The organism is Pseudomonas sp. 43NM1, assembly GCF_002836905.1.
GTDB lineage: Bacteria > Pseudomonadota > Gammaproteobacteria > Pseudomonadales > Pseudomonadaceae > Aquipseudomonas > Aquipseudomonas prosekii.
Map to the genome: position 1 here is coordinate 1 of NZ_MKGS01000047.1, position 57,671 is coordinate 57,671.

Below are 57,671 nucleotides of genomic sequence, written 5' to 3' on the forward strand. Positions count from 1 at the left end.
CTCAGGTTTGACGACTGCTGCGCAGCCGAACGCAGGCTTCGCCAGCTGCTACAGGGGGGCGAGTTGCTGCAAAAGTGGTGTCGTTACAGGAGTAACCCAACCCGCGTGCGCTTGGGCAATTTGCTCACTACCAATTGGTGCGAGCGTTGCAGCAAGGCTTGCAGTTCTTCGGCGCCCAGCGGGTAGGGCGGTTGCATGATGATCCATTGCGCCCGGGCCAGGTACGGCGCCGGGTGGATGCCCGGGCGGTCGCAATGGCCGAGGAACAAGTCCTTGTCGACCTTGAATGCCAGGGAGTCGCCGCGCAGGTTTTGCAACGCGAACATCTTGTTGCCAGCAATCGAGAACACGCGCACGCCGCCCCACTTGTAATCCTCGCGAGCGCCGGGCAGCGCCAGGCAAAACTCGGCGACGTCTGCTTCGCTCATGCGTCCAGCCTTCATATCAATCGGTCCCCGCAAGCATTGAAAGATTCGATCAAATGGTCGAGCCAGGCGCGCACCGCCGGCATCACCCCGCGCCGATGAGGGTAGACCGCTTGCAGCCAACCGCCCGGCGGTGACCACTGCGGCAACAGCCGAATCAGCGAGCCGTTGGCGATTTCTTCCTCGCAATACAACATCGGCAGCACGGTGAAACCCTGGCCGGCGAGGGCGCAGGCCTTGCGCACAATAAAGTCGTCGATCCCCAGCCGCGCTTCCAGCGCCATATCGCAGCTTTTGCCCTGCTGATCGAGCAAGCGGATATGCACCATGCGATCCGGTTCCAGCGCGCCGAGGATCGGCAAACCCTTCAGATCATCCGGATGATTGATCTCGCGTCCCTGCAGAAACGCCGGGCTGGCGACCAACAGCGTTTGCGCCTGACGCAAGCGTCGAGTCACCAGCAACGGATCTTCATCGCCCAGCTCGCGGACGCGCAGAGCGACATCAACGCCTTCGTTGACCAGATCGACGCGGCGGTTGAGCAACAAGACTTCGAGCTGCACCTGCGGGTATTTTTCGAGAAAGTCGCTGATCACCGTCGGCAATATTTCATGCGCCAGCCCCACCGGGCACGACACACGCAATCGCCCGCGCGGCTCGCTGGACATGCTCGCTACCGCTTCGTCGGCCATTTCCGCTTCCAGCAACATGGCCTGGCAGTGACGCAAATAGCGTTCGCCGACCGCCGTGAGCTTGAGTTGGCGCGTGGTGCGCTGCAGCAAACGCGCGCCGAGGCGTTCTTCCAGTTCGGCAATCCGCCGCGACAGCCGCGACTTGGGAATCCCCAACAAACGCCCGGCCGCCGCGAATCCACCGGCCTCGACGACTTTGGCGAAATAGTAGAGGTCATTCAAATCTTGCATGGTTTGCGCTCGACTGTTCTATCAGTGGGACGAACTATCGCATTGTTGCGGGCTAATCAGCTATTGGATTGATCTGTAGCATCACCGCCATCAGATCGCCCGGTGGCGGTCCTCACTTGGAGATCACTTATGAAACTGTTGCATATCGATTCGAGCATTTTGGGTGACAACTCGGCTTCCCGTCAGTTGAGCGGCGAAGTGGTCAAAGCCTGGCAAGCGGCCGACGCCTCTGCCGTGGTGACTTACCGTGACCTCGCTGCCGACGCCATCAGCCACTTCTCCGCCACCACCCTGGTCGCCGCTGGCACCACCGCCGAACTGCGCAACGCTGCACAACAACACGAAGCCGAACTGAGCGCATCGACCCTGGCCGAATTCCTCGCCGCCGATGCCGTGGTGATTGCCGCGCCGATGTACAACTTCACCATTCCCACCCAACTCAAAGCCTGGATCGACCGCATCGCCGTCGCCGGCCAGACGTTCCGTTACACCGAAGCCGGTCCGGAAGGCCTGTGCGCTGGCAAGAAACTGGTGATCGTCTCGACGTCGGGCGGCCTGCACGTCGGTCAGGCCAGCGGTGTAGCGCACGAAGATTACTTGAAATTGTTGTTCGGTTTCCTCGGCATCACTGACATCGAATTCGTCCGCGCCCACGGTTTGGCTTACGGCGAAGAAGTGCGCAGCAAAGCCCTGAGCGATGCGCACACGCAGATCAGCGAGCAACTGTTTGCCGCAGCGTAAAAAATAGATAAAGCCCGAAGCAGCACCTGAAAAACTCTGTATTCTGATTGTGGAAATGATCAGTTACAGAGTTTTTTTGTGTTTGATCATTTTTCATGTTGTGGCCCAGGTTATGCAAACGAGGCGTTACGATCCCGTCGCACAATGACCTTGACCGCCGCAAACACTGGCACAAGGCTGCGTCCTCCCTGATCGGGAGCACTACGGGCTTTTCAGGCAAGCAAGAAAAGTGGGGCAGCCGATGGTGCGTCTTTGTGCAACGTTACTGATTTGCCTGCTCGGCAGCCTGAATTCAGTGCACGCCGCGCCGGGTTTGCACGCGCACTGGAGCGTCGGTTATCACGAGATAACCTTTCTCGATCCGCTGGATCTGCAACCGATGCGCGCCATCGCTTTCTACCCGTCCAGCGACACGGAGCACACCAGCAAACTCGAGGGGTACACGATCGAGGCTGGCGAAGATACCCGCGTTGCGATTGGCCGGTTTCCGATGTTGATGTTGTCCCACGGCAACGTCGGCACGCCGCTGGCGCTGCACGACCTCGCGACGTCACTGGCGCGCAAAGGTTTTGTGGTGGTCGCGGTGATTCATCCCGGCGACAACTCCAAAGACCACAGCCGCCTCGGCACCTTAAGCAATCTATATGGCCGCCCGCTGCAAATCTCCGAAGCGATTACCGCGACGCTCGGCGATGCCGCGTTGGCGCCTTTCGTCAATGCAGATCAGGTCGGGGTGATTGGTTACTCGGCGGGTGGCGAGACGGCATTGATCCTCTCGGGCGCGACGCCAGACCTCGATCGGCTGCGGCGGTATTGCCAGGAACGCCCGGATGACCGCGATGCCTGCAACACCCAAGGCGAGTTGATTGTCGACCGCGACGATCTGCAACCGGTCGCCGACCCGCGCGTGCATGCCTTGCTGTTGATGGCGCCGCTGAGCCTGAAGTTCGGTCGCCACACCTTGGCGGATGTGCATGTGCCGGTGCTGCTCTACAGCGGCGATGGCGACAAATTGGTGGCTTTCGACAAGAACGCGGTAGCGCTGGCGCGCAAACTGCCGATTGCGCCGGACTTCAAACTACTCGCGGGGGCAGGGCACTTTGTGTTCATGGCGCCGTGTAATGAAGAGCAGATCGCCGCGATGCCGGCGTTGTGTACGGACGCGGACGGCGTTGATCGCGAAGATATTCATCGCAATTTGATCTCGGAAGCGGGGCGGTTTTTCTCGCATGCGCTGGGCAAACCGAGTCGGGCGGGGATGCAAACAGCGGATCAATAAGCCTGACACAAACCCTTGTAGGAGCATGGCTTGCCCGCGATGGCGTTCCCGAAATACCATCGCGGGCAAGCCATGCTCCTACGAAGCCGACTCTGGATGTCAGGTTATTGCGCGGCGTTTCAGCAGCATCGTCAGCCCCAGCCCGGTCACCGACAACATCGCCGCACAAAAGAAAATCCACGAATACCCCATGTTCAACGCCACCGCACCCATCAGCGGCCCGGCAATCGCCAATGCCAGATCAAAGAACACCGCGTAAGCGCTCAATCCGGCGCCTCTGCTCGAATTGGGCACTTGCTTGATCGCTTCGACGCCCAGCGCCGGGTACACCAGCGACAGGCCAAACCCAGTCAGCCCGGCGCCGATCAAGGTGTAAGCCGTGGACGGTGCCAGCCATAACAGCACCAGGCCAACCGTCTCGATGGTCATGCAGGCAATCGCCGAGGTAAACCCGCCAAACCGGCTGATGCAGGAAATGAACAACAACCGCGACAGAATGAAACACACGCCAAACACCGTCAGGCAATACGCCGCACCGTCCCAGCCGCGGTTCAGGTAATACAAAGTGATAAATGTGGTGAGCGTGCCGTAGCCGATCGACGCCAGACTCAGGCTCGCACCGAACGGCGCAATCCGCCCGAACACCGCCCAAAACGGCAGGCGCTCGCCGCGCACCACCGGCACCGACGGTTTGTTGCGAATCAGCAACAGCGCGCCCAACGCCAGCACCGAAAGGACGATCCCCAGGCTTTCAAAGCCGTACTCGGCGACCATCACCACGCCCAGCGGCGCACCAATGGCGATGGCGCCGTAGGACGCGATGCCGTTCCACGAGATCGACCGCGCGGTGTGCTCGGCGCCCACTTGGCCCATGCACCAACTGATGGTGCCGACGCCAATCAAGCCTTGGGCGATCCCCAACAACAGCCGGCCGGCGATCAGGATCAACAGACTCAGCAGTGGAAAGCTTTGCAGCAAGGTCGAAAGCAAAGTCAGCAGGCCGCTCAACACAATTCCCGACAAGCCATACACAATCGCCCGTTTGGTGCCGATGCTGTCCGACATGCGCCCGGCCATCGGGCGGCTGAGCAGGGTGGCCAGGTACTGCACGCCGATGGTCAACCCGGCAATGATCGCGCTGAAACCCAGCTGTTCGTGGACATACCCCGGCAACACCGCAATCGGCAGACCGATGCAGAGAAACGCAATAAAGGTATAGAAAACGATGGAAACGATCTGCAGGGTGATCGCCATGGAGCTTTGCGGGGGCAGTTGCTGCGCAGACATGTGGGCTCTTTCGCGGGCGGCGGTGGGAGGCCTGCATCATGGCGCGGGCGCTTGGGAAAAGGAAGCAGGCTAACTATATCCTCGGTACTGATCGGCGCAAAAAAAAAGCCCCGTCACATGGACAGGGCTCTTACTTGCACCTTGCAGCTTGAAACTAATCGCTGCCCTTAGAACACAACGCCCTGGCTACGCAGGTAATCGTCGTACGTACCGCTGAAGTCGATCACGCCGCTAGGGCTGAGTTCGATAATGCGCGTGGCCAACGACGATACAAACTCACGGTCGTGGCTGACGAAGATCAGCGTGCCCGGGTAGTTCTCCAGCGCCAGGTTCAGCGCCTCGATGGATTCCATGTCCAAGTGGTTGGTCGGTTCATCCATGATCAGCACGTTCGGCTTTTGCAGGATCAGCTTGCCGAACAGCATGCGCCCTTGCTCACCACCGGAAATCACTTTGACCGACTTGAGGATCTCGTCGTTGGAAAACAGCATGCGGCCGAGGGTGCCGCGAACCATTTGCTCGCCGCCCTGGGTCCACTGGCCCATCCAGTCGAACAGGTTGCAGTCGTCTTCGAAATCGTGCGCGTGGTCCTGAGCGTAGTAGCCCAGTTCCGCCGCATCGGTCCATTTCACGGTGCCGGCATCCGGGGTCAGTTCGTTGACCAAGGTGCGCAGCAGGGTGGTTTTGCCGATACCGTTCGGGCCGATGATCGCAACGCGCTCGCCAGCTTCAACCTGGAAGCTGAAGTCCTTGAACAGCGTCTTGCCGTCGAAGCCTTTGGCCATGCGCTCGACGATGACCGCCTGGCGGTGCAGTTTTTTGTTCTGCTCGAAACGAATGAACGGGCTGACGCGGCTCGAAGGCTTGACCTCGGCCAGCTGGATCTTGTCGATCGCCTTGGCACGGGAGGTCGCTTGCTTGGCTTTCGAGGCGTTGGCCGAGAAACGGCTGACGAACGATTGCAGCTCGGAAATCTGCGCTTTCTTCTTGGCGTTGTCCGACAGCAATTGCTCGCGGGACTGGGTCGCCACGGTCATGTACTCGTCGTAGTTGCCCGGGAACAGACGCAACTCGCCGTAATCCAGGTCAGCCATGTGCGTGCACACGCTGTTCAGGAAGTGACGGTCGTGAGAGATGATGATCATCAGGCTGGAACGCTGGGTCAGGATGTTTTCCAGCCAGCGAATAGTATTGATGTCCAAGTGGTTGGTCGGTTCGTCGAGCAACAGCACTTCAGGATCGGAAAACAGCGCCTGCGCCAGCAATACACGCAGTTTCCAGCCTGGGGAAACTTCGCTCATCGGGCCGAAGTGCTGCTCGATGCCGATACCCAGGCCCAGCAACAATTCGCCGGCGCGGGATTCGGCGGTGTAGCCGTCCATCTCGGCGAACTCGGTTTCCAGCTCGGCCACGGCCATGCCGTCTTCTTCAGTCATTTCCGGCAGCGAGTAGATGCGATCGCGCTCAGCCTTGACCTTCCACAGCTCTTCGTGACCCATGATCACGGTGTCGATCACGGTGAATTCTTCGTAGGCGAACTGGTCCTGGCGCAATTTACCCAGACGCACGTTCGGCTCGAGCATGACTTGGCCGCCGGACGGCTCGAGGTCGTTACCGAGGATTTTCATGAAGGTCGACTTGCCGCAACCGTTGGCGCCGATCAGGCCATAACGGTTGCCCGCGGCGAACTTGACCGAAACGTTCTCGAATAACGGCTTGGCGCCGAACTGCATCGTGATGTTAGCTGTAGAAATCAAAGGTTTTTCCTGCGAAGCATTCAGAGTAGCTAGGGGTGCGGCAGTACCGATTCAGTACCCGGTTCCGGGATTCAGGCCACGGGAAATACATCCCGGTCAGAAGCGGAAGGTCCATCTGGCAATAAGTGGACAGCAGCAATGGAGCGCTTGGCCCGAGTCAAAGTGCGCTGAGGCGGGATCGTTCCCGTCATCAACCAAGGGGGGCGCGTAATGTTTGGCGGCGATTGTACTGGTCTGGCTCTTTAAACGATAGGGCGTTGAGGCCGCACGGGCACTTTGGCAGTACCAGCGGACACTTTTTAACAGTTGTTCGTTAACTCTTGGTTACAAAGTGTGGCTAAAATGCCATCTCTCATCCCAATGCCATGCTGGCATTCGCTCAAGGACGCGCCTTCGGGACTGCTCTTTCGATCCAGACACTGCGCCACTCCGCTTGGCCGGCACCGCGCAGATTGTTCACCCCTGACGTGTGACGATTGCCGTGAAACTGATTATTGCCGCTATTTATGTTGTCTCCATTGCGTATGTTCACCTGCGCGGTCGCGTACGCCATAAGTTGGGCCGCCAGCTCAGCGATCACTCGACGTTTCTCGCGCCGATCAATTGCTTCCTTTATATGTTCTCGAAAATTTCCAGCCGACCGTACCTCGACCCGGCGCAATTTCCCGACCTCAGTCCGCTGCAAGCTCACTGGCAGGAAATTCGCGAAGAAGGGCAGAACCTGCTGCGCGCCGGTGAAATCAAGCGTTCCGATCAGTACAACGACGTCGGTTTTAATTCGTTTTTCAAAAGTGGTTGGAAACGTTTCTATCTGAAGTGGTACGGCGACAGCCATCCTTCAGCCGAGAAGCTCTGCCCGCGCACCACCGAACTGGTGAAAAGCATCGGCTCGATCAAAGCTGCGATGTTCGCCGAACTGCCACCGGGCTCGAAACTGGTGCGCCACCGCGACCCGTATGCCGGCTCGTACCGTTACCATTTGGGCCTGGAAACGCCGAACAGCGCTGGTTGCTACATCAACGTCGATGGCGAGAATTACCATTGGCGCGACGGTGAAGCGGTGATCTTCGATGAAACCTTCATTCACTACGCCGAAAACACCACTGACCAGAACCGCATCATCCTGTTTTGCGACGTTGAGCGGCCGATGAGATATCGCTGGGCGGCGGCGTTTAACCGTTGGTTCAGCCGCAATGTCATGTCGGCGGCGGGTGCGCCGAATGATGCGGGCGACAAGACCGGCGGCATTAATCGTCTGTTCGCGAAGATCTACAAAATTCGCCTGCGCGGCAAGCAATTGAAGAAACGTAACCGTGCGCGGTATTACCTGGAGAAATGGGCGATTTTCGGCGGGTTGCTGGCGATTTTTGTGTTGATCTGATTGATGCAGCGAAGCTGCGGCCGCCATCGCGAGCAAGCCCGCTCCGACAGGGATTTACGCACGCCATAGATCCCCTGTGGGAGCGAGCTTGCTCGCGATGAGGCAATCACTCTCACTACAACCTTTAAGGCTTCTGGGCCCCCAACTGCTTCCACATCTTCGCCGTGATCTTCTGCCGATTCGCGTATCCCTTCCACGGATCAGCCTTCAACCCCTGCAAACGCTCAAGCAAATTGGCCACCGTCCATTCCTGCGAGCCTTGAATTTTTGTTAACTCGTCTCGCGTAATCGGTACCGACACCGGCAATCCCGGCCGTGCCCGGACCGAATACGCCGCCACCGTACTGGCCCCGCGCGTGTTGCGCAGGTAATCGACGAAAATCTTGCCGACCCGGTTCTTCGGGCCCATGGTCGCGGTAATCCGTTCCGGCAATTGCTGCGCCATGAACTGAGCGATGGCTTTGGCGAACGCTTTGACCGTATCCCAATCTTCCTTGCGCGCCAGTGGCACGATCACGTGCATGCCTTTGCCGCCGCTGGTTTTCAGAAAGGCGTCGAGGCCGATTTCATCCAGCACCGACAGCGTCAGTTGCGTGGCCTCGACCATGCTTTTCCACGGCAGCGCCGGGTCGGGATCGAGGTCAAGCACGAACAAATCCGGCGTTTCGATCTTGTTGTGCGTGCCGCCCCAAGTGTGCAGCTCGATGGTGCCCATTTGCGCCGCACCGATCAGCGCCTGCACGCTGTCGATTTCCATCAGTCGCGCGTGCCCGAGGTCAATTTTCGGGTCCAGGTGCTTGATGTTGGGGATCGCCAGGCGTTCGGCGTGCTTCTGGAAAAACTGTTCGCCCTCGACGCCTTCCGGCGCGCGCAATAAGGCGACAGGCCGATCTTCCAAAAACGGCAGAATCCATTGGCTGATGCTTTCGTAGAACTGTGCCAATTGCAGCTTTTGCGTGCCGCTCTCTTTATCAATCACCCGCTCAGGATGGGTGATTTTTACACCAGCGACATTCGCGTCTTTGCTGGCGGTCTTCTTTTCGCTCACGGGTTTGTTCGCCTTCGGTGACTGTGGCAATTCACGAACAATTTCCTTCGCCGGTTTGTCCGTGCGCATGGCGATAAACGCCGCTTGGCGCACCAAACCCTCGCGGGTCCACTCGGCAAACTCGACCTCGCACACCTGCGTCGGCTCGACCCAATGCACGCCTTTGGCTTGTGCCGTGGTCAGTGATTTGCCCAGCGGCGAAGATTTACGTTGAAGCTCCTGCAATTGCCCATGAAACAACTTGAGATCGGCCTGATTAAAGCCAGTGCCGACGCGCCCGGCATACACCAAGCCTTTATCGTCGTAAACGCCCAGCAACAGCGCGCCAAAACCGCTGCGCGAACCTTGTGGCGCGGTGTAGCCAATGATCACGAATTCCTGGCGCAAACGGCATTTGAGCTTGATCCAGTCCGGACTGCGCTTGGACACATACAGGCTGCCGGCACGTTTGCCGATCACGCCTTCGAGCGACAATGCGGAGGCACTCTCGACAATGTCCTGATGCTTGGCGGTGAAAGCTTCGGAGAACCGCATTAACTGCCGAGACTTGCGCCCGAGGGCTTTTTTCAACGCGGCTCGCCGATCCTCGACGGGCAACTCACGCTGGTCGACGCCTTGCAGGAATGGCGCGTCGAACACGTAATAAATGATGTCGACCGAGCGACCAATTTCGAAAGCATTCTGCAACGCCTGAAAATCCGGGAAGCCTTTGTCGTTCAGCACTACCATTTCGCCATCGAGCCAGCTGCCGTCAAGCTTCATATCGGCCAAGGCCTTGGCATGCAGCGGCAATTTGGCGGTCCAGTCGTTGCCGTTACGGGTCAGCAATCGGATTTCGCCGTCGTCGATACGTGCGAGGATGCGATAACCGTCGAACTTGATTTCGTACAGCCATTCACCCGGCGGGGCCTTTTCCATCAGCGTAGCGAGCTGCGGGGTGAATTTCTCCGGGAGAGCGACGGGTTTGGTAGTTTTTGGTTTTTTCGCGGACTTGCTGGTCTTGCTCGTCTTACTGCTTTTGGCCTTGGCTTTTTTGTCGCCAACTGTGGCATCGCTTATGACGCTTTTGGGCAACTCGGCGACCACGTCATATTCATCAATGGGGCGCGCTTGCTGATCCTTTTCCTTGATCAGCAGCCATTGCTGCTTGTCGCTGCTGCCACGCAAGTGTGTACGAACCAACGCCCAATCGCCCGAGAGCTTTTCGCCGATCAGGGTGAATTTCAACTTGCCAGCCTTATACGTTTCCTGCGGATCGCCTATTGGTTGCCAGACTCCGTGATCCCAGACAATCACATCCCCAGCGCCATACTGGCCTTCGGGGATGCTGCCCTCGAACGTGCCGTAACTGATCGGATGATCCTCGACGTGCACTGCCAGACGCTTTTGCGACGGGTCAAGGCTCGGTCCCTTGGGCACCGCCCAACTTTTCAGCGTGCCGTCCAACTCCAGGCGAAAGTCGTAATGCAGGTTGCGTGCATCATGTTTCTGAATCACGAAACGCAACGCCGAGGCGGCTTTTTTGCCGCGTTTCGCCGGCGCCGATTCAGGCGGCTCGGACGTCACCTCAAAGTTGCGTTTACGCGTGTATTCACTCACCGGTTTAGCCATGGCCGACTACCTTGTGCTGCGAGCTCAGCGGCAGTCAGCCGCGAGAACTCTTCGTGGCTTTTTTCGCCGGGGCCGCTTTGGCCGCGGTTTTACGAGGTTTGGCTGCAGGCTTGCTCGGCGCCTTGCCGCCCAGGCTGCGTTTCAGCAATTCGGTCAAATCGATGACATCAGCGGTTTTGCGTTCCTCCTCGCCAGTCGCACTCTCGACATCCTCAATCTTGCCTTCGTTGGCCTTGCGCTCAACCAGCGCCATGATCTTGTCTTCAAAACTGTCGCGGTAATCCTCGGGTTTCCAGTCGGCACTCATGTCCTCGACTAGGCGCTTGGCCATCTCCAACTCGCCTTTGGCCAGCTCGGGTTTGGTCACCTCGCTACCAAGCTCCAGTTCATCCAGACCGCGCACTTCCGCTGGCCAGCGGAGCATCACCAGAACCATCGCCGACTCCAGCGGCATCAACGCCGCCAAGTGCTGGCGGGTATGCAGTACAACGTGGGCGAGGGCGACTTTTTTGGTTTTGCTCAAGGTTTCACGCAGCAGGGCGTAGACCTTGCCACCGCGTTTGTCCGGCGCCAAGTAGTAGGGTGTGTCGATGTTTTGCAGAGGGATCTGCTCACTGTCAACAAAGGCAAAGATATCAATGGTCTGCGTCGAAACCGGGTGCGCTGAACGAATTTCTTCCTCGCTGAGCACCACGTAACGGCCCTTTTCGTAGGCCACGCCTTTGACGATGTTTTCCTTGGTGACTTCTTTGCCGGTAACTTTATTCACGCGCTTGTAGCCCACCGGGTCCATGCTGCGGCTATCGAGCCAGTCGAAATCCACGCCGTGATGGGACGTGGCCGACACCAGTGCCACAGGGATGTGGACCAAGCCGAAACTGATTGCGCCTTTCCATATTGCTCGGGCCATCGTCGTCTACTCGTCAAGTGATGATCAGGTGACCCGCGGCTTCGCGCAAAAGTTTCAGCGGTTTGCGCCCCGGCCCTGCGGGGAGATAAGCGGCACGGTAAACGGGTGTTACATCTGTGACGGAGGTTTCAGTTAACAAATGCGAACCTCGGGCGTAGCGTGGCATCAGAAGATTCTGACCCCGTAGCCCTTAGAGAGGCTCTCCATGAACAGATTAATGCTGGGTTGCGCCCTGTTGGCCTTGAGCGGACTGCTCGGCCCGATGGCGCAAGCCGATACCTCACGCTCCTCGTTGTTACTGGCGCAGAGCCCGACGGGCGTCAATAACAATCCTTACAACAGCCCGACGCGCCGGGCCAATCCAAACAGCATGCAGGGCACACAGCCCAATACTCCTGAAACTCGCCAGCCGACGTTCGCTCCGGCGCCGCGTCCTCCGACCCTGCAAAACGGCGGCATCGGTAATGGCTATCCGCAGCAAAGGTCGGTGCCAAGCACACCGCCCAAATTCATTCCAAACCCGCCACCCCGCGACTCGGGCAGCAGCAACCGTTGAACGGCAGGCCTGAGTCCTGTCAGCCATTCGAACGACAAAAGGAATCGTGAATGTTGCGTAAAACCCTTCTGGCCACCTTCTGCGCCAGCGCACTGATCACCGCCGCAGCGCCTGTTTTCGCGGCGTCCACTCAGGAACTCAAAAGCGAGCAGGGCACGCTTGAAGTCACGGCAATCACCAAAGGCCTGGAACATCCGTGGGCCTTGGCATTTTTGCCCGATCGCCAAGGCATGCTGGTGACCGAGCGGCCCGGCAATCTGCGAGTGGTTACCGCCGATGGCAAACGCTCGGCGCCGATCAGCGGCGTTCCGACCGTGTGGGCCAAAGGGCAGGGTGGTTTGCTTGATGTGGTGTTGTCGCCGGACTTCAAACAGGACCGCATGGTTTATCTGTCCTACGCCGAAGGGGGTGGCGCGGGTGACAAGGCTGGCACGGCAGTTGGCCGCGGGCGCTTGTCGGAAGACATGAAAACGCTCAAGGATTTCAAAGTGATTTTCCGCCAGGAGCCGAAGCTTTCGGTCGGCAATCACTTCGGCTCGCGGCTGGTGTTTGACCGCGACGGGTATCTGTTCATTGCGCTGGGTGAAAACAACGACCGGCCAACCGCGCAGGATCTCGACAAACTCCAGGGCAAAGTCGTGCGGATTTACCCGGACGGCAAAGTGCCGGATGACAATCCGTTTGTCGGTCAGTCCGGCGTGCGCCCGGAGATCTGGTCCTACGGCCATCGCAACCCGCAGGGCGCAGCGCTCAATCCGTGGAGCGGCACGCTCTGGGAGAACGAGCACGGGCCCAAGGGCGGTGATGAAATCAACGTCGTCGAGCGCGGCAAGAATTACGGCTGGCCGACCGCCACTCACGGCATCAACTATTCCGGCCAACCGATCCCGGAAGCCTCGGGCAAGACTGCCGAGGGCACTGTGCAGCCCCACCATGTGTGGGAAGTTTCGCCCGGCATCAGCGGTATGGCGTTCTACGATGCCGACCGCTTCAAACCTTGGCAGCACAACGTGTTCATCGGCGCGCTGGTCAGTCAGGAACTGATCCGGTTGCAGTTTGATGGCGACAAGGTCGTGCATGAGGAGCGGCTAATGGGCGAACTCAAGGAACGCATTCGCGATGTGCGCCAAGGTCCGGACGGCTACATCTATGTACTGACAGACGAAAAAGACGGGACCTTGTACAAAGTCGGCCTGAAATAGCTGCTGGGTGAAAGGGTCTCACGAGGTTGGCGCAGGCACCGTCCTGCGCCGATCTTTCAGACCTCGCACCACCAGATACAGCAGCGGCCCGATCGAGACGAAGACAGCGGTGATCAACAGATAGGGGATCACCGACAGTGCGGACTGCCCTCGCTTGCGGGCATCGTGGTACATCCAGATACCGGCCATCGTGGCTAGCAGGTAAAGGTCAATCACCACTTGTGCGGTATCTGGCCGCGACATCAGGCTAATACCGAAGTCGATCAGTGACTGCTCCGCTCGGAGCATGACTGATACGGTGTAGGCCGCGAACGCGATCAGGGCAATCAGGGGGAGGGCGACAGTCTTCATGGTTTCCTTCCTTGGAGAAGATGAGCAGTAGCGGTCACCCGGCTAGCTCTGTGGTATCTGCGGCAGCATCGGGCGCAGGAACGTCCGTTCGTAGCTGACGATGAATTTTTTCTCGAGTAGCGACGCGACCAGCGCCGTGCTTTGCGCGTCAGTCATGGCGATGTGGCGGTAACTTTCGTAGTCGGCCAGCGAAGGGAAACTGAACAGGCAGTACGCAATGTTGCTGGCGCCTTCGGACGGCAGGAAGTAGCCATGGTGAGTGCCGCCCAGTCGCTCGACGATACCGAGCCAGGCTTCGGCGTATTCTTCGAATTCACTGAGTTGGTAAGGATCGATCACATATCTGACGTGGCAGGTAATCAAATGGCAGCTCCTCGGAATCGCATTGGGCGTACAGGTCCTGGCGCTGGGCTATTCCTGCACAGCCTTTTCGACTTTGCTCGACGCCGACCATATCCGATAACGAACCTCGACATCCTTGGGGACATAAAGAACGATCGGCAACTTACTGTTATAGCGCAGCAGGAAGCCATCGCCGACCACCGGCACAAAGTCTTTTCGGGATTTGCCATCAGGGCAGGCCATCATCGTGCTCATCGGCCCGATAACTTTATCCAGTCGATAAAACGGATAACCCCAACCTTCCAGATTCTTTTCCTCGAGAATTCCGCCCAGACGCTGGCGGTTGCAGTCGACGGTCAGCGTCTTGCCGGCCAGAATTTCGACTTGAAACGCGTCTTCCTGGGTTTGTGGCGCCAAGTGGATGACTTGGCGGGTGTAGCCGCTCTCAGGTTTGGGGAAGGGTGCTGTCTCTTCGAGTTTCGCGGCGTGCGCGGTGGAGGATAGCCCGGCGATTATCAGGCCGATTGTCGTATTAATAGTCGAAGAACCCATGTTGCCTCCTTGCGATTGACTACGGTTAGCGGAAACCTAGGGTCGCATTCTTACCGCCGTTCATCGCTAATGCAACCCGCCTCCATGTTTGCAAATTGCAGTGCTCCTGAGGGTGTTTATTGCAAATTGCATGACATTGAATTGCTGGCCTGCTGGCTAAACCGTTGATTTGCCGACGAGGGGCGAAGCAAAAGTTTGGGCATGTTTTATGCTGTAGATGTTCTTAAGCTGACCGGCGATTTGAAGAGTCAGCGTCGGAAGAAAGAGAGCGGTCAGAAAATGGAATGCGTCAACCCGCACGGATGAGCAACGGGTTATTCCAACACCGACCGATAATTATGTTGATTGGCAGTCTCACATTAAGGAGAGGGTCGCCATGTTTTTATCTGCCCTGGAACTACGCAATATCATTGAGAGCAGCTTCCTGCCGAAGCGCTGTCAGTGCAGCTTATCCCCTGATTTGACCATGACTGTAAAAGTGTATGCCGATAACCAAACCGATCACGTTGACCTTCTGGTAACGGGTATTAACGCCAAGCGTTTGACCGGCTGCCGAGAAATCAATGACTTGATCGCCGAGCTCCGCTCGGATATCCAGCACAGGGCCGAATTTCGACCGCTGCATCTGGATCGCAAAGCGATTTAAGCACTCGTTTCAAGTTCTACCGAGACGCGCCGGGTCTGGACAAACCCCAGACCCAGCGTCAGCTCAACCACAACTGCCAGCAAGATTCCTGGGCCGGCATGGCCATTCAGCCATTCGCCGAAACCTAATATTGCCAAGCCCCAGCATCCGACGATGAAACCGTTGCTCAAGGCATTTCGGGAAACTGACGGCGCTTCGTTGCGAACCAGATAAAAGATCACTCCCAGAGCCGCGAACAATACCGCCCCGCGTCGCGCCACCAATCCCGCCGCTGACGAATATTCGACATCCCAAATCGCCAGCAGCCGGTCCGGCATTAAGCCCCAAATCAGCGCCAGTGCGAAACACAGCACGGCGGTGAACGTCGATAACGTGCGAAACGATAACTGCATGGCGAATCCTTGCGGCAGTGAGGGAGGCGCCCAGAGCATAGCGCCGCTGCCCTCGTCTTGAAACCGCAAAAAACCAAATCAGAAACATCTGTCAGTTTTGATAACTGCACGCGTCAGACAATTTCCGATAACTGATTTGAGCAGGCTTGCCCGAGACGCTATCGATGTATTTCATGTCAGCAGTCACCACTTTGCAGTCCAGCGTCGCCGGCTCATTCAAGGCAATCACCTTGCCGACGTGCAGCGGCAAACCGTACTGGTAGGGCACGGCTTGAGTGGCTGAAGTGTCGTTGGCTTGAGCCAGCCCGGCGAATGCGGTGCAGGCGAGGGCGGTAGTGAGCAGTAAAGTGCGCGCGTTCATGGAAAGTCTCCGGTGCAGGCTGAAAGTCTGCTCGGCGCAGGAGGCGCCGAACCTGCCGCACTGGGCGTCAGACGGGTCTGAGGGCGTGCGGTCCAGTAAAGGTTTGGACCGCAGCGTTAAGCGATGGTTAAACCGAGCGTATGCCACCGGTCGTGAGGGGAATTCTGACAGGGGTTTCATCTGGGCAAAGAAACTGCGCGAGTTGAGGAGTGTTCCTACAAGGCACGACGCCTTGTCCGCTTTCGGTGGCTGGGATGGAAGGATTATTGTTTGGCCTCGCTGCAAAATCAGCGAACAGGTTTGGTCACCTGATGCCATCGCACAGATTTGTGCCATCATTCGCGGCGCGGACTTCTTAGTCTTCGTAGTGCGTTGCAATGGCGGCTGTGTGCTGGACGCCTCCGGGCGAACCGATTTGATGGTGTCGGTTGACCAAGCCTGTACACAGCCGCCTCCCATCGTTTGGTCACGGTGTCAGCGGTTTCCCAAACCAATCATCGAGTGACATCACTATGCGAACGCCTAACCCTTTTCCAGATCGCTATCGCGCAATCAAAAGCAGCGCTACCGACTCAAGCCCCATGGTCATCGACACCCAGGCCGATCCCCATGACCTGATCGAAGCCGCGCTACAGCGCAATCGTGCATCCGCCAATTTGCTGGAAACGCTTCACTGCATGAGCTTCAAAGACGCAGACGTCCAAGACATTCCCCACATAACCCACGCGCTCTATCTGCTCACGCAGGACGGCTGCGACTTGTTGCAAGTGGCGCAGCAGCGGATGTTGGGGTGGAAGGCGCCGGTCTGAAGTCTGAGCAAACAAGCCTGCCCCGTGTTGGGCAGGCTCTGAGTTCTGCGCTTGCAAACTGGCAGAGGTGGGACACTGACCCAGGAACAGCTTCATGCCTTGCTCGTACTGGGCCGCGTCCATGAACTGCCATTCAATCGCATCGATTTCGAAATTCGTTCTGTAATTGATCAACAAATAACGTTACTTCATAGTTTGTCTGGGAAGAAAGAAAGCGGGCGGCGACTTGCTTTACACTCTGTCAAGAGTTTCTCGGTAGTAGGCATATAACCACGAAAACAAGATTTTTTAGCATGCGCGTTCAGCGGCTCAGCTTGAATGGGAAGAAGGAAAGGGGAGGATGTGTGTTTTTCCAGTTCGCTGCCAATTTTTGCGCTTCGTTTAATTGAGATTGGTCCAATTCTTTTTTGATCTTGGATATCACGTATTCGGCATCTTCCTTGGCTCCGCCGCCCCCGTCTAACTCCAGAAACAGCGATAACAACGCATATGATGTTACGTAGTCTGCGGAAAACCCAAACTCGCCATTTTTGCCAGCTAGATAATATCCATAATTAAAGAGGGCCTCCACGTATCCTGTAGCAGCAGCACGTTCTACCCAAACTCTGGCATTTGCAGCATCTTTTCTCTCTACGAGAATCGCGGCCATTCCACTCATTGCCCTTGGGTAGCCGTTTTGCGCAGAAGCCTTCATCCAATGTTCAACTGCTTCCGCTCTGCTGGAGGGTAGTACAAAAAATCCGCCACCTTCCAGGTATTCAGTGGCCAACAAGTATTGCGACAGTGGGTATCCATTCTCCGCAGATTGTACAAGCCATTGGTTTTTACCCGTAATCTCGTACAGTAAATACATAGATTCGGCTTTACCTTGTCCCGCTTGCTTTATTGCGAGGTACTCAGCCTGTTCAAGCCATTCTTTAGCCGTCTTTTTGCTCTTTGAACAGTTACCCATATTCATACACAGATCTTTGTCCATTCGACCAAGTCTGATCATTGAGTAAATATCGCCTTGCTTTGCGGAGTTCTCGTAGGCTGTTTTGGCGTCGTTATCTATATATTTTTTGTTTTTTCTGATCGCTTCGCCGAGATAGTACTGCGCCTCTGCATCCCCGTCTTCGGCAGCTTGTTTCAGATGAGGAAGAGCGGATCCGGCTTTAAATTGGTTGTAAAGCTGTATACCCCGGTCCTTCGCAGAGTGCTGCTCATTGGAAATTTGGGCGCGGGCTTGGAAAGAGATACCTGCCGAAAGTAGAAGGGCGTAACAAACTACTCTCAATGATTGCAGCTTCATAGTTTGTCTGGAAAATATGAAAGTGGCGGGTGTGTGGCTTTCCATTCTTTTGATATCTGCTTCGCTTGTTCGATCTGTTCAGGAGTCAATTTTTCAGATATTTCGGGCAATTTATCACTCGCATAATCATGCATGCCTCCGCCGCCGTCGAGTTCTAGGAGGCTGAAAATTAAAGCGTATGACTTTACCGGGTCGTAGGGGAACGCAAACTCGGAAGGTACTTTAGATAAATAAGAGCCGTATCCAAACACCGCACTAGCATATCCAGACTCGGCAGCTTTCTGGTTCCAGAACCTGAGTAAATCGAATTGTTTGTTACTAGCTAGAACTTCTACATATCCCATCATGCCCAAGGGATATCCACCTTCGGAAGACGCTTTCATTAGGCGCTCAACAGCTTCTGCTCTTTTTGAAGGAGGCAGAAAAAAACCTTTACCACTGCGGTAGGCAGTTGCCAGGCGATACTGCGCCAATGCGTATCCTGCCTCGGCAGATCGTTCAAGCCACTTGTCGTCACCACTTAAACGAAACATAAGATACATCGCCTCTGCATCGCCCTTCGACGCTGCTGCATGGGCTTTCTCCAGGGCGATTTGTTTCCACTCGGCAGGTGTTTTTTGTGCTGCGGGGCAATTTTTCATAGTGACGCAGAGATCGTCGCTACTCGCAGCAAGCCGGATCATTGAATATATATTGCCATCGAGGGCGGAGGCTTCGTATGCCCCTTGTGCCTCAGAAGTTATATGTTTCGATTTTCTAACAATTGCTTCGCCGAGAAATATTGAGCTTCCTGATCGCCGGCGTCGGCAGCAATTTTAAGCTTTGGAATAGCTAACGTTGTTTTGAATTGATTATAAAATACGAGCCCTTGTGCTTTTGCTGCCTGCTGGTCAGGCGTAAGCTCTGTCGCTAATGCTGAGAACGATAATGCTGTGAGAACCGTAATAAACCAATTTGCTCTCATTTCACGGCCTCACAGCTTATCTGGAAAAAAAGAGAGCGGCGGGTGAGTATCTGCCCATTCTTTTGCAAGCTCTGTCGCTTGTTCAATTTGTTCGGCCGTCATTTTTGCAGAGAGTTCAGGTAGCTTGGAATTCACCCGGTCCAACATTCCGCCACCGCCGTCTAACTCTCGGAGCAGGCTCAGTAAGGCGTAGGAGTTGACGGGATCATAAGTGAAACCGAACTCTGAGGTTTCCTGACTCAAGTAGTAACCATAGCCAAATACCGCTATCGCGTATCCGGCTTCTGCCGCTTTTTTACTCCAATACCTAAACCCTTGGTAATCGTTTTTCTCTGCCAGAATTGCGCCGTATTCAAGCATTGCTTTAGGATAGCCGCCTTCCGCAGATGCTTTCATCAAGGCCTCGATAGCCTCAGCTCTGCGAGATGGCAATAAAAAGTGACCATGCCCTTGGCGATACATTATTCCTAAAAAATACTGCGAAAAAACATAACCATTCTCCGCAGATTTTTCTAACCATTTATCATCGCCGGTAACTCGGTACTTTAAGTACATAGCCTCTGCGCTTCCTTCCGCAGATCGGGCGCTAGCGGCATCCAAAGCCATCTTCCCCCATGCGCCGGGCTCTTTCCGAGTCTTTGAACAATTTTTCATCGCTACGCAGAGATCATTTTTCTCTCCTGCGAGCCGGATCATTGAGTAGATATCGCCTTGCAGAGCCGCTGATTCATATGAGCTCACTGCTTCAGCAGTCATATATTTATTGTTTGTACGAATAGCTTCACCCAGATAGTACTGCGCCTCTGCATCTCCACCTTCGGCAGCATGTTTCAGATCTGGCAGCGCGGATACGGCTTTGAACTGATTATAGAGTTCCAAACCCCGGACCTTCGCAGACTGCTGCTCGTCGGACATTTGTGCGCTAGCTTGGAAAGATAGGCCTGCCGAAAGTAAAAGGGCGTAACAAACCGCTCTCAATGATTGCAGTTTCATAGTTTGTCTGGGAAGTATGAAAGCGGTGGGTGTGTTTTTTTCCACTCCACAGACATTTGTGTAGCTTGAGCTATTTGCTCAGATGTGAGCTTAGGTGCTATTTCTGCTAGCAAATCCTTAGCGAATTCCTTTACGCCTCCACCGCCATCTAACTCCAGTAGAGTGGAGATGATTGCGTAGGATTTGACTGGGTCATAGGGAAATCCGATTTCTGACGGGTTTTTTGCGAGATATGATCCATACCCGAATACAGCCTCTGTATATCCAGACTCAGCGGCTTTTTGATACCAGAATCTAACAGCTTCATAATCTTTTTTTGCGGCAATTAATTCTACATAAGCCATCATTCCTGGCGGATATCCACCTTCGGCAGACGCCTTCATCAATTGCTCAACGAGATCTGACCGGCTAGAGGGCAGAAGGAAAAAGCCTTTTCCGTCACGATATCCTGTTCCTAAGTAATACTGCGCAAAGGCATACCCGCTATCGGCCGACTTTTTCAACCACTTGTCGTCCCTGGTGAGTCGAAACATCAAGTACATAGCTTCTGCTTTTCCGTCAGAAGATTCTTGTTCCGCTGCCTCTAATGCAATCTTGCGCCATTCACCAGGATTTTTTTGCCCTGCTGGGCAATTATTCATAGCAACGCAAAGGTCGTTTTTGTTCCAAGAAAGTCTGACCATTGAATATATGTTGCCTTGTAATGCAGACGCTTCGTACGCAGCGCTCGCCTCAGAAGTCATATATTTCGATTTTCTAACAATTGCTTCGCCGAGATAATATTGAGCTTCCTGATCGCCGGCGTCGGCAGCAATTTTAAGCTTTGGAATAGCTAACGTTGTTTTGAATTGATTATAAAATACAAGGCCTTGTGTTTTTGCTGCCTGTTGGTCAGGCGTAAGCTCTGTCGCTAATGCTGAGAACGATAATGCCGTGAGAAACGTAATAAACCAATTTGCTCTCATTTCACGGCTTCACAGCTTATCTGGGAAAAAAGAGAGCGGCGGGTGAGTATCTGCCCATTTTTTTGCGAGCTCTGTCGATTGTTCAATTTGTTCGGCCGTCATTTTTGCAGAGAGTTCAGGCAGCTTAAAATTCACTAAATCTACCATCCCTCCACCACCATCTAACTCTAGTAGCACAGAGAGTAACGCGTACGAGTTGATTGGGTCGTAGGTAAAACCGAATTCTGATTTTTCTTCACCTAAGTAAGAGCCATAGCCAAATACTGCTACCGCATATCCTGCTTCTGCCGCTTTTTTATTCCAATACCTAAACCCTTGGTAATCGTTTTTCTCTGCCAGAATTGCGCCGTATTCAAGCATTGCTTTAGGATAGCCGCCTTCTGCAGACGCTTTCATTAAGCCTTCAATAGCCTCAGCTCTGCGAGATGGCAATAAAAAGTGACCATGCCCTTGGCGATACATTATTCCTAAAAAATACTGCGAAAAAACATAACCATTCTCCGCAGATTGTTCTAACCATTTATCATCGCCGGTAACTCGGTACTTTAAGTACATAGCCTCTGCGCTTCCTTCCGCAGCGCGGGCGCTAGCGGTATCCGACGCCATTTTTCCCCACTCGCCAGGCTCTTTCCGAGTCTTTGAGCAATTTTTCATTACTACGCAGAGATCATTTTTCTCTCCGGCGAGCCGGATCATTGAGTAGATATCGCCTTGCAGAGCCGCTGCTTCGTATGAGCTCACTGCTTCAGCAGTCATATATTTATCGTTTGTACGAATAGCTTCACCTAGATAGTATTGCGCCTCTGGATCACCCGCATCAGCTGCAATTTTAAGTTTAGGTTTCGCGGAAATCGCTTTGTATTGATTATAAAGTTCGATCCCTCGCGTTTTGGCGGCGAGCTGATCTTGCGATAATTCGGCCTGCGCTCGTGCGGAACAAAAAAATACGCACAGTACAAAGAAAAGCGTAGATGAAGATTTTAAGTATCGCAATGCCTTGCTCCTCATGTTCCGATATATTTCATGGAGCTTACTGGGTTGTAACTATTTTGATGCAGGTCGAGCTTGCACAGTCCGTCCATCCGCTGCCCCAGTTTTCTAACATTTGTTTTATACATTGTTCTGAACGTTTCGCCATCCGTTCTCGTCATCCGGAGAACTGCCTCAGACATAAAAGTATCTAATTTGTGTTTGTTTTCACAATAATCCTGGCCTGGATTATTACCTTTGATACCAAACTTATTCATTGATTTGCAGGCGTCTTCAAACTGCTGTTGGGCGAGGGGAAGAGTTTCAGAACTCGAGCTTTCTGTCGCGATCCAGTTGATTATTCTGCTGATTGCTTGCTGTTGCAGCAAAAACGCTTCATCTCTGTTGTATTCTTGTTTTACGTCTTCAGATGAGCTTTCGCTGGCACTAACTGTAGTTACGGAGAATTCCTCCGGCCTCGAAATAAGAGTCAAGAGAATTGGGCCCAATGCTTCAGGGGTGGCTTCCACAAACCACCTTTTCAGCTCCTCTTGATTTTGATATCGCACAATCGTGTCAGCAATCACTCCCCCCTTGCCACCACTCATCATCGCTTCATACAGACTCATAATGGCATCCACTCCCATCATGTAGACCATGGTGACATCTAGACCGATTGCGCCAAGTGCATTTAGGCTGGATGCCTGCTCAGCCGCCTCCGGCGTAATCCAGCTAATCGCCTTGCCTTTCGCTTTGTACAACTCCCGACGATAAATATTAATCAGCTCTACAACCGCTTCATAACCCACTTCAAATTTGAAACTGCCACTTGCTCCCGGGCCGAGGACGACGGTGGCTTTGAGGTTGAGGATGAATTTACCTTTGTCGAGGGATACACCCGCGTTGCCTTGCAGGCCTGCGCCGTAGGCCGCGCCCAAGGAACCGCTGAGGTTGGCCAGCGTTAGCCATTGGCTGGCGCTGGTGGCTTCTTCCTTGTTGTTGATTCCAGTGGAAGGCCCGGCGCGCAGTGCGGCGAGTTCTTTGGGTGGGGCCCAGTTCAGGGCGCCGGTCAGTTCGATGCCTGCTTGTACGCCGGCAAACAGATTGAAGCTGGCTTTCATGCCATCTTCGATCTGGATGTTGGCCGCTCGGCCCGACATAACTTGCCCGCTCGATTTAGTGTCGACGGCGGTCATTGCCTTGGATTGGTATTGCAGGTCCGGGGTGGGGCTGGTGTCGCCAGCGGTCACTTTGGCGGCAACTTTGTCTTCATGGTCTTTGCGTTCGGCCTTCGCTGCGGCGTCTTCACGTTGCGCCGGTTTGACGGCACTGAGTGTCGCGCCGTATTTGGTGTTGCCCGTTATAGGCGCAAGTTCGATGCTGCCGGCAAGCATCAGCGATGCGCCGGCGTAGCCCCAGGCGCGGGCGCCGAAGTGGAAGGACATGCGACCCAGGTTCATGACCTGCACCTGAGGATTACCTTCGAGGTAGTAATCCACGGTCACGTCCTTGGCGTTGGCCCGCGTTGGCATGTCGACCTTCAGCAGTTCAACTTCACCGCGCGCCAGGTCAAAGCTCAGTGATGCGCTGGCGGATGCCTGGAAACCTTCGGCTGCGGAGTAGGAGGGGCCTTCGGTTTTTACTTCGCCGTGCAATCTTTTCTGCGGCGGCGCCAGGCAGCGAACAAATTGCGCCTGTGGGCTTTTGTCGAAAAGCCGGACTTCGCCACGAACACTCTTTTTGAACACCACTTGCTTGAGGTGCTCGCCCCATTCCTGGCGGGCTCCGGCGTCTTCAAGTTCAGTGACCTTGTAACCTTTACTGCCGAGAAAACTGTAGAACTTCTCGATGCTGAACCAGCCGTTGGCATCAAACCAATCGCCAACCTGATCACCGATTCTTAGTGCGCCCTGACTTTCCAGCCATTGCGCGAAGGTCTTTTGTGCACTGTTCTTGGCTGCGCCACCGTCACCATTCTTTGGAATGTTTTCAACTTTCTTGAGACTTTCCTTAAGCTTGTCGGCGGATTTTTTCAGGTCTTCGGCGACCAGCTTCGGCACTTCTTTAATGTTGAGCAGACTGAACCATTTTAATGGCGCGCCATTCGCGCCCACGGTACTGACTTCTCGCAAAGGGAAGCCATCTTTCACGAGACGGTCAATCGGTTGCGGTTCGAATTGTTCCGGCTCCCACAGCAAGTGGCGTCGAATTTTGTCTGCAGCAACTTTTTGCTTGGCCTTTTCGTGCAATCCCTGTTTGACGACTTGCAGACGATCCCACTCGAGACGTTCAGCCTCGACCAGCCCTGCGGGCGCTTGGGCATTCTGACCGGTCGCTTCAATCCAGTTTTTGTACTTTTCACGCAGCCGTTTGTTGATATCAGACTGACGAGTTTCAGTGTCGAGGTACAACTTGAACTGCTCGACACCAGAAGTGATGTCACCGCCGCTGATCAACGCGTACTCGGGCAGGGCGATGCCGTACTCGGCCACTTTGATGATGGCGTCGGTGTATTCGTGATAAGCAAACGAAGGCGCTTCGCTATTCTTCCAGGCGATGTAAGCGTAGGTGTCACCCTCGCAAGTTCTCATGCAGGTCTGCAGCTCATCGCGCTTTTTCTTGTCTGTTTCCAGCAGCTTGGCGATCTCTTCCCGTGGCACGGGCTTGATGCCATCCGCCTCGATCAGCGCTTTGCGTTTTTCCAGATAATTCTGCACCCGAGCGCGGGCTTCGATGGCCTCGGGAGCGAACACGGTGCCGTTTTCGTAACTGAAGCCTTTTGCTTGCGCTGCGGCGATAGCGACCCTCTTCAGGGCTAACCACTCGCTTCGCAACTTATGCAGATCGCCATAATCATTACGAATGCGGTTTTGCGCATCGATATCCGCCTGAAGTTGATCCATGCGCGAGCGTTGAGGATCGGCTTTCGGCGCCTCAGCTTTGGGCGCGTCTTTCTCTTGAGCGCGTTTCGCCTCTTGCCGACTACGAAGGACCATCCCCGGGTCCATTTCGATATTCGGTTCCTGCGCTTCAATTTCTTCCATTCGCTGGCGCTGTTCGCCCTCGAGGAAATTGCTCAGTTTTGGCTCGAGGAAGTAGCTCAACAAGCCACTTTTGTCCAAACCCTTGAGGCGTTCATCGCGGGATTTGCTCGGTGCAATCTGGTTTTCCAGCGTATGCATGGCCTCCTTCATGGAAGAGGCTGCGCGCTCAGGCAACAACCAGAACTCTTCTTCGTCGGTTGCGTAAATCGCTGTGCCATACGTGTTGTCGCAGGGCTTGGGTTGATCCTTGAAGCCTGGTGCGCACGCGGTTTCGAAGACTTTTGCCGGGCCCAGGTCGATAGGCTTGGGCGCCGCCTCGCTCGCGCCTTCAGCCTTTGGCGGCGGTGCCAATGGCGACGGCGGCGTTGCGGCGGGCGTTGCTGCCGCGGAGGTCTGGTCGATGCTTGGGACACTCAGATTCCAACCCGGCATGATCACGTCCGGGTAGCGAATAAAAGGGTTCATCTTGCGTAGTTGCGCAAGGTTGGTTTTGTAGCGAACGGCAATTTCGCTGAGGGTTTCATCAAGAACGACGGTGTGATTGGTGATTTCCATGGTGCTTCCGTTCTGTTGTTGCGTCGGGTTCATTGGGGATTGGCCGATGCGATCTGCATCAACTTCTCAACCTTGATGAACGACTCTTCCCTGGATTGCAGGATGGCTACGGCTTCTGGCCGCGTTTCAAGCAAAGGCCCGTCGACGACGGAGGCGAGCTTGAGTAAATGTTCACCTTCGTAGATGTTGCTCTGCAGCAAAAGGTCCAGGTTCGCGGCAATGTCATTAATACGCTCGTCAGCCGGTTCCCCGAATGCGGCATATTGCTCATCGACCCAGTACAACCAGCCCAGTCGCGCTTGAATCGTTGCGGCGTTGTCGGGAAGGTTGAATGCCGCGCCGTCCCCCAGCCACTTCAGCGGCGAGTTGGCTGTCCACGACAACCACGCGCCGCGTTCTTTGCCGAAGTGGCTGGGCGCAGGGCTGTAGACCGTTTGCCAAGGCCCGAACAATTGCACCGAGGTTTCGCCCGCGGTGTAGGCCAGCGCGGCCCACAGACTCGGTTTGTGATAGCTCAACAGACTCTGACCGCCAGAGCCGTCATTGGCGCGCAATAACCAGCGCGCATGGGCGAGGGCTTTTTCGGCATCTTCTGCCGTCAGGGCAATGCCTGCGTGGTTTTCTTCGCACAACCGCGTGGCTTCGGCCGCCAGGCGACTGCCCCAGGGCGCGGTCAGCCAGACCGGGCCTTCGTCGGCGATGTCGGCGAAATCGGTGGTGGTGAACAAGGCCTGGGCGTTCATCGGTTCGCCGATGCGGTACAACCGGGACATCGCCTCCGGTTGCCGATTGCGGTCGATGATAAAACACAGCACCTGGCTGGACGGTTCGCGTGGCAACGACTCGAAGGCGTAACGAGGCGCGGCCAGCAGGGTGTTCATCGCGGTTACATGCATGTGCAATCCTTACGGGTGCAAGCACCGTTGCTCTGTTTGCCGCACAACGGCGTGATCCCGGACTCGTTGAGGCGGCTCGGCAGCGGCGCCTTGCCGGCGACATCCGCATCGGCGACTTTCATCGGTCCTGGCAGCAATGGCGCGGCAGGCGTGCCTGAACCCGGTCCGCCACCAGAGTTGACCTTGACGGTGGCGCCACTGATCGTCACGCCCCCAGCATCCACCTTCACAAAGCTACCGCCAGCCTTGGCCGTCAGCTCCATGCCACCCTCGACCACCACCTTTTCCCCGGCGTGGTAGTGAATCTCGGTTCCGGCCTCGACAAACTGCGCCGTTCCGACCTTCACATGCTGGGTCACGGCCACGGTCAGGTGATCATCGGCGCGGATTTCGCTCTTGCGGTCCAAGTGCGTTATGCGGTGTTCTTCAACCTTGAACTCGCTGTAAACATTCGCTTCGACGGTGTCGTGCCGCTCGTTGCCGATGCGGATTTTCTGGTCGTGCTCGATGTTTTCGTCCCAGTCGCGCTGGGCGTGCAGGTAGATCTGTTCCGCGCCTTTCTTGTCTTCGATGCGAAACTCGTTGTACCCCTTGCCGCCCGGGGAACTGAGGGTTTTGAAGGTGCTGCGGGTTTTGTTCGCCGGGAGGTCGTAGGGGACGACGTTTTCCTTGTGGTACAGGCAACCGGTGACCAGCGGCTGGTCGGGGTCGCCTTCCATGAACGACACCAGCACTTCCATGCCGACGCGCGGGATGGCGATGCCGCCGTAGGCATTGCCGGCCCAGCCGGTGGCGACGCGCAGCCAGCACGAGGTGGTGTCGTTGGCCTGGCCGTCGCGGTCCCAGTGGAATTGCACTTTGACCCGGCCGTACTGGTCGGTGTGGATTTCTTCGCCCGCCGGGCCGGTGACGATGGCGGTCTGGCTGCCAAGGATTTTCGGTTTCGGGTGTTCGAGGGCAGGGCGGAAATGCGCGTCCCATGGGGTGGCGAGGAAGCGGTTGCGGTAGCCCTGATGGAAATCGTCTTTGTTGTGGGTGACGTCGCTGGTGACGTTTTCGCCGAGCACTTGCGGCTGTTTGCCTTCGTGGACCACTTCCAGCAGCAGCCAGAGGTCGTTCCACTCGGCGCGCGGGTGTTCACTCAGGGCCAGGAAATGGCCGCTGACCAAGGTCGGTTGATCACCTTTGCCTTCGGCGAGTTTGTAGTCGCTGCGGTGGCGCTCGAGGGCGCGGGTCGCCAGTTGCTTACCGCGCTCGCGGTCGGTGAAGCGGCCGGGGTAGTCGTAGTCTTCGAGTTCCGGTTCGAACTCGGTCTTGGCCGAGCCTTCGGGGAGGATGCGCGGTTTCTCGAAGTCGTAGTCGCGACGGCTGACGCGCGTGGTGCGGGTTTCCAGGCGCAGGTTGAAGCGTTTGATCACCGGATTTTCGGCGGCCATGCCGGAGTCTTGCTGGTAGCTCACGGGCGCGAGTTTGCGGAAGACCGTCTGGTCATCGCCGAACACCAGTTTGTGGCCGCTGGCCGAGTGCTGGAAGTGGAAGTGAATGCCTTCTTCTTCGCACAGGCGCTGGATGAAATCGAGGTCGGACTCGTCGTACTGCACGCAGTAGTCGCGTTCCGGGTAGATCGCGCCGAGCTGGAAGCTATACGCGTCGGACAGGATGCCGCGTGCTTCGAGGACCTGGCCGATGATCTTCGGCACCGTCAGATGCTGGAAGATTTGCTGGTCGTGGTTGTGTCGCAGATAGGCGAGTTGCGGCACCAGGCTGATGCTGTAACGGGTGAGCTTTTTGCCGGAGTCGCCTTGCTCGATGCGATAGACCTGGCCGTGGATGATGCCTTCGCCGGTGACGCCGAAGGTCAGGCTGCCGGGCTTGTGCAGCAGCTCTTCGAGTTTCAGGTCGGGGCGCGCGCTGACCAGTTCGATGTCGAAACAGAACGGTTGGTTGAGGGCTTCGCGACCGACGAAACTGAGCACTTGCAGGTCAGCGGAAACACCTTCCAGCGTGAGGGAGATATGGGTTGCGTTCGCGTCCAGCATGCCTTGAATTCCGTCCTTTGAATAAGCTGGGGCGGATGGTGCAGGATTAAGCGGGCTCGTTCAAGGCGCAAATGCCATATCCAGACACGGCCTCGCACATAGGGAAAACCCTGATAGGAACGGTTTGGGCCAATGATTACGCGGTCGGCGCACACATCCCGGAACGATTTCGGCCGTTATGAAACATGCTGGCGATTCAGAACTATCGGTCACTTTCAGACTAAAGTCGCCTTCAGCCGATAAAAGCCTTCTGCCATCATTGCTCATCACCCCGTGTGTTCATTTCACTCTGGCCGGTTATCGGTCCAGGGCGGAAGCTATTTTCTGGCTTATTGCGCCTTGCGCAAACGCTGCACTGTTGGAGCTTTTTTTTCATGCGTCCCCCATTTCCCCTCACCACCGCGCGCCAGTCACTCGGCTTCGGCGCTTTAGTGCTGTGCGCCGGTTTTACCGCGCCGGTTCAGGCCAGCGGTTTTATCGACGACACCACGGCGAAAATCGAATCGCGCACGGTGTATTTCAACCGCGATTTTCGTGATGGGCACACCAGTAACGACCAAGGCGCCTCCAAGCGTGAAGAGTCGGCGCAGGGTTTTATTCTCAATTTGCAATCGGGTTACACCGAAGGCCCAGTAGGTTTGGGCATCGATGCAATCGGCATGTTTGGACTCAAACTGGATTCCAGCGCCGACAGCAGCAACAGTGGTTTGCTGCCATCTAGCGGCGAGAACCCGCGCGGTTCGAAAGACCAGTACGCCAAACTTGGCTTGACCGCCAAAGTGCGTGTATCGCAAAGCGTGTTGAAGTACGGCGCACTGTTACCCGACGTGCCATTGCTCAAATACAACGACGGCCGATTGCTGCCGACGATGTTCAACGGCGCAATGCTCACCTCAAAAGAAGTCAAAGACCTGACCTTTATGGCGGCGCGGCTGGACCAGTACACCGCGCGGGATTCGACCGATTCCCAAGACATCCGCGTGCACTGCAAGAACAAGCGTTACGCCTGTAACACCACGGCTGACCACTTCGATATGGTTGGTTTCGATTACAAGATCAATGATCGCCTGACCGCGCAATATCACTACGCCGAGCTCGAAGACATTTATCGCCAGCACTTTGTCGGGTTATTGGCCAATCAAGCGTTGGCTGGCGGCGTGCTGAAAGCGGATCTGCGGGTATTGAAAAGTGCCGACAGCGGCGACGCGCGCGCGGGCTCTATCGATAACCGCGCGTTGAGCGGCATGTTGGCTTACGCGATCAGTGGCCACACGTTCAGCGCCGGTTGGCAGCGCATGAATGGCGACAATTCGATGCCGTACCTGGATGGCACTAATCCGTATTTGGTCAACTACGTGCAAGTCAACGACTTCGCCGCCGCGCAAGAGCGTTCGTGGCAAGTGCGTTATGACTATGACTTCAAGGCCATCGGCATTAACGGTTTGAGTTTCCTGACCCGCTATGTGAACGGGGATCACATCAAAGTGCTCGGCAGTGAGCAGGAGGGTAAAGAGTGGGAACGCGACAGCGAACTCAAGTACGTGGTGCAGAGCGGGACGTTCAAGGACGTCAGCGTGCGTTTGCGTAACGCGACGTACCGGACTAACTACCAAAAGTTTGCCCGCGACGTGGATGAAACGCGGGTGATCTTCAGTTACAACTTTTCGGTGTTGTGATTCACGCGCCTTTGCAGGAGCTACTTGTTGCAGCTCCTGCGAAGGTCAGGTTTTACAGCCAATGCCAGAACCGGCTCCAGAAGCCGCGATTCAAATCTTCCTTGCAGCCTGCGTATTGCCGCGCATAAAGGTCTGAGCGACCTTTGACAATGCCGGCGGTATTCATCAGCCACGCTTTGCTGGCGTAGGTTTTATTGCGATAGCCGCCCCAGCCTTCGTGGTAGTTGAGGTATTGGCCGTACGCATCGTATTTGTAGACGCCATTGATGGTGGCGGTTTTGTCCATGTACCAGCCAACGAAGTCGATGGCGTCATCGAAATCTTCGCGGTCGGCCCAGTTGCGGCCGGTGCTCTTCTGGTAGTCGGACCAGACCTCATCCTTGGCTTGCGCATAACCCGACGCGGTCGACACCCGGCCCCACGGGATGATCCAGAGCAGATATTTGCGCGGTGTCTTGGCGTTGTGACGGTAGCCGGACTCTTGGTACATGATCGCGAACGGCACCTGGATCGGCACGCCCCAGCGTTTTTGCGTGACTTGTGCGGCGTCGTACCAGTCGCTCTTTTCCCGAAAGATTTCGCAGATATCGTTCGGCGAGCGAGGGGGCGAGGTGCCGCAACCGGCCAGCAACGTCGTGAGTAACAAAAGTCCAGCCGTTAGCCTTGCGTTCAAAAGCCCGTCTTCCTGAGATGCGCGGAGAAAGGGCGCTAGTTTACACATGCCGGTGTCAGATCGATGGCATTCGCGGGCAAGCCTCGCTCCTGCAGGGTTTGTGTCGGTCGTAAGAACGGCGTTAATCCCGTAGGAGCGAGGCTTGCCCGCGAAGAGGTCCGCGGCTTTAGCGCAATTCCAACTGATGCCGATACGGCAAATCCGGCCCAGTCTTGCCGCACGTCAGCGCCGCCGCTTGCACGGCAAACTTGAGCATGGCGTCGATCTGCTCACGGCTCAGGCGCTGCACGCCGTCCACCGAGTCCAGTTGCTGTTCGGTCAGCCAGGTAATCAGCGCAGCCTGGAAGGTATCGCCAGCGCCGACGGTATCGGCAATCGTCACTGAACACGCCGGCACCGACCACGAGCCATGCGCCCGGCTGAACACGCTCGCGCCTTCGCCGCCACGGGTCAGGAACACCAATTGGCAGCGGTGGGTCAGCCAGCTTTCGATCACCCGCTGCGGATCCTGCTCGGGGTACAGCAGGCTCAAATCTTCGTCGCTGACCTTGATCAGGTCGGCCAATTCGACCAGCTCGGCGATCCGTGAGCGCCACAGGTCGATGTTTGGCTCGGGGTTCAAGCGCACGTTCGGGTCGAGGCTGATCAGGCGTTTGCCGCTTTCGCGGCCGACCAGTGCGAGCAGCGTATCGGCAATCGGCTGGACCACCAGCGAGAATGATCCGATGTGCAAACCGCGCACCTGCGGCCCGAGTTCCGGCAGGTGTTCGAGGCGCAATTGCCGATCCGCGCAGCCTTCACCGCGAAAGCTGTAGTGCGGCGAGCCGTTGGCGCCAACCGCGACCATCGCCAGGGTAGTCGGCGCGGCGAAGTCCACCAGGTAATCCGCGCGCACGCCTTCTTCCTGCAACACCTGTTGCAAACGGCGGCCGAGGTAGTCGGTGGACAGCCCGGCAAACAGCGCAGAGTCCACGCCCAAGCGGCGCAAACCCACCGCAACGTTGAACGGCGAACCGCCGGCAATCGCCTTGAAATTCACTTTTGAAGCCAGACCGCTGGCATCGTCTTCGCTGAAGAAATCGAACAGCGCTTCGCCACACACCAGATACATAATTGTTCGCTCTTTAAAGGGTTGCGACATGCTGTTGATAGCGTTCGTAGGCCTGCTGCGCCGCCGCAACGTTGGCGGCAATCGGCAGGGTTTCGCTGGCCGGGTCGAGTTTCACGCAGCGTTCGCACAGTTCGGCCAGCCTGCTTGCGTCGCCGTTTGCCGAGGCGTGGCACCACGCCGCTTGAATCGACGCGCCGAGGGCCGCCGCTTCGCTTTGTTCGGTGCAGATCACCGGGGTGTTCATGATATCGGCGACGATCTGCCGCCACACCGGGCTCTTGGAGCCGCCACCGATCAAACAAATGCTGCGGCTTTGTAAGCCATTTTGGCGTAGCAGGTCCAGCCCGTAACGCAACCCGAAGGTTGTGCCTTCGACCGCCGCGCGACACAAATTGGCTTCGGTCAGGTTGGTCATGGTCAGCCCCAGCAGGCTGCCGGTGGCGTGGGGCAGGGCGGGCACGCGTTCGCCATTGAGGAACGGCAACATGCACACGCCGTCCGCGCCAATCGGCGCTTGTTCGACCCGTTCGTTGAAGCGCTCGATGTCCAATTCGAACAACTCGCGAATCACCCCAGTGGCGTTGGTCAGGTTCATCGTGCAGATCAACGGCAACCAGCCGCCGCTGGAGGAACAGAACGTCGCGACCGAAGCGTCCGAGCTGACTGTTGGATGTTCGGAATAGGCATAAACGGTGCCGGAGGAGCCGAGGCTCATGGTGATCGCGCCGGGCTGAATATTTCCGGTGCCGATTGCGCCCATCATGTTGTCGCCGCCGCCGCTAGCGATCAGTGCGTGCGGGTTGATCCCGAGCTGTGCGGCGATGCCCGGCAGGATCGTGCCGACCGGCTGGTGGGCGTCGATCAACTCCGGCAGCGCCGCCTCCAGGCGACCGCTGGGGTCGATCTCGCGCAATATCTGCAAGTCCCATTGGCGCGTGCGCACGTTGAAATAACCGGTGCCCGAGGCGTCGCCGTATTCGCTGCAACTGCGGCCCGTCAGCCAATAGTTGAGGTAATCGTGCGGCAGCAGAATCCGCGCGATACGGGCAAAAATGTCCGGGTGTTGTTCTTTGGTCCAGAGCAGTTTCGACACCGTGTAACCGGGCGCGATGACCACGCCGAGGCGTTCGAGCGAACCGGATTCGCCACCGAGATTGGCCAGCAGCCGATCGTTCTCCGGGGTCGATTCTGTGTCACACCAGAGCTTGGCCGGGCGCAAGACCTGGCTTTCGCCGTCGAGCAGGACCAAGCCGTGTTGCTGCCCGGAAACGCCGACGCCGAGGATATCTTGGCCATCGACATTGGCCGCGAGCAGGGCGCGGCGGGTGGCGAGGGCGAAGGCTTCCAGCCATTGGCTGGTGTCTTGCTCGCGCCGACCGTTGGCGCCGCTGATCAGCGTGTGCGCCGCCGCGCCGAGGCCCAGCACCTGACCGTTGACGGCGTCGAGGATGATCGCTTTGGTGCCTTGAGTGCCGCAGTCGATGCCGAGGAATAGTTGTTGGTTTGCCATGTCATGACCCTGCCGAAGATCGTTCGGCCAGCACCCGTTCCAACGTCTGCGTCACACCGACCTCACGCAAGCTGTTACAGCACCATTCAAACGCCGCGACAAACTCCGGCGAATTGGCGATCGCCGTGCCGAAAATATCTTCGACCGCCAGCAAGCGCTGGGTGATCAACGCATCATCAGCGACCAGTGCCTGACAAAAAGTCGCCCGTGGATCAGGAATCGAATAGGTCACGCCGTTCTCATCGACACCTTTCAAATACAGCGCCCAAGCCGCAACCACCAACGCCGCACGCTTGGTTTCCTGGCCATCGGCGATCAAACGATTGACCGTCGGCACGGTGAATTTCGGAAACTTCGACGAGCCGTCCGAACACACGCGCTCCAGTTGATCGGCAATCGCCTGATTGGAAAACCGCGCCACCAGAGTGTTTTTGTACTCGGTCAGGTCAATGCCCGGCACCGGCGCCAGTTGCGGCGTGACGTCGAGGTCCATGTAAGCGCGCATGTAGCGCACAAACAGCGGGTCGTTCATGGTTTCGTGGACGAAGCGGTAACCCTTCAGAAAACCCAGATACGTCAGGGCCAGATGACTGCCGTTGAGCAGTTTGATTTTCATCTCTTCATAAGGCGTGACGTCGTCGGTGAACTGCACGCCCACCTTCTCCCACGCCGGGCGGCCGTTGACGAATTTGTCTTCGAGCACCCATTGCACAAACGGCTCGCACACCACCGGCCAAGCGTCGTCGACCGCGTGTTTGTCGTGCAATTGCAGTTTGTGCTCGGTGCTGGTCATCGGCGTGATGCGGTCGACCATCGCGTTGGGAAAACTGACGTTTTGCTCGATCCAGTCCCGCAGATCGCCATCGCGCAGGGCGGCGAACGCCAGCAGTGCCTTGCGGGTGACGGCGCCGTTGTGCGGCAGGTTATCGCACGACATCAAGGTGAACGCGGGCGTCCCGGCGGCGCGGCGTTTGGCCAGCGCGGCGCAGAGGAAACCAAACACGGTATTCGGCGCGTCCGGGTGCGCCAGATCGTGCTGGATTTGCGGCAAGTGCGCCATGAACTCGCCGTTGCTGTCGTCGATGCAATAGCCGCCTTCGGTGATGGTCAGCGAGACGATGCGAATCTGCGGATCGGCGAGTTTGTCGATCAACGCCTCGGCGCTGTCCTCGGCGAGCAGCATGTCGCGAATGGCGCCGATCACCCGTACTTCGGTGTCATCGCTGTCGCCGAGCTCGAACAGGGTGAACAGGTAATCCTGCTCTTTAAGATCGTCGCGAGCGCGGCGGTCTTCGGCGCGCAGGCCGACGCCGCAAATCGCCCAGTCGAGGCCTTCGCCGGTGTTCATCAGTGCATCGGTGTAATACGCCTGATGCGCGCGGTGGAAACCGCCGACGCCGATGTGCGCAATGCCTTGGCGCGTGTCGCCCAGCGCGTAGGCGGGCAGCGCCACTTCGGCAGCGAGGCGGTTGAGATTGTGTTTATTGAGTTTCATCACAGGCTCTCTAAATCAGGCCGCTGCGCGCAGCGGGCGGGTCAGCGCCACGCCGTCGGCATCGAATAAATGGCAGTGTTCGGCGTCCAGGTGCAGGCTCAGGGTTTCGCCGTAGCGGCTGGCGAGGTCGCCGCGCACGCGCATGGTCAACGCTTCGCCGCACGAGGTGACGACGTGGCAGAAAGTGTCGCTGCCCAGACGTTCGCTGACGTCGGCCGTGACTTGCAGGGTGCAGTCGCCGGTTTGCGCAAGGTTCAAGTGTTCCGGGCGAATCCCCAGCGTTACCGCGCCGCCGACGCTCAGGTTGGCGCCGCTCAATGGCAGAGTGATGCGGGTGCCGGCGTCGAGCAGCACTTCGACGTTCTGGCTTTCGACGCGTGTGACTTTGCCCTTGAGGAAGCCCATTTTCGGCGTGCCTAGGAAACCGGCAACAAACAGGTTGGCCGGTTGGTGATAGAGGTCCAGCGGCGAGCCGACTTGCTCGACTTTGCCGCCATTGAGCACCACCACTTTGTCGGCCATGGTCATGGCTTCGACCTGATCGTGGGTCACGTAAATCATCGTCGCTTGCAGTTCTTTGTGCAGGCGCAGCAGTTCCAGGCGCATTTGCACGCGCAGGGCGGCGTCGAGGTTGGACAGTGGTTCGTCGAACAGGAAGATTTTCGGGTTGCGCACAATCGCCCGGCCAATCGCCACACGCTGGCGCTGGCCGCCCGACAGTTGTTTAGGTTTGCGCTCCAGCATCGGCCCGAGTTCGAGGATGCGCGCCGCTTCGCCGACTTTCTTCTCGACTTCGGCTTTCGGTACGCCGGCCAGATCGAGGGCGAACGACATGTTCTTTTTCACGGTCATGTGCGGATACAGGGCGTAGGTCTGGAACACCATCGCCAGGTCGCGCTTGGCCGGGCTGACTTCGGTGATGTCGCGGCCATCGAGTTCGATAGTGCCGCCGCTGACTTCTTCGAGGCCGGCGATCAGGCGCAGCAGCGTGGATTTGCCGCAGCCCGACGGACCGACGAACACCACGAATTCCTTGTCGTTCACTTCCAGGTCGATGCCCTTGATGATGGAAAAACCTTCGAAGCCTTTTTGCAGATTCTTGATTTTCAGGTTGGCCATGGTGATGGGCCTCCACGTATTGTTATTCGGTTGAGCCGCTCGGGCTTTTTTGTAGGAGCCAGGCTTGCCGGCGAAGGCGATTTGACGGACACCTTCGCCGGCAAGCCTGGCTCCTACAGAGACGATCCATTTATTTCACCGCACCAAACGACAGGCCCCGGACCAGTTGTTTCTGGCTGATCCAGCCGAAGATCAGAATCGGCGCGCAGGCCAGGGTCGAGACCGCTGACAACTTGGCCCAGAACAGACCTTCGGGGCTTGAATACGAGGCGATCAATGCGGTCAGCGGCGCGGCTTTCGACGAGGTCAGGTTGAGTGACCAGAACGCCTCGTTCCAGCACAGGATCAGCGACAGCAGCACCGTGGAAGCCAGGCCACCCTTGGCGATCGGCAGCAATACCCGAACCATTTCCTGCCACAGCGTAGCGCCGTCGAGGCGCGCGGCTTCGAGGATGTCTTTGGGGATGTCTTTGAAGTAGGTGTAAATCATCCAGACCACAATCGGCAGGTTGATCAGCGTGTAGATCACGATCAGCGCAATCCGCGTATCGAGCAGGCCGAAGCTTTTTGCCAGCAGGTAGATCGGCATCAGCACGCCCACCGGCGGCAGCATTTTGGTGGAGAGCATCCACAGCAGCGTGCCTTTGGTGCGTTTGGTTTCGTAGAACGCCATCGAGTAGGCCGCCGGCACCGCGATCAGCAGGCAAAGCGCCGTGGCGCTGAAGGAAATCACCACCGAGTTCCAGGCGAAACTGAAGTAGTCGCTGCGCTCGTTGATGTGCAGGTAGTTTTCCAGCGTCGGCGTGAAGATGAACTGCGGCGGCGTGGCGAAGGCGTCGATTTCGGTTTTGAAACTGGTCAGCACCATCCAGAAGATCGGGAAGAAGATCAGGATCGCGATGGCCCAGGCCAGGGTGCCGAGCAGCAGGCTTTGCAGGCGGCGGGATTGTTGAAGAGTCATGGCGCGGGCCTCAGGCTTTGTCTGTCAGGTTTTTGCCGATCATCCGGACCAGCACGATGGCCGCGACGTTGGCAATCACCACCGCGATCAAGCCGCCAGCGGACGCCATGCCGACATCGAACTGCACCAGCGCCTGGTTGTAGATCAGGTAGGCGAGGTTGGTCGAGGCATAGCCGGGGCCACCATTGGTGGTGGTGAAGATTTCGGCGAACACCGAGAGCAGGAAGATCGTTTCGATCATCACCACCACCGCAATCGGCCGCGCCAGGTGCGGCAGGGTCAGGTGCCAGAAGATCGCGACCGGGCCGGCACCGTCGAGGCGCGCGGCTTCTTTCTGTTCCTGGTCGAGAGACTGCATGGCGGTCATCAGGATCAGGATCGCGAAGGGCAGCCATTGCCAGGACACAATGATGATGATCGACAGCAGCGGGTAATGCGCCAGCCAGTCCACCGGTTGCGCGCCGAAGAGTTTCCAGACGTAGGCGAGAATTCCCGAGACCGGATGAAAAATCAGGTTCTTCCAGATCAGCGCGCCGACGGTGGGCATGATGAAAAACGGCGAAATCAGCATGACCCGGACGATGCCGCGTCCGAGGAATTCACTGGCCTCCAGCAATGCACTGATCAATACGCCAAACACCACGCTGATCAGCAACACGCTGCCGACCAGCAGCAAGGTATTGCTGGCGCCGGGCAGGAAACCCGAATCGGTGAGGAAGTAGGTAAAGTTTTCCAGCCCGACGAACTCGTTTTCGCCGGGGTAGAGCAGGTTGTAGCGGATCATCGAGAAGTACACGGTCATGCCCAGTGGCACGATCATCCACAGCAGCAACAGTGCCACTGAAGGACTGACCAGAAACCAGCCGGGATTGGCCAGCCGGCTTTTACGCACCGGTTGGGGAATGTCCATTTGAGCTTTGGCAGTTGAGATATTCATGGCAAGAGAACCGATTGGGAACAGGCAGATGAGATCAACTGTAGGAGCGAGGCTTGCCCGCGAAAGCGGTGTGTCAGACAAACCGCCTTCGCGGGCAAGCCTCGCTCCTACAGGGGGGGCACGGGTTACTTGGGGTAACCGGCGCGCTTCATCTCACGTTCGGTAGTTTGCTGGGCCGCGGTCAGCGCTTGATCGACCGTGGTCTGGCCGATCAACGCTGCCGAGAACAACTTGCCAACCTGCGTGCCGACGGCTTGGAACTCCGGAATGGTCACCAATTGAATGCCAATGTACGGCACAGGTTTCGCGCTCGGTTTGCTCGGATCGGCCACTTTCAGCGATTCCAGCGTGACTTTGGCAAACGGCGCGGCGCTCATGTAAGCCTCGCTGTAGGTCGAGGCGCGCGTGCCTGGTGGCACGTTGGCAATCCCGTCCTTCTCGGCAACCAGCGCGCCGTATTCCTTGGAAGTGGCCCAGGCGCTGAAGGTCTTCGCGGCGTCCTTGGCTTTGGAACTGGTCGGGATCGCCAGTGCCCAGGAATACAACCAGGCTGAGCCTTTGTCGGTGGTTTCATGCGGCGCATAGGTGAAGCCGACGTGCTCGCTGACCTTGCTTTGGCTCTTGTCGGTGACGAACGAGCCGGCAACGCTGGCGTCGACCCAGATCGCGCATTTGCCGCTGTTGAACAGCGCGAGGTTTTCGTTGAAGCCGTTGCTGGATGCGCCTGGAGGGCCGGAATCCTTCATGGTTTTGACGTAGAAGTTCAGCGCGTTTTTCCATTCCGGACCGGTGAATTCCGGTTTCCACTGTTCGTCGAACCAGCGCGCGCCATAGGCGTTGGCGACGGTGGTGATCAACGCCATGTTTTCGCCCCAACCGGCCTTGCCGCGCAGGCAGATGCCGTACTGTTCTTTGTCCTTGTTCGTGAGTTTGCTGGCAAATTCGCTGATTTGCGTCCAGGTCGGATGCTCCGGCATGGTCAGCCCGGCGTCCTTGAACAGGTCGGTGCGGTAATAGGTGATCGAGCTTTCGGCGTAGAACGGCAAGGCGTACAGCGAGCCCTTGACCGACAGACCTTCCCGCACCGACGGGAATACATCGTCGAGCGCGTAATCGGCCGGCAAATCCTTCATTGGTTCCAGCCAACCCTTGGCGCCCCAGAGTGCTGCTTCGTACATGCCAATCGTCAACACGTCGAACTGGCCGCCCTGTGTGGCGATGTCGGTGGTCAGGCGCTGGCGCAGGACGTTTTCTTCGAGCACCACCCAATTCAGCTTGATGTCCGGATGTGCGGCCTCGAAGGTTTTCGAGAGCTTTTGCATGCGGATCATGTCGCTGTTGTTGACGGTGGCGATGGTCAGGGTCTGAGCGCCGAGGCTGACGCTGCTGAGGGTCATGCAGGTGAGGGCAAGCAGAGCTTTTACAGAAGGTTGCATCGTGCACTCCTTTTCTGTACCCGGCGGGGCCAGAAGGACGGTTATTGTTTTTGTGTCTTCCGAGGCAGGAAGAATGTGCACTGATTACAGCCTTCAATTGAGGATGTGACAAATCATCCATAGCACTGCAATCGATACTTTTTTGCACTGGTGTTTGCGTGGGCGAGCGCAGAGGACGGTTATCGGGCGACAGTCCGGCATGAATTCCGTATTGGTTTTTTCACTCGTGGGAGCATGGCTTGCCCGCGATGACGCTCTCGGGAACGCCATCGCGGGCATGCCATGCGCCTACGCTAACCGAGGTTTTGTTCGGTCAGGCGCTGCACCGCCAACCGCCGGTAATGCGACGGTGTCATGCCTTTGAGCTGCTGAAACCGCCGATTGAAATTGGAGATATTGTTGAACCCGGACTCGAAACACACGTCCGTCACCGGTTTATCGCCATCGGCGAGCAGCTCGCAGGACTTGCTGATGCGCAACCGATTGACGAATTCGATAAAACAGCGGCCTGTAGCCTGTTTGAACACGCGGCTGAAATAGGTCGGTTTCATCCCCAAATGTTCCGCCACTTCTTCCAGCGGCAACTCCCGGGCGTAGTGGGCAAAAATGTAATCCACCGCGCGGTTGGTGCGGTCGACGCTGTGCTCGTCGGCCAACTGCGGCGTGGTGGCGCCGGACAACAATTGGTAGTCATCCGAGGCCGCAAGCAACTCCAGCAGAATGAAAAAGTGCCCGAGGCGCGTGACGCCTTGGGTATCAGCGATGCGTTGCATCAGCGTCATTGCCTGGCGAATCGTACGCTTGCAGCGAAACTCGATGCCGTACTGCGCACGCTCAAGCAGTGGTGCCAGGGTTTTCAGTTCGGCGAACACCAAATGGCCGCTGTCGAACAGCTCATCAGTGAAGTTGACCAGCATGTCGCGCTTGGGCACCACTTCGTTTTCGGCGACCTGGCTGATCCAGTTGTGCGGCAGGTTTGGGCCCGTGAGGAAAAGCGATTCCGGATAAAAATTGCCGATGTAGTCGCCAATGAACACCTTGCCGGAACTCGCGACGATCAGGTGCAGTTCGTATTCCTTGTGAAAATGCCAGCGCACCAGCGGGCACGGAAAGCCATGCTGGCGATAGATGATGGACAACCCGTTGTGGTCGTCCATCAACTCATAGGAGGGGTCGGTGATGCGGGTAGCTCGGCTCATGGCAAGGCACTTTTATTGTTAACGCTGTTGTTAGTGCGATTGTTATTGCGCCCCGATGATGCCTCTTTCCGACCCGATTGCGCCAGCGCCCACCGCTCAAGCCTGCAGGCTGACAGCCTTCATGCTGTTGGCGACCCAGCAGTACCCGACGATTTCCGATTCGTCAAAAAAGTCGGTGCTGATGATGCTGCATTGGGTGACCCAGTCCCGCGACGAATGGAACCAGTCATTGATGTGCTCCTTGATATCTACCGGGCCGCCGAGAAATGAGTAGCTGGTGGCGGTTAATGACCACAGGTATGAGCCAAATCGCGGAGTGTCGAGAGTGGTGACGATATGCTGGCGCAGCTCGGCCACATTGGTCAGCCGGGACCCGCTCCAGCGGTGGGGAACGCTGCTCCAGAAGTAATCCAGATCCAGATCCACCGAGTAGCGAGAGGCAAGCACCACGCGTTTCTTGCTGCTCGCAGCCTTGAGCTCGCCAATGGTTTTCTCGTCATCGTCAGGCGCAATGGTGCGTGCGCCCAAGCGCAGTTTCACCAGGTCGTTGAACTGCTTGAAATCGAAGGGCTGGTCGCCGTCGCGTAGCTGGTGGAAATCCAGAACGATGAATTCATCCGGATTACGCTCCAGAAAGTTGTTGACCGCATCCAGCAGTTCATCCAGCACGCGATGCGATTGGTGACCGTTGTGGTGAAAGTAAAATGTGCCGGCGGGCGAGCCGGGCGTGTAGCCCAGGCGCAAATCGAAAGCTCGGGCACCTTTGGCCAGTTGCCAGGCAAATGAATCGTTCTGGCAGGTGGTCCAGTTTCCAACGATCACTTCGTAATTCGGGGCTTTTTTGTCCATGCCGGCGTTGTGCACGCCGGGCCAGATCAGGTCGGTCAATTTCAAGCGGTCAATGTCGAGGACTTTGTTCATCCAGCATTGCGTGTCGACATTGGCGGTAGGGGTAAATGGCATGTCTCAAGGCTCCTGCCCAAGACTCGGCTCCGATCCGTGGAGGCGAGATAGTGTGGAAAAAATCACTTCATGCGACAGAGCCTAGAAGCTGATCCGCAATCTTTCCACTCAAAGAAACATCTTAATAAACATAGCCTTGTGCCATATTGCTCAGGTTATTTATCAGCGGCGAGATTCGGAAACGTCTGACTCGCTGTGTCGATTTTTCGCCTCGATCCATTGCGACATGTACTGCGTGCTTTTATGCGCGTGGTGCCGAAGCATGGCGCCGGTGAAGTTGTCGCGACGCCGCGTGGCCAAGTCGCGACGGCAGGCCTGCAGCCGTTCGATCAGCGCCGGGCCGTGCACCGATTGCCGGTATTGCGCGGCGAGCAACTGATCCCCTTGTTGTTGCGCCTCGGTCCACAAAGCCTGGTCCTGATACAACGCGACGGCTGCAGCGGCGATGGCTTCAGCGGATTCTCCAACCACACCGGGCCATGGCAGCAGACCATCGCTCATGCCTTCAGCGCCAATCGGCGTGGTCACGGTCGGCGTGCCGCAGAGCATCGCATCGACGATTTTGCCCTTGATCCCGGCGCCGAAGCGCAACGGCGCCAGGCAAACGCGCGCCGCCGACATTACTTGCAAGGCATCTTCCGCCCAGTTCATCACATGAAAACCTTGCGCCGGGTTGTGCAGCGCGGTGGCTTTCGGCGGGGTGTAGGCGCCATATAAATGCAATTGCGCGCCGGGTAATTGCTGGCGAATCAGCGGCCACACGGCGGTTTTCATCCAGAGCACCGCGTCCCAGTTCGGCGCATGGCGGAAGTTGCCAATGCTCAGAAAGTGCGCACGTGCCTCGAACGCCGTGTGCGCGGTTGTTGGCATCGCTGGCATCAACGGGCACCAGTGCAGCAGCTCCCGTGGCATTTTGAACTGCTCGACCAGCAACTCGATTTCCACCGGGGAAATCATCAGGCTCAGGTCGCAGCGGTACAGCGCGGCAATCTCGCGTTTGGCCAGGTCGGTGCCCGCCATCAATTCGAATTCTTCGCGCAACGCCGGCGCAAACAGATCGCCGAAATCGTTTTCGTCGGCGCTGGCCTTCAAACGGTCTTTGAGGCGCTGATGCCGGGCATGTCGCAGACTTTGCAGGTCGGAGGTTTCGAGCACGCGCAGCGCGTCGGGGCAGTGTTTCTCGACACGCCAGCCGAACTGCTCTTCCATCATGAATTGGTCGAACAGGACAATATCCGGGGCGAGTTCGCGGATGAACGTGTCGAAACTGCTGTTGTTCAGCTCGATTGCGCATTCACGAATACCCAGCGCCGCGAGGTCAGCCTTGTGCTCGCCAACGCCCGCCGGGCTGCTGAACGTGATGTCCCAACCCTGTTGCACAAATGTATCGAGAATCTGCATGACATGCCCGCTGGCCGCCGAAGAACGGGGTTCGGGCCAGACATAACCAATGACCAGGACTTTGGTGGCGGACGGCGGGAGCATCGGTATTCCTTGAGGCGGCTAATCGGGCAGGGCGCAATTAAACCACAGCAGGAATTCAGGTTTTACAGAGGTTTACCGCAGCGTTGAGGGAATCAGGCGAGCATGCCGCGAACCTTGTCGCGCAGTTGGTCGATCGAGAACGGCTTGCCAATTACTTGCATGCCGGACGGCACGTCGATGCTTTCGGCGTAACCGCTGGCAAACAGGATCGGCAGTTCCGGGCGCAGTATCCGTGCTTGCTTGGCCAGTTCGCGGCCGTCCATGCCCGGCAGGCCGACGTCGGTCATCATCAGGTCGATGTATTGGTCTTCATCATTAAGGAACGTCAGGGCCTCTTCGCTGCCGTCCGCCTCCAGCACCCGGTACTCAAGTTCCTCGAGGACATCGACGATCAGCATGCGCACGATGGCATCGTCTTCGACGACAAGGATGATGGACGCTTCGGCGGACATAATAGGAGCTCTCAAAGATGAATTTACGGGTCGGCGGTCGATCGAATTCGCCGGTCTCTTGCTTGAGTAATTGCCGGACCCCGACAAGTTCCCGACCCAATACAAAAAATAGGCGATGTGCAGGAACGCGCAAGGATAACGCGCGCCATTGATCAAGCGCAGCTAATTGCCGGAATTTGCGACAAAAGCTGTCAGAAAATTAGATTCGTGTAGCGGTTTTGGGGCAAACTCCCTGGTTTTCGACAGTTCGACAAGGCATTTCCCATGACCCCTGCGTCCTCGGTTGATGAGCAACGATTCCGTAAACTGCTGAGCCGCAACGTCAGTTTGCCGCTGGGCGTGGGCGCTATCAGCGCGGTTTTCTTTGTGGCGTTGATCACTTACCTGTTGTCCGTCATCCAATGGGTCGAGCACACCGACCGGGTGATCAATAACGCTAATGAAGCGGTGAAGCTCACCGTCGACTTGGAAACCGGCATGCGCGGCTTCCTGCTCAGCGGCGACGAGCACTTCCTCGACCCTTATGAAACGGCCAAGCCGCGCATTGCGGTCGCGCTCAATACCTTGCTCGAACTGACCGGCGACAACCCGATTCAGACCGATCGTTTGCACCGCTTGCAGGCATTGCAAACCGAATGGGCGACTTATGCGCAATCGATGATCGATTTGCAGCGCAGCAGCGGCGACTATCGCGGCGCGGTGAAGGCCGGTCGCGGCAAGCGCCTGACCGATGAGATTCGCAAGCAATTCGAAGACGTGATCGACATGGAGCAACAGTTGCGCACCACGCGCAACGAAGAAGTGCGCCGCACGACGATCTGGAGCATCACCCTTTATCTGCTGTTCGTTGCCGGCATCAGCGGTCTGCTGGCGTATATCGGCCGTCGCGATCTGCTCAATCTGTCGCAAAACTATGCCGCCAACATGGCCGCGCAACAGGCCAGCGCCGCGCGTCTCGAGCAGCAAGGCTGGTTGCGCAGTGGTCAGACCGAACTGGCCGAACAAGTGCTGGGGCAGCTGTCCTTGCAAATGTTGGGGCGCAATATCCTCAAGTTCTGCGCGCAATACATGGGCACCGCCGTCGCCGCTATTTATATACGCGAAGACCATGGCGGCCTGAAACGTGTGGCTTCTTACGGTTTTTCGCGTGAGCAGGAAGAGCAGGATCAAGCGATCTACGACGGCGAAGGCATTGTCGGTCAGGCCGTGCGGCAAGCGCGGTTGATTCGTCTGGATGACGTGCCGCAAGGTTATTTCCGCGTTAGCTCCGGCCTCGGCGAAGGCCTGCCGCACAGCGTGATGGTGGTGCCGACCAGCGACGACGATCGGGTCAACGGCGTGATCGAGCTGGGTTTCCTGCGTCCACTGGAAGAGCGCGACGTCGAATTGCTCGAGCTGATCGCCAGCAACATCGGCACCTCAATTGAGGCCGCGCGTTATCGTCAGCGCTTGCAGGAAGTGCTGGCTGAAACCCAGCAGCTCAACGAAGAACTGCAAGTGCAGCAGGAAGAGCTGAAAACCGCCAACGAAGAGCTGGAAGAGCAGTCGCGGATTCTCAAGGAATCCCAGGCGCACCTCGAAACCCAGCAGGTCGAACTGGAGCAGACCAACGAACAGCTCGCCGAGCAGGCGCAGATTCTGTCCGACCAGCGCGATGCGATGGACCAGAAGAACACCGAGCTCAATCAGGCCCAGACGCAACTGGAAGAACGCGCCGAAGAGTTGCAGCGCTCCAGCAAGTACAAATCCGAATTCCTCGCCAACATGTCCCATGAACTGCGCACACCGCTGAACAGTTCGCTGATTCTCGCCAAGCTGCTGGCGGAAAACCCGCAGGAAAACCTCAGCGCCGAACAGGTCAAGTTTGCCGAGTCGATCTATTCCGCCGGCAACGATCTGCTCAACCTGATCAACGACATTCTCGACATTTCCAAAGTCGAGGCCGGCAAGCTCGACATGCGCCCGGAAAACACCAGCGTTTCGCGCTTGGTCGAAGGCCTGCGCGGGATGTTCGAGCCGATGGCCAAAGACAAGAATCTGCAGTTCAACATCGAGTTGCAGCCAGGCGCGCCGATGATGATTTTCACCGACCGCCAACGTCTGGAACAGGTGGTCAAGAACCTGTTGTCGAACGCCGTCAAGTTCACCGAAAAGGGCAGCGTCAGCCTGACCGTCGCCAGTCAGCCGGGCGACGGCATTGCCTTTATCGTCCGCGATTCCGGGATCGGCATTGCGGCGGACCAGCAGGAAAGCATCTTCGAAGCCTTCCGCCAGGCCGACGGCACCACCAACCGCCGCTACGGCGGCACCGGGCTGGGCCTGTCGATCTCGCGTGATCTGGCAGTGTTGCTCGGCGGCTCGATCAGCGTCACCAGCGAGCCGGGGCAGGGCAGTTCGTTCACCCTGGTGTTGCCGCTGCAATACATCGAACCAGGCGAAGAACCGATCGAGCCGATGCGCGCAACGCCGGTGGCTTACGTGCCAAAACCGGCTGCCCCTGCTGCACAGGTGCCGGTGATTGCCGAAGTCGACATCCCGCGTTTCGACGATGACCGCACCAAGGCACCGTTCACCACGCGCTGCATTCTGGTGGTGGAAGATGAGCCGAACTTTGCGCGCATCCTCTACGATCTGGCGCACGAACTGGGTTATCAGTGCCTGGTCGCGCACGGCGCCGATGAAGGTTACGACCTGGCGAAAGAGTTCATCCCCGACGCGATCCTGCTCGACATGCGCCTGCCGGACCATTCCGGTTTGACCGTGTTGCAGCGCCTGAAAGAACGCGCCGAAACCCGACACATTCCGGTTCACGTGATTTCGGTCGAAGACCGCGTCGAAGCGGCGATGCACATGGGCGCCATCGGGTACGCGGTCAAACCGACCACCCGCGAAGAGCTCAAAGACGTGTTCGCACGCCTGGAAGCCAAACTGACGCAAAAGGTCAAACGCGTGTTGCTGGTCGAGGACGATGACCTGCAGCGCGACAGCATTGCGCGGTTGATTGGCGATGAAGACATCGAAATCACCGCAGTCGGTTTCGCTCAGGAAGCGCTCGATCTGCTGCGCGAGACGATCTTCGATTGCATGGTCATCGACCTGAAACTGCCGGACATGCTCGGCAATGACCTGCTCAAGCGCATGGCCACCGAGGATATTTGCTCGTTCCCGCCGGTGATTGTCTACACCGGGCGCAACCTCACCCGCGACGAAGAAGCCGAGCTGCGCAAGTACTCGCGCTCGATCATCATCAAGGGCGCGCGCTCGCCGGAACGCTTGCTCGACGAGGTCACACTCTTTCTGCACAAAGTCGAATCGCAGTTGTCCCATGAGCGCCAGAAGATGCTCAAGACTGCGCGCAGTCGCGACAAGGTCTTCGAGGGCCGCAAGGTGCTGCTGGTGGACGACGATGTGCGCAACATCTTCGCCCTGACCAGTGCGCTGGAGCATAAGGGCGCTGTGGTGGTGATTGGCCGTAACGGTCGTGAAGCGATCGAGCGATTGAATGAAGTCGAGGACATCGACTTGGTGCTGATGGACGTGATGATGCCGGAGATGGACGGTTACGAGGCCACAGCCTTGATCCGCCAGGATCCGCGCTGGCGCAAACTGCCGATCATCGCCGTCACGGCAAAAGCCATGAAGGACGATCAGGAACGTTGCCTCGCGGCGGGTTCCAACGACTACCTGGCCAAGCCGATCGACCTCGATCGCCTGTTCTCGCTGATCCGCGTGTGGTTGCCGAAAATGGAACGCATCTAGTGGAAAGCTTTTAGTGGAAAACCTTTAGTGGAAAAGAACAACTAGTGGAAAAGAATAACGAAATCGAACTGCGGCTGTTGATCGAGGCGATTTACCTCAAGTACAGCTATGACTTTCGCGACTATTCCGGTGCTTCGATCAAGCGCCGGGTCAGTCATGCGTTGGGTCAGTTCGAGTGCGCGACCATCTCGGCGTTGCAGGACAGGGTCCTGCACGATCCGACCGCGTTCATGCAGTTGCTGCAATTGCTGACGATCCCGGTCAGCGAGATGTTTCGCGACCCGTCGCATTTTCTCGCGATCCGCAAGGAAGTGGTGCCGCTGCTCAAGACCTATCCATCGATCAAGATCTGGATTGCCGGCTGCAGCACGGGCGAAGAGGTCTATTCGATGGCCATCCTGCTGCGCGAGGAAGGGCTGCTCGACCGCACCATCATTTATGCCACCGACATCAATCCGCGTTCGCTGGACAAAGCCAAGCAAGGGATTTTCTCGATGGAGAATGTCCGTGCCTACACGGCCAATTATCAGCAGGCCGGTGGCCAGCGTTCATTTGCCGACTACTATACGGCGGCGTACGGTTACGCGATTTTTGACAAGAGCCTGTGCGAGAACGTGACGTTTGCCGATCACAGCCTGGCGACGGACAGTGTATTCTCCGAAACTCAATTAATTTCGTGTCGTAACGTGTTGATTTACTTCAACAAAAAACTTCAGGATCGGGCGTTCGGACTGTTTCACGAGTCGTTGTGCCACCGCGGTTTCCTGGTGTTGGGCAGTAAGGAAACGCCGGACTTCTCGGCGTTCGGCAAGCAGTTCGAGCCATTGGTCAAACAAGAACGGATCTACCGCAAATCATGAACCACGCACCCGGTTTGCCGACCGTAGAGGCTATCGTGATTGGTGCTTCGGCCGGCGGCGTCGAGGCGTTGTTGAACATCCTGGGCCCACTGCGCCCAGGCTTTGTGCTGCCGATCATCGTGGTGCTGCACTTGCCCGAAGAGCGCCGCAGCCATTTGGCCGAGGTGTTTTCCCGACGGGTTTCGCTGCCGGTACTCGAAGCGTACGACAAGACTCCGGTCGAGGCGGGCACGCTGTATTTCGCCGGCCCCGGTTATCACTTGTCGGTGGAGCATGACCGCAGTTTTTCGTTGAGCCTGGAAGATCGCGTGCACCATTCGCGGCCCTCGATCGATTACCTGTTCGAGTCGGCCGCTGATGTTTACGGCCCGGCACTGGCCGCGGTGCTGCTGACCGGCGCCAATCGCGACGGTGCGAGCGGCTTGGCGCAGGTCAAGGTGCGTGGCGGCCTGACGGTGGTGCAAGATCCCGAAGAGGCCCAGGTGGCGACGATGCCGCGGGCGGCGCTGGCCTTGCACCAGCCGGACTACATACTTCCCATACACGGCATCGGCCGTTTGATTGTCGAGCTGGAACAAATCGCATGTTAAGTAATATTCAAGCCAAGCTGCTGATCGTCGACGATTTGCCGGAGAACCTGTTGGCCCTTGAAGCGCTGATCAAGCGCGAAGACCGCACGGTCTACAAGGCGCTGTCGGCGGACGAAGCCTTGTCGCTGTTGCTGCAACACGAGTTCGCCATGGCCATTCTCGACGTGCAGATGCCGGGCATGAATGGCTTCGAGCTGGCCGAGCTGATGCGCGGCACGGAGAAAACCAAGAACATCCCGATTGTTTTCGTCAGCGCCGCCGGTCGCGAGCTCAATTACGCGTTCAAGGGCTACGAAAGCGGCGCCGTCGACTTCCTGCACAAGCCGCTGGATATCCACGCGGTCAAAAGCAAGGTCAACGTGTTCGTCGATTTGTATCGCCAGAGCAAAGCGATGAAGCAACAGGTCGAAGCCCTGGAGCAGAGCCGCCGCGAGCAGGAAGCGTTGCTCAAGCAGTTGCAGAACACCCAGAACGAACTGGAGCAAGCGGTGCGTATGCGTGATGACTTCATGTCGATCGTCGCTCACGAAGTGCGCACGCCGCTCAATGGCCTGATCCTTGAAACCCAGTTGCGCAAGATGCACCTGGCCCGGGATAACGCCGCAGCGTTTACCCTCGACAAGATGCACGCAATGGTCGACCGCGACGAGCGCCAGATCAAAAGCCTGATCCGTCTGATCGAGGACATGCTCGACGTGTCGCGGATTCGCACCGGCAAGCTGTCGATCCGACCGAGTCGTTTTGATCTGGTGAAGCTCGTCGATAACTTGCTGCAAAACTTCGCGCCGCAAGTCGATGCCGCCGAATCGTCCGTGGTGTTCACCGCCGAGGGCGCGGTGGAAGGCCATTGGGATGAGTTCCGCATCGAGCAAGTGATCTCCAATCTGCTGACCAACGCCCTGCGCTACGGCGGCAAGGGCCAGATCGACGTGCGCGTGTATTGCCACGGCAGCGAGGCGCGGGTCGAGGTTCAGGACCGTGGCATCGGCATCAGCGAAGAAAACCAGAAGCGTATTTTCCTGCAGTTCGAGCGGGTTTCAGCCAAGACGGTGGTAGCTGGATTGGGGCTCGGATTGTTTATTTCAGAACAAATCGTAGCCGCCCATGGCGGATCCATCGTCGTCGAGAGCAAGATCAACGAAGGCGCCTTATTTCGCGTTTGTCTGCCGCTGTAGGAAAACAGCCAGATAAACGCAACCTCTGAACGGCCCCACGGTCGTATCAGCAGCTATTGACCGAACAAAGGCTTCCCATGAGTGAAGATGCGCAAGATGTAGTACTCATTGTCGAGGACGATCCCTCGATTTTGATGGTGTTGTCTGCCTATCTGTCGGGTGAGGGTTACCGGGTGTTGCAAGCCGAAAACGGTGAGCAGGCCTTCGAGATCCTTGCCAGCAAACCCCACCTGGACATGATGATTACCGACTTCCGCCTGCCCGGTGGAATCTCTGGCGTGCAAATCGCCGAGCCTGCGGTGAAACTTCGACCGGAACTCAAAGTGATCTTCATCAGCGGTTATCCGCAGGAAATCCGCGAAACCGACAGCCCGATCACGCGCAAGGCGCCGATTCTGGGCAAGCCGTTTGATCTGGATGTGTTGCAGGAATTGATGCAGGACATGTTGTCCTGAAGGTTGGCTCAACTGGGTGGCGAAGTCGCTTTTAAAGCAGCCTTCGCCAGCAAGCTGTGTGCCTATGGCGGCTTTTTGCGTTCTGTAGGTGCGAGGCTTGCCCGCGCAAGCTTCTTTGAGTGGTTACTGCCGGCATCCTTCGCCGGCATATTCTTCAGATCCGGATCATCTCGCGCACCTTGGCGGTCAGCAGATCGAAGGTGAACGGCTTGGTGATCAGCTGCATGCCCGGGTCGAGGAAACCACCGCGCACTGCCGCGTGCTCGGCATATCCGGTAATGAACAACACTTTGAGGTCGGGACGATATTGCCGACCGATCTCCGCCAGTTGCCGGCCATTCATGCCCGGTAGTCCGACGTCGCTGATCAGCAGATCAATGCGCTGGTCGGAATCAAGGATCGGCACCGCACTGTCGGCATCACCCGCCTCGACAAACGCGTAGCCCAGCTCACTGAGCACGGCGCTGACCAACACCCGAACCGCCGGATCGTCTTCGACAATCAGCACTGTTTCGCCATCGAGCGCGTAAGGCGCTTGCTCGATATTAACCAGCGCGTCCTGCACCAGATCATTGATATTGCGCGGCAGGTACAGGTTGACCGTGGTGCCTTTGCCGACTTCACTTTCGATCGTTACATGGCCGCGCGACTGCTTGCTGAAACCGTAAATCATCGACAACCCAAGCCCGGTGCCCTGGCCAATCGGTTTAGTCGTGAAAAACGGATCGAACGCGCGGCTGATGGTGCTTTGCGGCATCCCGCAACCGGTGTCGGTGACGCTCAACACCACGTAATCGCCCGGTTGCAAATTGCCGTGGGTTTCGGTGAAAGCCGCGTCGAGATGCTGGTTGAAGGTTTTCACCGTCAACTTGCCGCCGTCGGGCATTGCATCGCGGGCATTCAACACCAGGTTGAGCAGGGCGCTCTCCAATTGATTCGGATCCGCCTCGGCGACCCAGAGCTTTTCGTTCAGCTGCATGTCGAGCTGAATGGTTTCGTTGATGCTGCGCTGCAGCAGCTCTCCCATGGAGGTGACCAGGGCGTTCATTTCGACCGGCTTGGAGTCCAGCGACTGGCGGCGCGAGAAGGCCAGCAAGCGGTGAGTCAAACCCGCCGCACGGTTGGCCGAGGTCACGCCCAGATCGATCAAGCCATCCAGATCTTCAGTACGGCCACGCGCCAAGCGTCGGCGCAGCAACTCAAGGCTGCCGATGATGCCGGTGAGCATGTTGTTGAAGTCGTGGGCGATGCCGCCGGTCAATTGACCGACCGCTTCCATTTTCTGCGATTGGCGCAACGCTTCTTCGTTATGCCGCAGCTGCGCGGTGCGTTCCTCGACTTGCTGCTCGAGGGTTTCGAGGGTGATTTGCAGTCGCTGTTCGCTTTGACTGAGGTCGATCAACCGGTCCCTGGCTTCGTATTGTCGTCGACGCCCGCGCAACGCGGTGGTTACCAGACTGATCAGGGTCACCGGGTGAAAAGGGCGTTCGAGGAAGGTGACGTTGCCCAGTTGCGGGCCAAGCCGCGACGCCGGATTCTGCTCCGGCCCGCCGTGGTGGGTGAGCAATACAATCGGCAGGTCGGACCATGCCGGTTGTTGATCGATCAATTGCAACAAGCGCTCGAGATCAGCGCCGAGCAATGCTTCGGAAGAAATCAGCAGCATCCCGGCGCCGTCTTCCAGTTCCGCGCACAAGTCCGCGAGATCGCGGGCGATAACGCCCGAGAATCTAGCTTCGTTGAGCATCATCAGCGCAATCTGGCTGTCGCGCCCCAGCGGCGCGAGGATGATCGCGCGCTCGGACGTCGCGGCCATGACCGTCACAGGTTGTCGTCCGCAAGCAACGGTTTGTTCGCGCCCATGTAGGTCGGTACGCCGCGCAATACGCCCTGGAAGGCGTCAAGCGGTTCGCCGATGGTCATGCCTTTGCCGCTGATCTGATATTCGCGGATGGTTGATTCGTGGCTGCCGGTACGTTTCTTGATGATCGAAATCGCCCGGCGCACTTTGCCCAAAGCCTCGAAATAACGCAGCAGAATCACCGTGTCGGCCAGGTACGTGATGTCGACCGGTGCCTGCATGTCGCCGACCAGACCGTGCTGCGCAACGGTCATGAATGTCGCGGCGCCTTTGCGGTTGAGGTACAGCAACAGTTCGTGCATGTGCAGGACCAGCGCGTTCTCTTCCGGCATCGCCGCTTGATAGCCGTTGATGCTGTCGATCACCACAGTCTTGATGTCGAGCTGATCGACGCAGCGACGTACCCGGTGCGAAAACTCGCCGGGCGATAATTCGGCAGCGTCGACTTGTTCAATCAGCAAGTTGCCAGTGTTTTGCAGCGCCAGCAGGTCGATGCCCATGTTGTTCATGCGCTCGAACAGCAAGCCCAATTCTTCATCGAAGATAAACAACGCGGCTTTTTCACCACGGGCCACGGCAGCGGCGGCGAAGATCATCGAGATCAGCGATTTACCGGTACCGGCAGGGCCGAGGATCAGCGTGCTGGAGCCGGTTTCGATACCGCCGCCCAGCAACGCGTCCATTTCCCTGATGCCGCTGGACATCTGGGTGCGCATGTATTTGCCACGATGCTCGGCCGCCACCAGGCGCGGGAACACGTGGACGCCGTCGCCCATGATGGTGAAGTCGTGGAAACCGCCGCGGTATTTCTGGCCGCGATATTTGACGATGCGGATCCGCCGGCGTTCAGCGCCGTAGTTTGGCGTCAACTCTTCCAGGCGCACCACGCCGTGCGCAACGCTGTGCACGGTTTTGTCGAGGGATTCGGTGGTCAAGTCATCAAGCAGCAGGACGGTGGCGTCGTAGCGCACAAAGTAATGCTTGATGGCGAGGATCTGCCGGCGATAGCGCAACGAGCTTTGCGCCAGCAAGCGAATTTCAGAAAGGCTGTCGAGGACCACGCGGGTGGGTTTGACCCGTTCGACCACTTCGAAAATCTGCTTGGTGGCTTCACCCAGCTCAAGGTCCGAGGAATACAGCAGGCTTTGCTGGTGCTCGGCGTTGAGTAGGCTTTCGGGTGGGGTCAACTCGAATATGTGGATGTTCTCATCCAGTTCCCAACCGTGCGACAACGCGCCTTGGCGTAGTTCGCGTTCGGTCTCAGACAAGGTGATATACAACGAGCGCTCGCCGGCGCGGGATCCGGCAAGGAGAAAATGCAATGCGACGGTGGTTTTGCCGGTTCCGGGCTCTCCCTCCAGCAAAAATACGTGTCCGCGTGACAATCCACCGGCCAGGATGTCATCCAGACCTTCAATGCCGGTGGCGGCTTTTGCACTGAACAACTCGTTAGATGTTGACAAAAAATGCCCTCTCATGACTAGGGGAAGCGAGGCAGCAGGCCTGAAGTGCCTGAATTGACTGCCTGATCACTTGACCTTTTGCCGGGACGACGGTTCAACCTTTTTTCATCCGAGCCATCGAATTGCCATTGACGGCAATCTCTTACATCTTTAGCTCTCTTACTTTTACAGGCCTTGTTGCAGCGCCGGATCGTCCGGGTTGAGCTGCTCGAGTTGCGCCAACAGAATCTGCACGTTCTGCAACTGGCCGCTTTCCTTCCAATAGTTGATCAACAACACCCGCGCCTTGCGGTCGGCAGGGTGACGCTGGACGATTTCCTGAAGCTGTTTCTGCGCCGCTTCCAACTCGTCTTCGCCGTGCAACGTAGTCGCCAGGTCATAGCGATAATCCTTGTTGTCCGGCTCCAGCTCGACTGCTTTGGAGAGCCCGAGCACGGCAAATTCGCTTTGCCCGTGATGCAGCAACCAGAGCCCGAGCGCGTGTTGCAGATAGGCGGAATCAGGCTGCGCTTGCAGTTGCCTGGCGAGTAATTGGCGGGCGGCATCGCTCTGGCCTTGCTTGTCCAACACTTCGATTTGCATCACCAGCGCCGGCAAATTGCCCCCATCGAGCTGCAACGTGCGCTCCAACGCCTGTTGCGCCTCTTTCAATTCGGCGTTGTGCAGGTGCAAGCGGGCCAATTGGTAGTGGGTATTGGCGCTTTCAGGTTGGCTTTTGAGCTCGCGCTCCCAAGCATCGATTGCTTGCTGCAACGGCCCGAAATACAAACCGAGGTCATCCGGGGACAAACCCAGCAGCGCGTTGACGGCTGCCAGGCGCACGGTTTGATCATCGTCATCGAGCAGCGGCCCCAGCAACAAACTGCGTTGCCGACTAGGCACCAGCCCGACGACACTTTTGATCGCGGCAACGCGCACGTCCGCCGACTCGTTTTGCAGATCGGCGTCCGCCAGTTTCAGCGCTTGCGGGCTCGGGTAGTTCGGCAGTTCGACCAACAGCCAGATCCGCCGTTTGGCCGACAGGTCCGGCCGGTTCAGTTGCTGATACAGCACCCGCGCCGCGCCCGGTTGGCCGGTACGCGCCTGGGTCAGCGCTTCGCTGTAACCGTGTTTGATCGCGGCCGGCAAGGTCGGCACGGTGCTGCGCTGGAAAAACCAGATGAGCAAAATGGCAAACAGCACGCAGAGGCTGATGATCAGATAGCGGCGGGACTTGGGCATGCAGGAATCCGGGGGCTGACGAGTTTTTGCAAAAGACGTCAGCTTCGGTCAGGCGCGGCGTCGAGTCAAACCCTGGCTCAGTTAAGGACGAATTGAACCTGGCTCAAGCTGACCAGTCGCGATTCCAGTTGGGTGTAGCGCCAGTCGCTGATGCGGCACAGCTCGGCGAGTTCCGAGCAGCGCGCGCCGATCCGTTGCAGCAGCGCGTCGGGGATGTTCGGGTGCTGAGCATCAATCGTGCGGAAACTCGTGAAGATCGACAGTGACAAACCCAACAGGGTGAACGGCGTGGCGTTGACCTTGGAGAAATACGCCGGGTGCCAGGTTTCGACCAGCACGATCACCGAGGCGAGCAATGTCACCAACAGGCTGCGCAAGGCAATGCGCTTGGCGATTGAACCCTTGAGGGAAAACAGGATGCCGATCAGGTTCGGCTTGGGACGTACGATCATTGGGCGGGGATACCAAGTGAAGCTCGCGCAGCGGTTCAAGCCTAGGAGTGCGGCGAGTTCCTGTCCAATCGCTATGGCTGACGGGTCAATCGAGCGGATCTATCGAGAAGGTATGACTGATCAGCGAATTTGCCTACAATCGCCGTCGAATTTGTAACCTGTCCAGGTCCGGAAGCAGTGACTACGCTTGCTGGAGATGACTCAAAGAGCGGCGCCCATGCAACCCTTTCTGCAATATTTCAAGATGCTGCTCAATCCTGGCCAAGGGGGATTGCTGTTTGCCTTGAGAACCATCATCGCTGCGCTGTTGACCTTGTACCTGGCGTTCCTCTTCGATCTTGACCAGCCGAAATGGTCGATCATGGCGGTGGTAATCGTCAGCCAGCCATTGGGCGGCATGGCGTTGGCGCGCAGTTTTGGTCAGGTCATCGGCACCACGATGGGCGCGGTGGTCGCGGTGATCATCATGGCAATTTTTCCGCAGGCGCCGGTGCCGTTCATTATTACCTTGGCGTTGTGGCTGGCGCTGTGCACCGCTGGCGGCACCTTGTTGCGCTACACCAGTTCCCAGGCGTTTGTGCTAAGCGGCTACACCGCAGTAGTGGTGGGGCTGTTGGCGGTGCCCGATCAGGACGGCACTTTTCTGTTGGCCGTCACCCGCGTCACCGAAACCCTGTTGGCGGTCGCGTGCGTGTGTGTGGTCAGCCTGCTGACTGCACGCCCGGAAACCGTGGCGCGCAATTACTTCGCCAAGGTCGATCAGGTCATCAAGCTCCTCGCGACCCACGCCGCCGCAGTGATTCGCACCGAAGAAAGCGAAGCCGATTTCCATCGTCGGCAGATGCAGTTACTCGGCGAGATCAGCGCGCTTGAAGGCCTGCGCCGACATTTGTACTTCGACGCGCCGCGTTTGCGCAGCGCCAACGGCCTGGTGCAATTGCTCGGCAATCAATTGGTGTTGCTGACTTCACGGTTGACCGCGCTGCGCCATCAACGCGAGCTGCTGGCCGAGCGCTGGCAGGGCGATTTGCCGGAAGAGATTGAACTGCTGCGCGCCGAAGAATTGATCTTTCTGGACGAGTTGGCCACTCAGGGCCGCTCGTTATCGCCCGAATCCCGTAAGCGCTTTGTAGCGTTGCAGCGGCGCTTCGATAACCAAGCCTATAAAGCCGAGCAACTCACTGAAACCATGTCCGCGACGTTGCGCTCGCTGGTTTGGGCGTTGCGCTGGGAACAGGCGCGGCTGCTGCAGCAACTGGAACAGATCCTCGAACTGAGTGACGCGATTCAGGACGGACGTGAAGCAAGTTGCGTGTTTCGCGGCCAGGAAAACCCGCTGCACCTGGACTTCACACTGGCAACGATGAACGCCGTTCGCGCCTTCACCGCGCTGGTGGTCGCCGGGCTGATCTGGATCGAAACCGGCTGGGACGGCGCGCGGGGCGGGATGATTCTGGTGGGCATTCTTTGCTCGCTGATGGCGACGTTCCCGCGCCCATTGCTGGCCGCACAAAGTTACGCGCGGGGTCTGGCGCTGGCGCTGGTCGCTTCGGCGTTTTATTTGTTCATGCTGGTGCCGATGGTCAGTGACTTCGAGCTGTTGGCATTGCTGCTGGTGCCGTTGCTGTATGCGGTCGCGATAGGCCTGACCACCCCAGCCACCACCGGCACAGGGATCGGCCTCGGATTGTCGACGTTCCTGTTGCTGGGGCCGCAGAACACCGGCATCGGCCAGAACACCGCGATTCAGTGGTTCGAGTTTGCCGGCGCCTATATCAGCGCGACCGTGCTGGCCTTGAGCGTCTACGCGTTGATCTTCCCGTTCCGCCCGGTGTTGCGCATGCGCCGCTTGTTCAACGAGAACTGCGAGCAAGTGCACGCCTTGCTGAAAACGGCGCCCACGGATGAACAGCAATTCGCCTTCGAAAGTCGCATGGTCGATCGTCTGACTATGATGCTCGGGCTGCTGCCGGCGATTGAAGATCGTCAATCCAGAGAACTGTTCGAGGTCGGGCTCGGTTGCATGGCGCTGGGCGTAGCGCTGAATCAGCTTCGGCAACAGGGTCAGGACAACAGCTTGCTCAGTAATGACCAGCAAAACCGCTTGCTCTCTGCGGTGCGCGAAACCGGAAGATTGATTGCCAGGCGAACCGGTATCGACGTCGAGCAATTGCTCTCGCGCTTGCGCACCTTGGGCGATGAACTGGATGACCTGCACCTGGATGTGCACGAACACTTGTGGTCAGTGTTCCGTATGCGTGTATCGCTTTTGATCGTGGTGGCGTTCCTGCAGCGTTATCGCGACTACTTTGAAACTGCCGACCCTGAAGGAGTACCGGCTCTTGCCCATTGATCTGGAAATTGGCGGCGTCTATATCCCGCCGATCGCCCAGGCCCTGCTGTTGGCCTTGCCGATTTTTTTGCTGCTGGACTGGATACTCAGGCGCTTGGGCGTGCTGCGTTTTGTCTGGCATGAAGCGCTGTTCGAAGGCGCGTTGTACGCCTGCGTGTGCGCCTCGTTGATTCTGG

At 57.5% G+C, this 57,671-nt stretch carries 50 protein-coding genes and 1 pseudogene (1 of these 51 running past the window's edge); 15 read left to right on the plus strand and 36 right to left on the minus strand.

Going from position 1 to position 57,671, the window contains the following annotated elements; genetic code table 11:
* Positions 1-83: 83 nt before the first annotated feature.
* Both BI292_RS06340 and BI292_RS06345 read right to left on the minus strand, forming a co-directional pair.
* A complete protein-coding gene (locus BI292_RS06340; RefSeq protein WP_101207341.1) occupies positions 84-443 on the minus strand; it encodes an MmcQ/YjbR family DNA-binding protein in 360 nt (119 codons plus the stop codon).
* The gene (locus BI292_RS06345) at positions 440-1,348 is read right to left on the minus strand and encodes a LysR substrate-binding domain-containing protein (protein WP_092280931.1); all 909 of its coding nucleotides are present in this window, start codon (positions 1,346-1,348) and stop codon (positions 440-442) included. Before BI292_RS06345 ends, BI292_RS06340 begins: the two co-directional genes overlap by 4 nt.
* 129 nt (positions 1,349-1,477) lie before the next feature.
* Here BI292_RS06345 and BI292_RS06350 point away from each other — a divergent pair, with 129 nt between their 5' ends.
* The gene (locus BI292_RS06350) at positions 1,478-2,089 is read left to right on the plus strand and encodes an FMN-dependent NADH-azoreductase (protein WP_101207342.1); all 612 of its coding nucleotides are present in this window, start codon (positions 1,478-1,480) and stop codon (positions 2,087-2,089) included.
* Between the two features lie 241 nt (positions 2,090-2,330).
* Positions 2,331-3,368 (plus strand): dienelactone hydrolase, encoded by a 1,038-nt coding sequence (locus tag BI292_RS06355; RefSeq protein WP_101207343.1) that lies wholly within the window; start codon positions 2,331-2,333, stop codon positions 3,366-3,368.
* Positions 3,369-3,467: 99 nt separating this feature from the next.
* Here BI292_RS06355 and BI292_RS06360 read toward each other — a convergent pair whose 3' ends face one another.
* Together BI292_RS06360 and BI292_RS06365 are read right to left on the minus strand one after the other, a co-directional pair.
* Positions 3,468-4,655 carry an MFS transporter gene (locus tag BI292_RS06360; protein ID WP_101207344.1) on the minus strand — a complete coding sequence of 396 codons (1,188 nt, stop codon included), beginning with the start codon at positions 4,653-4,655 and terminating at the stop codon, positions 3,468-3,470.
* A gap of 167 nt (positions 4,656-4,822) precedes the next feature.
* Positions 4,823-6,412 carry an ABC-F family ATPase gene (locus BI292_RS06365; RefSeq protein WP_092280939.1) on the minus strand — a complete coding sequence of 530 codons (1,590 nt, stop codon included), beginning with the start codon at positions 6,410-6,412 and terminating at the stop codon, positions 4,823-4,825.
* Positions 6,413-6,893: 481 nt separating this feature from the next.
* On the opposite strand from BI292_RS06365, the gene lpxO reads away from it, so the two are divergent.
* Positions 6,894-7,793, plus strand: a complete 900-nt coding sequence (lpxO, locus tag BI292_RS06370) for a lipid A hydroxylase LpxO (RefSeq protein WP_101207399.1) — start codon at positions 6,894-6,896, stop codon at positions 7,791-7,793.
* A gap of 124 nt (positions 7,794-7,917) precedes the next feature.
* Here the strand turns inward: lpxO and ligD are convergent, their stop codons facing one another.
* Positions 7,918-10,452 carry a DNA ligase D gene (gene ligD / locus BI292_RS06375; protein ID WP_101207345.1) on the minus strand — a complete coding sequence of 845 codons (2,535 nt, stop codon included), beginning with the start codon at positions 10,450-10,452 and terminating at the stop codon, positions 7,918-7,920.
* A 34-nt stretch (positions 10,453-10,486) separates the two neighbouring features.
* Complete coding sequence (locus BI292_RS06380) at positions 10,487-11,362, minus strand: Ku protein (protein ID WP_092280943.1); 876 nt, start codon at positions 11,360-11,362, stop codon at positions 10,487-10,489.
* 205 nt (positions 11,363-11,567) lie between these two features.
* Between BI292_RS06380 and BI292_RS06385 the strand changes: the two genes are divergently transcribed.
* Positions 11,568-11,918, plus strand: coding sequence for a hypothetical protein (locus BI292_RS06385; protein ID WP_101207346.1), 351 nt, complete (start codon positions 11,568-11,570; stop codon positions 11,916-11,918).
* A 50-nt stretch (positions 11,919-11,968) separates the two neighbouring features.
* On the plus strand, positions 11,969-13,120 hold the full coding sequence (locus tag BI292_RS06390; protein ID WP_101207347.1) for a PQQ-dependent sugar dehydrogenase: 1,152 nt from the start codon (positions 11,969-11,971) through the stop codon (positions 13,118-13,120).
* An 18-nt stretch (positions 13,121-13,138) separates the two neighbouring features.
* Here the strand turns inward: BI292_RS06390 and BI292_RS06395 are convergent, their stop codons facing one another.
* Genes BI292_RS06395 through eco form a run of 3 tightly spaced genes read right to left on the minus strand, consistent with a single transcriptional unit; the run spans position 13,139 to position 14,365 of the window.
* Complete coding sequence (locus tag BI292_RS06395; protein ID WP_101207348.1) at positions 13,139-13,471, minus strand: DUF2834 domain-containing protein; 333 nt, start codon at positions 13,469-13,471, stop codon at positions 13,139-13,141.
* A 42-nt stretch (positions 13,472-13,513) separates the two neighbouring features.
* Complete coding sequence (locus tag BI292_RS06400) at positions 13,514-13,834, minus strand: NIPSNAP family protein (protein ID WP_101207349.1); 321 nt, start codon at positions 13,832-13,834, stop codon at positions 13,514-13,516.
* Between the two features lie 48 nt (positions 13,835-13,882).
* Positions 13,883-14,365, minus strand: coding sequence for a serine protease inhibitor ecotin (gene eco, locus BI292_RS06405; RefSeq protein ID WP_101207350.1), 483 nt, complete (start codon positions 14,363-14,365; stop codon positions 13,883-13,885).
* A 376-nt stretch (positions 14,366-14,741) separates the two neighbouring features.
* Between eco and BI292_RS06410 the strand changes: the two genes are divergently transcribed.
* Positions 14,742-15,011, plus strand: a complete 270-nt coding sequence (locus BI292_RS06410; protein ID WP_101207351.1) for a DUF1652 domain-containing protein — start codon at positions 14,742-14,744, stop codon at positions 15,009-15,011.
* Here BI292_RS06410 and BI292_RS06415 read toward each other — a convergent pair.
* Positions 15,008-15,403, minus strand: a complete 396-nt coding sequence (locus BI292_RS06415; protein WP_101207352.1) for a hypothetical protein — start codon at positions 15,401-15,403, stop codon at positions 15,008-15,010. The genes BI292_RS06410 and BI292_RS06415 overlap by 4 nt on opposite strands.
* A 91-nt stretch (positions 15,404-15,494) precedes the next feature.
* Positions 15,495-15,764 carry a DUF2790 domain-containing protein gene (locus BI292_RS06420; RefSeq protein ID WP_101207353.1) on the minus strand — a complete coding sequence of 90 codons (270 nt, stop codon included), beginning with the start codon at positions 15,762-15,764 and terminating at the stop codon, positions 15,495-15,497.
* A 512-nt stretch (positions 15,765-16,276) separates the two neighbouring features.
* Between BI292_RS06420 and BI292_RS06430 the strand changes: the two genes are divergently transcribed.
* Positions 16,277-16,573, plus strand: a complete 297-nt coding sequence (locus tag BI292_RS06430; RefSeq protein WP_101207355.1) for a hypothetical protein — start codon at positions 16,277-16,279, stop codon at positions 16,571-16,573.
* A 301-nt stretch (positions 16,574-16,874) separates the two neighbouring features.
* On the opposite strand, the gene BI292_RS06435 is transcribed toward BI292_RS06430, so the two are convergent.
* The 9 genes from BI292_RS06435 to BI292_RS06470 form a co-directional block, all read right to left on the minus strand.
* Positions 16,875-17,864, minus strand: a complete 990-nt coding sequence (locus BI292_RS06435; protein WP_101207356.1) for a tetratricopeptide repeat protein — start codon at positions 17,862-17,864, stop codon at positions 16,875-16,877.
* A complete protein-coding gene (locus BI292_RS06440; protein ID WP_256592621.1) occupies positions 17,861-18,505 on the minus strand; it encodes a tetratricopeptide repeat protein in 645 nt (214 codons plus the stop codon). Before BI292_RS06440 ends, BI292_RS06435 begins: the two co-directional genes overlap by 4 nt.
* Positions 18,506-18,603: 98 nt before the next feature.
* Positions 18,604-18,828 (minus strand): hypothetical protein, encoded by a 225-nt coding sequence (locus BI292_RS29105; protein WP_256592622.1) that lies wholly within the window; start codon positions 18,826-18,828, stop codon positions 18,604-18,606.
* 9 nt (positions 18,829-18,837) lie between these two features.
* Positions 18,838-19,707 (minus strand): tetratricopeptide repeat protein, encoded by an 870-nt coding sequence (locus BI292_RS06445; RefSeq protein ID WP_256592623.1) that lies wholly within the window; start codon positions 19,705-19,707, stop codon positions 18,838-18,840.
* A gap of 110 nt (positions 19,708-19,817) precedes the next feature.
* Positions 19,818-20,786, minus strand: a complete 969-nt coding sequence (locus BI292_RS06450) for a tetratricopeptide repeat protein (protein ID WP_101207358.1) — start codon at positions 20,784-20,786, stop codon at positions 19,818-19,820.
* A gap of 9 nt (positions 20,787-20,795) precedes the next feature.
* On the minus strand, positions 20,796-21,779 hold the full coding sequence (locus tag BI292_RS06455) for a tetratricopeptide repeat protein (protein ID WP_256592624.1): 984 nt from the start codon (positions 21,777-21,779) through the stop codon (positions 20,796-20,798).
* 11 nt (positions 21,780-21,790) lie between these two features.
* Complete coding sequence (locus tag BI292_RS06460) at positions 21,791-25,354, minus strand: LysM domain-containing protein (RefSeq protein ID WP_101207359.1); 3,564 nt, start codon at positions 25,352-25,354, stop codon at positions 21,791-21,793.
* Between the two features lie 29 nt (positions 25,355-25,383).
* Positions 25,384-26,250: a DUF4123 domain-containing protein gene (locus tag BI292_RS06465; RefSeq protein WP_101207360.1), complete on the minus strand. Its 867-nt coding sequence runs from the start codon at positions 26,248-26,250 to the stop codon at positions 25,384-25,386.
* Positions 26,241-28,289, minus strand: coding sequence for a type VI secretion system tip protein VgrG (locus tag BI292_RS06470; protein WP_101207361.1), 2,049 nt, complete (start codon positions 28,287-28,289; stop codon positions 26,241-26,243). The genes BI292_RS06465 and BI292_RS06470 overlap by 10 nt, the downstream gene beginning before the upstream one ends.
* A 374-nt stretch (positions 28,290-28,663) precedes the next feature.
* Between BI292_RS06470 and BI292_RS06475 the strand changes: the two genes are divergently transcribed.
* Positions 28,664-29,965, plus strand: coding sequence for an OprD family porin (locus tag BI292_RS06475; protein ID WP_101207362.1), 1,302 nt, complete (start codon positions 28,664-28,666; stop codon positions 29,963-29,965).
* Between the two features lie 52 nt (positions 29,966-30,017).
* Here the strand turns inward: BI292_RS06475 and BI292_RS06480 are convergent, their stop codons facing one another.
* The 12 genes from BI292_RS06480 to BI292_RS06535 all read right to left on the minus strand — a co-directional run bounded on the left by BI292_RS06480 (position 30,018) and on the right by BI292_RS06535 (position 43,306).
* On the minus strand, positions 30,018-30,638 hold the full coding sequence (locus BI292_RS06480; protein ID WP_092280982.1) for a hypothetical protein: 621 nt from the start codon (positions 30,636-30,638) through the stop codon (positions 30,018-30,020).
* 166 nt (positions 30,639-30,804) lie between these two features.
* Positions 30,805-31,749 carry a carbohydrate kinase gene (locus BI292_RS06485; RefSeq protein WP_101207363.1) on the minus strand — a complete coding sequence of 315 codons (945 nt, stop codon included), beginning with the start codon at positions 31,747-31,749 and terminating at the stop codon, positions 30,805-30,807.
* 13 nt (positions 31,750-31,762) lie between these two features.
* On the minus strand, positions 31,763-33,259 hold the full coding sequence (gene xylB / locus BI292_RS06490) for a xylulokinase (protein ID WP_101207364.1): 1,497 nt from the start codon (positions 33,257-33,259) through the stop codon (positions 31,763-31,765).
* A 1-nt stretch (position 33,260) separates the two neighbouring features.
* Positions 33,261-34,754: a mannitol dehydrogenase family protein gene (locus BI292_RS06495; RefSeq protein WP_101207365.1), complete on the minus strand. Its 1,494-nt coding sequence runs from the start codon at positions 34,752-34,754 to the stop codon at positions 33,261-33,263.
* A gap of 15 nt (positions 34,755-34,769) precedes the next feature.
* A complete protein-coding gene (locus BI292_RS06500; RefSeq protein ID WP_101207366.1) occupies positions 34,770-35,873 on the minus strand; it encodes an ABC transporter ATP-binding protein in 1,104 nt (367 codons plus the stop codon).
* A gap of 130 nt (positions 35,874-36,003) precedes the next feature.
* On the minus strand, positions 36,004-36,834 hold the full coding sequence (locus BI292_RS06505; protein ID WP_054046221.1) for a carbohydrate ABC transporter permease: 831 nt from the start codon (positions 36,832-36,834) through the stop codon (positions 36,004-36,006).
* Positions 36,835-36,844: 10 nt separating this feature from the next.
* Entirely contained in the window at positions 36,845-37,744 is a 900-nt protein-coding gene (locus BI292_RS06510; protein WP_256592625.1) for a carbohydrate ABC transporter permease, read from the minus strand.
* A 152-nt stretch (positions 37,745-37,896) separates the two neighbouring features.
* Positions 37,897-39,207 (minus strand): sugar ABC transporter substrate-binding protein, encoded by a 1,311-nt coding sequence (locus BI292_RS06515; protein ID WP_101207368.1) that lies wholly within the window; start codon positions 39,205-39,207, stop codon positions 37,897-37,899.
* 293 nt (positions 39,208-39,500) lie between these two features.
* Complete coding sequence (locus BI292_RS06520; protein WP_101207369.1) at positions 39,501-40,406, minus strand: AraC family transcriptional regulator; 906 nt, start codon at positions 40,404-40,406, stop codon at positions 39,501-39,503.
* 96 nt (positions 40,407-40,502) lie between these two features.
* The gene (locus tag BI292_RS06525; protein ID WP_101207370.1) at positions 40,503-41,369 is read right to left on the minus strand and encodes a phospholipase; all 867 of its coding nucleotides are present in this window, start codon (positions 41,367-41,369) and stop codon (positions 40,503-40,505) included.
* A 162-nt stretch (positions 41,370-41,531) separates the two neighbouring features.
* A complete protein-coding gene (locus BI292_RS06530) occupies positions 41,532-42,854 on the minus strand; it encodes a glycosyltransferase (RefSeq protein ID WP_101207371.1) in 1,323 nt (440 codons plus the stop codon).
* 92 nt (positions 42,855-42,946) lie between these two features.
* Positions 42,947-43,306 (minus strand): response regulator, encoded by a 360-nt coding sequence (locus BI292_RS06535; RefSeq protein ID WP_101207372.1) that lies wholly within the window; start codon positions 43,304-43,306, stop codon positions 42,947-42,949.
* Positions 43,307-43,570: 264 nt separating this feature from the next.
* Between BI292_RS06535 and BI292_RS06540 the strand changes: the two genes are divergently transcribed.
* The 5 genes from BI292_RS06540 (at position 43,571) to BI292_RS06560 (ending at position 50,145) form a co-directional block, all read left to right on the plus strand.
* A complete protein-coding gene (locus BI292_RS06540; protein ID WP_101207373.1) occupies positions 43,571-47,065 on the plus strand; it encodes a response regulator in 3,495 nt (1,164 codons plus the stop codon).
* A gap of 44 nt (positions 47,066-47,109) precedes the next feature.
* Entirely contained in the window at positions 47,110-47,925 is an 816-nt protein-coding gene (locus BI292_RS06545) for a protein-glutamate O-methyltransferase CheR (RefSeq protein ID WP_092281006.1), read from the plus strand.
* Entirely contained in the window at positions 47,922-48,515 is a 594-nt protein-coding gene (locus BI292_RS06550) for a chemotaxis protein CheB (RefSeq protein WP_101207374.1), read from the plus strand. Before BI292_RS06545 ends, BI292_RS06550 begins: the two co-directional genes overlap by 4 nt.
* Complete coding sequence (locus tag BI292_RS06555) at positions 48,509-49,690, plus strand: hybrid sensor histidine kinase/response regulator (protein ID WP_092281010.1); 1,182 nt, start codon at positions 48,509-48,511, stop codon at positions 49,688-49,690. Before BI292_RS06550 ends, BI292_RS06555 begins: the two co-directional genes overlap by 7 nt.
* Before the next feature lie 77 nt (positions 49,691-49,767).
* Positions 49,768-50,145, plus strand: coding sequence for a response regulator (locus BI292_RS06560; RefSeq protein WP_010460444.1), 378 nt, complete (start codon positions 49,768-49,770; stop codon positions 50,143-50,145).
* A 154-nt stretch (positions 50,146-50,299) separates the two neighbouring features.
* Here the strand turns inward: BI292_RS06560 and BI292_RS06565 are convergent, their stop codons facing one another.
* The 4 genes and pseudogenes from BI292_RS06565 to BI292_RS06580 all read right to left on the minus strand — a co-directional run.
* The gene (locus tag BI292_RS06565; RefSeq protein WP_371918706.1) at positions 50,300-51,961 is read right to left on the minus strand and encodes an ATP-binding protein; all 1,662 of its coding nucleotides are present in this window, start codon (positions 51,959-51,961) and stop codon (positions 50,300-50,302) included.
* A 5-nt stretch (positions 51,962-51,966) separates the two neighbouring features.
* Positions 51,967-53,469 carry an ATPase domain-containing protein gene (locus BI292_RS06570; RefSeq protein ID WP_101207376.1) on the minus strand — a complete coding sequence of 501 codons (1,503 nt, stop codon included), beginning with the start codon at positions 53,467-53,469 and terminating at the stop codon, positions 51,967-51,969.
* 165 nt (positions 53,470-53,634) lie between these two features.
* A complete protein-coding gene (locus tag BI292_RS06575; RefSeq protein ID WP_101207377.1) occupies positions 53,635-54,690 on the minus strand; it encodes a lipopolysaccharide assembly protein LapB in 1,056 nt (351 codons plus the stop codon).
* Between the two features lie 92 nt (positions 54,691-54,782).
* Positions 54,783-55,142 (minus strand): annotated as a pseudogene (locus BI292_RS06580) (bestrophin family ion channel); the annotation flags it as partial.
* Positions 55,143-55,359: 217 nt separating this feature from the next.
* On the opposite strand from BI292_RS06580, the gene BI292_RS06585 reads away from it, so the two are divergent.
* Positions 55,360-57,495: an FUSC family protein gene (locus BI292_RS06585; RefSeq protein ID WP_101207378.1), complete on the plus strand. Its 2,136-nt coding sequence runs from the start codon at positions 55,360-55,362 to the stop codon at positions 57,493-57,495.
* Positions 57,485-57,671 carry the 5' portion of a DUF1656 domain-containing protein gene (locus tag BI292_RS06590; protein WP_092281020.1) on the plus strand. It continues 14 nt past the right edge of the window, so 187 of the gene's 201 nt are visible here — the first part of the coding sequence; it begins with the start codon at positions 57,485-57,487; the stop codon falls past the right edge of the window. The genes BI292_RS06585 and BI292_RS06590 overlap by 11 nt, the downstream gene beginning before the upstream one ends.

Bases quoted from the DNA above. Each gene is read 5' to 3' on its own strand.
- BI292_RS06340 (WP_101207341.1), bottom strand. From the start codon at position 443: ATGAAGGCTGGACGCATGAGCGAAGCAGACGTCGCCGAGTTTTGCCTG.
- BI292_RS06345 (WP_092280931.1), bottom strand. From the start codon at position 1,348: ATGCAAGATTTGAATGACCTCTACTATTTCGCCAAAGTCGTCGAGGCC.
- BI292_RS06350 (WP_101207342.1), top strand. From the start codon at position 1,478: ATGAAACTGTTGCATATCGATTCGAGCATTTTGGGTGACAACTCGGCT.
- BI292_RS06355 (WP_101207343.1), top strand. From the start codon at position 2,331: ATGGTGCGTCTTTGTGCAACGTTACTGATTTGCCTGCTCGGCAGCCTG.
- BI292_RS06360 (WP_101207344.1), bottom strand. From the start codon at position 4,655: ATGTCTGCGCAGCAACTGCCCCCGCAAAGCTCCATGGCGATCACCCTG.
- ligD (WP_101207345.1), bottom strand. From the start codon at position 10,452: ATGGCTAAACCGGTGAGTGAATACACGCGTAAACGCAACTTTGAGGTG.
- BI292_RS06380 (WP_092280943.1), bottom strand. From the start codon at position 11,362: ATGGCCCGAGCAATATGGAAAGGCGCAATCAGTTTCGGCTTGGTCCAC.
- BI292_RS06385 (WP_101207346.1), top strand. From the start codon at position 11,568: ATGAACAGATTAATGCTGGGTTGCGCCCTGTTGGCCTTGAGCGGACTG.
- BI292_RS06390 (WP_101207347.1), top strand. From the start codon at position 11,969: ATGTTGCGTAAAACCCTTCTGGCCACCTTCTGCGCCAGCGCACTGATC.
- BI292_RS06395 (WP_101207348.1), bottom strand. From the start codon at position 13,471: ATGAAGACTGTCGCCCTCCCCCTGATTGCCCTGATCGCGTTCGCGGCC.
- eco (WP_101207350.1), bottom strand. From the start codon at position 14,365: ATGGGTTCTTCGACTATTAATACGACAATCGGCCTGATAATCGCCGGG.
- BI292_RS06410 (WP_101207351.1), top strand. From the start codon at position 14,742: ATGTTTTTATCTGCCCTGGAACTACGCAATATCATTGAGAGCAGCTTC.
- BI292_RS06415 (WP_101207352.1), bottom strand. From the start codon at position 15,403: ATGCAGTTATCGTTTCGCACGTTATCGACGTTCACCGCCGTGCTGTGT.
- BI292_RS06420 (WP_101207353.1), bottom strand. From the start codon at position 15,764: ATGAACGCGCGCACTTTACTGCTCACTACCGCCCTCGCCTGCACCGCA.
- BI292_RS06430 (WP_101207355.1), top strand. From the start codon at position 16,277: ATGCGAACGCCTAACCCTTTTCCAGATCGCTATCGCGCAATCAAAAGC.
- BI292_RS06435 (WP_101207356.1), bottom strand. From the start codon at position 17,864: ATGAAGCTGCAATCATTGAGAGTAGTTTGTTACGCCCTTCTACTTTCG.
- BI292_RS06440 (WP_256592621.1), bottom strand. From the start codon at position 18,505: ATGAAAAATTGCCCCGCAGCACAAAAAACACCTGCCGAGTGGAAACAA.
- BI292_RS29105 (WP_256592622.1), bottom strand. From the start codon at position 18,828: ATGAGAGCAAATTGGTTTATTACGGTTCTCACAGCATTATCGTTCTCA.
- BI292_RS06450 (WP_101207358.1), bottom strand. From the start codon at position 20,786: ATGAGAGCAAATTGGTTTATTACGTTTCTCACGGCATTATCGTTCTCA.
- BI292_RS06460 (WP_101207359.1), bottom strand. From the start codon at position 25,354: ATGGAAATCACCAATCACACCGTCGTTCTTGATGAAACCCTCAGCGAA.
- BI292_RS06465 (WP_101207360.1), bottom strand. From the start codon at position 26,250: ATGCATGTAACCGCGATGAACACCCTGCTGGCCGCGCCTCGTTACGCC.
- BI292_RS06470 (WP_101207361.1), bottom strand. From the start codon at position 28,289: ATGCTGGACGCGAACGCAACCCATATCTCCCTCACGCTGGAAGGTGTT.
- BI292_RS06475 (WP_101207362.1), top strand. From the start codon at position 28,664: ATGCGTCCCCCATTTCCCCTCACCACCGCGCGCCAGTCACTCGGCTTC.
- BI292_RS06485 (WP_101207363.1), bottom strand. From the start codon at position 31,749: ATGTATCTGGTGTGTGGCGAAGCGCTGTTCGATTTCTTCAGCGAAGAC.
- xylB (WP_101207364.1), bottom strand. From the start codon at position 33,259: ATGGCAAACCAACAACTATTCCTCGGCATCGACTGCGGCACTCAAGGC.
- BI292_RS06495 (WP_101207365.1), bottom strand. From the start codon at position 34,754: ATGAAACTCAATAAACACAATCTCAACCGCCTCGCTGCCGAAGTGGCG.
- BI292_RS06500 (WP_101207366.1), bottom strand. From the start codon at position 35,873: ATGGCCAACCTGAAAATCAAGAATCTGCAAAAAGGCTTCGAAGGTTTT.
- BI292_RS06505 (WP_054046221.1), bottom strand. From the start codon at position 36,834: ATGACTCTTCAACAATCCCGCCGCCTGCAAAGCCTGCTGCTCGGCACC.
- BI292_RS06510 (WP_256592625.1), bottom strand. From the start codon at position 37,744: ATGGACATTCCCCAACCGGTGCGTAAAAGCCGGCTGGCCAATCCCGGC.
- BI292_RS06515 (WP_101207368.1), bottom strand. From the start codon at position 39,207: ATGCAACCTTCTGTAAAAGCTCTGCTTGCCCTCACCTGCATGACCCTC.
- BI292_RS06520 (WP_101207369.1), bottom strand. From the start codon at position 40,406: ATGAGCCGAGCTACCCGCATCACCGACCCCTCCTATGAGTTGATGGAC.
- BI292_RS06525 (WP_101207370.1), bottom strand. From the start codon at position 41,369: ATGCCATTTACCCCTACCGCCAATGTCGACACGCAATGCTGGATGAAC.
- BI292_RS06530 (WP_101207371.1), bottom strand. From the start codon at position 42,854: ATGCTCCCGCCGTCCGCCACCAAAGTCCTGGTCATTGGTTATGTCTGG.
- BI292_RS06535 (WP_101207372.1), bottom strand. From the start codon at position 43,306: ATGTCCGCCGAAGCGTCCATCATCCTTGTCGTCGAAGACGATGCCATC.
- BI292_RS06540 (WP_101207373.1), top strand. From the start codon at position 43,571: ATGACCCCTGCGTCCTCGGTTGATGAGCAACGATTCCGTAAACTGCTG.
- BI292_RS06550 (WP_101207374.1), top strand. From the start codon at position 47,922: ATGAACCACGCACCCGGTTTGCCGACCGTAGAGGCTATCGTGATTGGT.
- BI292_RS06555 (WP_092281010.1), top strand. From the start codon at position 48,509: ATGTTAAGTAATATTCAAGCCAAGCTGCTGATCGTCGACGATTTGCCG.
- BI292_RS06560 (WP_010460444.1), top strand. From the start codon at position 49,768: ATGAGTGAAGATGCGCAAGATGTAGTACTCATTGTCGAGGACGATCCC.
- BI292_RS06565 (WP_371918706.1), bottom strand. From the start codon at position 51,961: ATGGCCGCGACGTCCGAGCGCGCGATCATCCTCGCGCCGCTGGGGCGC.
- BI292_RS06575 (WP_101207377.1), bottom strand. From the start codon at position 54,690: ATGCCCAAGTCCCGCCGCTATCTGATCATCAGCCTCTGCGTGCTGTTT.
- BI292_RS06585 (WP_101207378.1), top strand. From the start codon at position 55,360: ATGCAACCCTTTCTGCAATATTTCAAGATGCTGCTCAATCCTGGCCAA.